Origin of the sequence: Pseudomonas sp. CCC4.1, from assembly GCF_035019225.1 — a bacterium.
In the GTDB taxonomy this organism is placed as follows: domain Bacteria; phylum Pseudomonadota; class Gammaproteobacteria; order Pseudomonadales; family Pseudomonadaceae; genus Aquipseudomonas; species Aquipseudomonas bubulae.
The window spans coordinates 1-53,815 of record NZ_JASJWL010000031.1; the positions used below are offsets into that span (position 1 = coordinate 1).

Genomic DNA, 53,815 nt, shown 5'->3' on the forward strand with positions numbered 1-53,815 from the left:
AGATGTGTATAAGAGACAGGCCTTGGGTGCAATAAAAAGCTCGGCCTGGGCGGGGGGTGGTGCCGTATTCGGTGCGGGCATGGCCGCGGCTTACTGTTGGGTACACGGTGACGGCGATGCGGATGGCGACGGTGTTCCGGACAGTCGCGACAAGTGCCCTGATACGCCCCAAGGCGTGAAAGTCGATGCTGCGGGCTGCCCGATTGTGGCCGTGGTGGTGGTTGAAGAAGTGGTGGTCGTCAAGCAAGAGGCTATTGTAGTACGTGATGTGAATTTCGAATTCAACTCTGCCCGGTTGACTGCGGCGGACAAGGAAAAGCTCAATATCATAGCCGCGCGCCTGAAAAAAGACGCCGCCAACGCCCAGTTGAAGGTCACAGGGTATACCGACAGTGTGGGCAATGAGGCCTACAACCTGAAACTGTCCAAGGCACGGGCGCAGTCGGTGGTTGAGTACTTGATCGACAGCGGTGTACCGCGCAGCCAGTTTGTTTCCGTGGAGGGAGCCGGTGAGTCGAACCCTGTGGCCAGCAATCAGACCCCTGAGGGCCGCGCCCAAAACAGACGTACCGAGATTCTGATCATTCGTTAACCCTTGGTATCGCCGCGGTTTTGCCCGGGCCAGTCGAAGTTGCGGCGAATCTTTTTATGACGGTCTATGGCGTCCTGCTTGTACAAGCCGTTAATGTGCGCCAAAGAACATGCTAAAGGCGGATGTATGAGGGTGCTTTGGGGGCTGGGTAAAGCATTGACACTGATAGTTTGGGCCTTGGTGCTGAGTAATCTGTACCAGCCCTTGGTCTACCCGTTCGATGTGCTGATCAACCTTGTTGGCAGCCTGTTGGTGCTGACCCATGGGCTTGAGGTGCTCTTGTTCAAAGGTCGCCTGCAAGGCCGCCGCCATCCCTGGCGTGATCGCCTGTTGATTCTTGTGTTTGGAATTTTTCACGCACATACCCTTCCTGCCTCCTGCGAACGAGATTCCAGCCATGCGTAAGTTATGTTTGTTGGCTGCCTTGTGCAGCCCTTTTGCTCAGGCCGAGGTCGTCTCGGTCGAGGCCAACTCGATGATGCGCCTGCCCGCTAACGTCAGTGTATTGCGCCTGGAAAAGCTCGATGTTGCTGACTACGGGACGTTATTGATTCCAGCGGGGATCACCCAGGTCGATATCGACCAACTGCAGCTGGGTCGTGAAGCACGCATCACTATCGTTCCTGCCGAGCACGGCATCGCGCTGCGGGTGGCGCGTGCCGAACTGGGCGAGGGCAGCCAGATCAATGCCCGTGGCGCCACCGGTACCTTTGAAAAGCCTGCGCGGCCAGCCCGGGACCTGAGCCTGCGAATTGAGTCATTGCAAGCGCCGCAACTGTCCATTGATGCCCGTGGCGGTACGGGAGCGCCGGGTTTTGCCGGGCTTGATGGCGGTAATGGCGAAGAGCCAGGCTGTACTTGGGGCGCGGCGGGCTCCGGAGCCAATGGTGACAATGGAGGTGACGGGCAACCGGGTGCGGCCGGCGGGCAGGTGCGGGTTGAGCTGCCGCGTGACTACCCGGCCGAACAGGTCCGTGTGCGGGTTGACGGCGGTACGGGCGGCAAGCCCGGCGAGGCCGGACGGGCTGGCGCAGGCGGCAAAGCCAAGGGCTGTGTGGTGTATCGCACCGATGGCGGCAAGTCCGGCAAGCCGGGCCTGGCCGGGCAGCCGGGGGAAGCGGGTACGGCAGGTGCTGTGACTATCCAGCGGTTGTAACCTGTGCACGGCACGCAATATCCGCTGAGGCGCTAAGCGCAGATTGCGCAACACATTCACTCCAAACAGGCCGGCCGGTCGGCCGCCTCGGGGGCGCTGTGCTTTTGATCTGCCTGCCCTCCCGGGAGGGCGAGTGGAGGTTCTGTGGAGTGGGTCGGCCGGCATGGATGCCGGGAGAGCCGCGATGGGCCATGGATGGCCCGTGGCGGCGTGCCCACGGAACAGGACCGGAGCGAGTGAACCTGAGCGCAGCGAAGGCCGTACGATGGGGCGCAAGCGCTTTGGTTACTTTGCCGCTTTTGCAAAGTGACTCGCTGTAAGAGCGAAACCAATATTTCAGTTAGACGCAAATGCCGGATATGTAACCGGTGGATCAGTTGATTTGCGGCACAGCTACGTATAAATAAACGACGTGCCTGTCGCCAATCAGGCGCGTGTTGCTTCAGTGCGTTACCAGCGTGTCCAGCAACTTGTCGACAAAACCCTTGGCCAGCTTTGCAGCGATGGGCCGAGACTATTCCCCGATTTTAAGCGGCGCAAGCGAACGGGATTTTCTAGGAAGTTTCACGGAAACGAAAGCGAAACGTCGTACGAAACGCCTGATATTAAAGGCCAAATGCCTTGCTGTCGTCGTCGCAAACACTGCAAACACGAACCCTCTGATACCCCGTAATTAAATGGTTTTACGACTGCTGCGCAGCCGGACGCCGCCTCGTTCCTTCGGCAGCTACACCCATCCGGCTTTTAAAAAGTCGGCCGAGCCGCCGCAATTGCCACCAACACCAGCCCCACAATCAGATTGCACCCCACCAGCCGGCGAATTTTCCCCATTACCGCTGCCCCGTCAGCCCAAGCCTGGGCTTCGACGGCCTTGCGCAACTCAGGCAACTGCAGCGATTGAATGCGGATAAACAACGCCACCATCACGATGTACAAGCCCATCATGATCTGCACATAGCGCGGCGCCGTTTCAAAACCGTTGAAGCGCATTTGCAGAAGACCTACACCGCTTATCGGCAAAATCACCACTGCGATCCACACCCATACAAAAAAACGTTGGAACACTTCTACCCACAGCTTTAACCGTACCGGGCCTTCAAGGGCCGTGACAGCCGCCGGGCGCAGGATCATCCAGGCGAAAAACATGCCGCCCACCCAGATCAGGGCGGCCAGTACATGCAGGCTGTAGGCGAGGGCAAAGGCGGTCATTGGGGTACTCCGTTCGGCGCGGGATGAATTAGCGGGGTATGATAGCGGTCATTCGAACCACTGAAAATTTATCCAGCGTTTCTTGCGCCCGAAGAACCATGATTAGTACCGAACTCAAAACTCAGATCCAGGGCGCTTACTCGCGTTTTCTCGAATCCAAGAGCCTCAAGCCGCGTTACGGTCAGCGTCTGATGATCGCTGAAGTGGCCAAGGTGCTGGGCGATATCGACACCGACGAAGAAAACCACCGCAGTGGCGACCCGGCTGTGGTCGCCGTAGAAGCGGGCACCGGTACCGGCAAAACCGTGGCTTACTGCCTGGCTGCCATTCCTGTGGCCAAGGCCGCGGGCAAGCGCCTGGTGGTTGCCACGGCAACGGTCGCCCTGCAGGAGCAGATCGTCTACAAGGACCTCCCGGACCTGATGCGCAACAGCGGGCTGAACTTCAGCTTTGCCCTGGCCAAGGGCCGTGGCCGCTATATGTGCCTGTCCAAGCTCGACATGCTGCTGCAAGAGGGCCACGCGCAAACCGCGACGGCGCAGCTGTTCGAGGAAGAAGGCTTCAAGATCGAAGTCGATGAGGCCAGCCAGAAGCTGTTCACCAGCATGATCGAAAAGCTGGCCGGCAATAAGTGGGACGGCGACCGCGACAGCTGGCCCCAGGCCCTTGAAGACCAGGACTGGGCGCGCCTGACCACCGATCACAGCCAGTGCACCAACCGTCATTGCCCCAACTTCGGCCAGTGCGCTTTCTACAAGGCCCGGGAAGGCATGAGCAAGGTGGACGTGATCGTCACCAACCACGACATGGTGCTCGCCGACCTCGCGTTGGGCGGGGGCGCGGTATTGCCTGACCCCCGTGACACGGTCTATGTGTTTGACGAAGGCCATCACCTGCCGGACAAGGCCATTGGCCATTTTGCCCACTACACCCGTTTGCGCTCCACCGCCGACTGGCTGGAGCAAACCGCCAAAAACCTTACCAAACTGTTGGCCCAACACCCGTTGCCCGGCGACCTGGGGCGTTTGCTGGAGCAAGTGCCGGAGCTGGCCAAAGAAATCAAGGCCCAGCAACAGTTCATGTTCACTGCCTGCGAGCAGATCGCCGACTTTAAAGTCGGCGAAGAGCCCGAGGGTCGCGAGCGTCCGCGCCATCGCTTTATTGGCGGCCTGATTCCCGATCACATGCGTGAAATGGGCATCGAGTTGAAAAAAGGATTCTCGCGTCTGACCGACTTGTTCACCCGCCTGACCGAGATTCTCAAGGACGGCATGGATGGCGAGGTCAATATCGGCATCACCAGCAACCAGGCCGAGGAATGGTACCCGCTGTTTGGCAGCCTGCTGTCCCGGGCTCAGGGTAACTGGGAGCTATGGACCGCGTTCACCGTCGAGGACCCTGAAGACAACCCGCCCATGGCGCGCTGGCTGACCCTGGCTGAAAGCGGTTCGCTGTTTGATATCGAGGTCAACGCCAGCCCCATCCTGGCCGCCGAGATGCTGCGTCGCAACCTGTGGAACGTGGCCTATGGGGTACTCGTGACCTCCGCCACCCTGACAGCACTGGGCACCTTCGACCGTTTCCGCATGCGTGCCGGCCTGCCCAAAACAGCCGTGACAGCGGTGGTGCCCAGCCCTTTCCATCATGCTGATGCCGGTGTGTTGCGAGTGCCTGACCTCAAGGCCGACCCCCGTGACGCTACGGCTCATACGGCGGCGATCATTCGTGACTTGCCCGCGCTGGTCGAAGGCTCGCGGGGCACGCTGGTGCTGTTTTCGTCGCGCAAGCAGATGCAGGACGTATTCGACGGCCTGGAGCGCGACTGGCGCAAGCAAGTGTTTATTCAGGGTAACCTGTCCAAACAGGAAACCCTCAACAAGCACAAGGCGCGGGTCGATGGCGGGGACTCCAGTGTGTTGTTTGGCCTGGCCAGTTTTGCCGAAGGCGTGGATTTGCCTGGTGCCTACTGCGAGCACGTGGTGATCGCCAAAATACCGTTTTCGGTACCCGATGATCCGGTCGAAGCGGCCCTGGCCGAGTGGATCGAGGCCCGGGGTGGCAACCCCTTCATGGAGATATCCGTGCCTGATGCCTCGCTCAAGCTGGTTCAGGCTTGCGGGCGTTTGCTGCGTACCGAACAGGATCGCGGCACCATCACCTTGCTGGACCGGCGCCTGGTCACCCAGCGCTATGGCAAGGCGATTCTGAATGCACTGCCGCCGTTCAGGCGCGAAATTTCTTAAGCGCGGGTCGGCGTTATCGTCGACTTTGCTGTCTATGCTTTGACTTTCACCACCTCACAGGCCGTTTTTCGGCCGTTTGGGAGAACCAGATCCATATGATTCGCCGTTCGCTGTCTGCTGTTTTTGCGTTGCTGGTCACGACTCCGCTGTTGGCGGCGCCTGCTGGCCAACAAACCCTGTTCAATTTCGTTCGCCCTGCCGATGTGGTGCAAGTGGCGACTACGGATGCGATCTTGCCGCAATACAATGCGGAGCAAACAGCCGAAGGCGAAGTGCTGCGCCGCGTCACCTTCAACCCGGCCGTCGCGCCCAGCCTGCGTTTGACTCCGCAAACCGGGGTATGGGACTGGTCGCAGTCGGGGATGATGACCCTGCGCATCCAGAACGCCATGAACTGGGCACTTACGCTGGACGTGACCGTGCAAAGCAGCAACGGCAAAACCCTGACCAGCCGTGTCGACCTGCCTGCCGGCCCGGCGCAAACCCTGTTGTTGCCGCTAAAAGCCAATTCTCCACACAGCCAGGGCATGCGCGCCGGCCCACCGATGCCGATGACGCTGGATGGCCAGCGCATTCTGCTGGCCAGTAGCCAGGGTGAAATCGATCTGAGCCAGGTGGTGTCGGTAAGTCTGTCGATTGCGCAACCGAACGTCGCGCAGAGCATTCTGCTGGAGCGCTTCGGCGTGCAGGACGGCACAGGCGTAATCAAGGCCGTGTACGGCGCGATCGTCGACGGCTACGGCCAGTCGACCCGCGCCAAATGGCCGGAGCGTGTTGCCAATGACGAACAGCTCAAGGCCGCCGCCGCAAAAGAACAGCAGCAACTCAAAGGCTGGCTGGCCGGGCGTGCCGATCAGGACAAGTACGGCGGCTGGCTGAAGGGCGCGGGGTTTGAGGCGACCGGGTTTTTCCGCACAGAAAAGCGCAATGGCCGCTGGAACCTGATCACCCCTGAAGGTCACCCGTTTTACTCGCTGGGCCTAAATGCCGTAACGGCCAACGACAGCCAGACCTATGTTGCCGGCCGTGAGTGGATGTTTACCGATTTGCCCCATGATGGCACTCCTCTGGCCAGTTTTTACGGCAAGGCGAACAACAACAGCGGCAACGCCTCGACCCAGGGCAGGGGCTTTGACGCCGGGCGCTGGTACAACTTTTATGCCGCCAACCTGCAGCGTATCTACGGTGAACCTTGCGTAACGGCTAAAACTGAACCGGATAGCGCACCGGTGAGCCCTTGTGCACCTCCAGCCTTCGATGCCAAGCGTTGGCAGGCCCGCACCCTGGATCGCCTGCAAGCCTGGGGCTTCAACACCATCGGCAACTGGAGCGACCCCGAACTGGGCCTCAACGATCGCGTGCCCTACACCCTGCCGCTGTCGGTTGTGGGGGACTACACCAGCATCAGTACCGGCACCGACTGGTGGGGCGGCATGCCCGACCCTTTTGACCCGCGCTTTGCCATGGCCACCGAGCGCGCCGTGGCCATTGCCGCTCGCGATCATCGCGATGATCCCTGGTTGATCGGTTACTTTGCCGACAACGAACTGGCCTGGGCTGGTCCGGGTAATGACCCGAAATCCCGTTATGCATTGGCCCTGGGCACTTTGCGCATGACCACGGATGTACCCGCCAAGCGGGCCTTCCTCAAGCAGCTGCGTGACAAATACCGCAACCAGCAGGGCCTTTCCAAGGCCTGGGGTATTGAAATTCCGGCCTGGGAGCTGATGGAGGACCCGGGTTTTGAAGGGCCTTTGCCCAACACCGAGCACCCGCAAATCGAGGCGGATTATCAGTATTTCCAGAAAGTCTTTGCTGACACCTACTTCAAGACCATTTCCGACTCGCTCAAATGGCATGCTCCAAACCACTTGCTGCTCGGCGGACGGTTTGCCGTCAGTACGCCAGAGGCCGTGGCGTCCTGTGCCAAATACTGCGATGTACTGAGCTTCAACTTCTACACCCTGCAACCGCAAGACGGCTATGACTTCGGCAAACTGCGCGAACTGGACAAGCCGGTAATGATCACCGAGTTCAACTTCGGCTCCCGTGACCGTGGCCCGTTCTGGGGCGGCGTCACTGAAGTGGCCAACGAAGAAGCCCGTGGCCCGGCTTACAGCAAGTTCCTCAAACAGGCGGTGGCAGAACCGTCGATTGTTGGCGTGCACTGGTTCCAGTACCTGGACCAGCCGGTCACAGGCCGGTTGCTCGACGGCGAAAACGGCCACTTTGGCATGATCGGTATCACCGATTTGCCGTTTACCGGTTTTGTCGACAGCGTGCGCAAGGCCAACCTGCAGGCCCTTGGCCAGTTGGGCCAGGAGGCCGCCAAGGCCCAGGCCGAAGCCGAAAAAGCCGTCAAGGCGCCTGTGCATGCAACCGATGATGGCAGCGGCGGACGCTCTGGCGCGGGGCATGCAGGTGGGCACTCGGGCAAGGGGCACTGATTTTTCCTGCCCGATGGGCGGCGATGTATTTCGTCGCCCAGTAGGGGTTTCTTTCTTTTCAATTCCCACTTTAAAACTAAGGTCTTGCATTCCAACTGAATGGAGACTTCGAAATGGAAGCGAAAGGGAAGTGTGCAAGTGGGTTCGAAGCCGTTCAGGAAGCCTTTGAGGCGATCTTCGATGATCCTCAGGAGCGAGGAGCCGGTGTTTGTGTGCAGGTGGGCGGCGAAACCGTTGTCGACTTATGGGCGGGTGTGGCGGATCTGGAGGGCGACCAGCCCTGGAACCACGACACATTGGTCAACACCTATTGTTGTATCAAACCCTTCACCGCCATCGCGGCACTGATGCTGGTGGAAGAGGGCAAGCTCGAGCTGGATCAGACGGTTGCCCACTATTGGCCGGAGTTTTCCCAGGGCGGCAAGGAGCGCATCACCTTGCGCCAGGTGTTGTGCCATACCTCAGGTATCCCGGCGCTGCGTTTGCCCAGCCGCACGCCCATTATGTACGACTGGGATGCAATGGCCGAAGTCGTCGCGGCAGAACCCTTGTGGTGGGAACCGGGAACCAGTGTCGGTTATGGCGCCACCACCTATGGCTGGATCCTTGGCGAGCTGGTTCGACGGGCCGATGGTCGCGACCCCTGTACCTTTATCCACGAGCGAATCTGCGAGCCCAACGACCTTGAAGTTCATATGGGCGTTGATGCCGAGCACTTTCACCGCATTGCCTTCTTCGAGCGCGCTGAAGGGCGAACGGGTGATAACTACGCCCAGGACTTGCGTGCCGTGATGGTCAGTGAGCCTGAGCATGTCGCGACCCTTGCATTTACCAATCCCGCCATGGGATCACGGCAAACGGCTGACCCGCGCTGGTGGGCCTATCGCCATCCCGGCGTAAATGCCCACGGTACCGCCCATGGCCTGGCCGGGTTTTACAGTGCGCTGCTGGGCGGGCGCCTGGTGGGGTCTGAGCTGCTCGCAGAGTTCACCCGCGAGCACAGTAACGATATGGACCGCACGCTGCTGCGGCCCATGCGTTATGGCCTGGGTTGCATGATGGAGCAGCCGGCGGACCCGGGAGCTTCCCATCGGATGGGGCCAAAGGCATTCGGGCATGTGGGGCTGGGCGGGCCAATCTCTTTTGCCGACCCTGAGCGGGAGGTGAGCTTCGGCTTTGTCACCACCACCATGGGCAGCCATGTGCTGATGGACCCGCGGGTGCAGAAGCTTGCGCCTTTGGTCTACGCCGCGCTGTAGACACACCCTAAGTAGCAGCTGCCGAAGGAACGAGGCTGCGTTCGGCGGCAAAGCCGTCGCGAAATCAGACCCTGCGGTATGTCAGTTATACCCGCAAGTCAGGTTTTACGACGGCTGCGCCGCCGGACGCAGCCTCGCTCCGCGAGTCAGCTGCTACGAGATTTTTGCCATGGGTGTTTTGCCTTTTTTCACAAAAAAAACACGCCCTTGCTAATACTTTGCCCGCCGACTCAACAGCGCACAAAAATTGTGTGCTCAGAGCGCTTTGCTCTGTTTCAAAATCTTACTGGTGCTGGAACAATGCACGCCTTGTAGAGCCATGCTTGATCCAGGAGGTCCGGGTGCAGATTCAGGGTTTTCACGACCTTAACTTCGAAGCAGTACGCGAGGCGTTTGCCGATCTTTTCAATGATCCGCAAGAGCGCGGCGCGGCGTTGTGCATCCAGATCGGTGGCGAAACCGTTCTCGACCTGTGGGCCGGTACCGCTGACAAGGACGGCGAGCAGCCGTGGCACACAGACACCATTGCCAATCTGTTTTCGTGCACTAAACCTTTTACCGCTGTCACGGCGTTGCAACTGGTCGAAGAGGGCAAGCTGGAGCTGGATGTGCCAGTGGCCCGCTATTGGCCCGAGTTCGCTGCTGCCGGCAAAGAGTCCATCACGTTGCGTCAGCTCCTGAGCCATCGCGCGGGTTTGCCGGCCTTGCGCGAATTGATGCCGGCCGAGGCGCTGTATGAATGGCAAACCATGGTCGATGCACTGGCCGCCGAAACCCCCTGGTGGACGCCGGGCGAAGGGCACGGCTATGCCGCGATCACCTATGGCTGGCTGGTGGGCGAGCTGATTCGCCGCGCCGATGGCCGCAGTGCGGGCCAGTCAATCATGGCGCGGACGGCCAGGCCGCTGGGGCTGGACTTCCATGTCGGGCTGGGTGACGAAGAGTTTTACCGGGTGGCTCATGTTGCCCGCAGCAAGGGCAATATGGGGGATGCGGCTGCGCAGCGCCTGTTGAAGGCCATGATGAATGAGCCTTCATCCATGAGTACGCGGGCATTCACCAATCCACCGTCTATTATGACAAGTACCAACAAACCCGAATGGCGCCGAATGGAGCAGCCAGCGGCCAATGGGCATGGTAATGCCCGTAGCCTGGCCGGTTTTTATAGCGGTTTGCTGGACGGCAGCCTGCTTGAAGCCGAAATGCTGGAGCAACTGACCCGCGAGCACAGCGTCGGCGAGGATAAAACCTTGCGCACGCAAACCCGATTTGGGCTGGGGTGCATGCTGGATCAGCCAACCGTGCCTAACGCGACGTTTGGCCTTGGGCCAAAAGCTTTCGGTCATCCCGGGGCTGGGGGATCGACCGGCTTTGCCGACCCGGATCGCGAGGTGGCCTTTGGATTTGTGACCAATACCCTAGGGCCCAATATATTGATGGATCCCAGGGCGCAAAAACTGGTTAGAGTATTGGCTGAGTGCCTGTAAGCAGGATTTGTAGGCCACAGGTCGGAACTCGGTAGCTTTTCTGTTTTCAATACGTTTTTTATAGTGGGCTTAGTGCCTCTTTAATTCTTAATTCATTGTGTGGATATTCAATGTCATCTAATAAGACCCTCGCTCTGGCTCTTTGCCTGGCTATTACCGGTTGCGCACAAACTCCACAGAATGACGCCGAAGGTGGCCACAAATGGTGGCAGTTGGGCTCGTCCGACCAGGCGTCGACTCCTGCGGATAAAACTGCAACTGTTGCGGCCAAGTCAGCAGACAGCAAAACAACGCCACCGGTAACCAAAACTGCCACCGCCCCAGCGGTCGCAGCCAAAGACAGCGGTTCCAGCTGGTGGCCTTTTGGCTCTGACTCGGCGAAAAAAGACACCCCGGTTGAAAAGGACAAAAAAGTAGCCGTCACCGCCGCGCCTGCCTCTGCAGCAGCCTCTTCGAAAAACTGGTGGTGGCCGTTTGATAGCGATGCCAAAGACGCCAAAACTTCGCCGGTTGGCGTGATCCCGATGCCGGATCCGAAAATTACCCAGGCCTGGCTGGACGAATATGAGCCTCGTCTGCGTACTGCAATCAAGGACACCAACCTGCAACTGGAGCGTCGCGAGAATCTGCTGATTATCGTGGCTTCAGCTGACAGTTCGTTCAAGGCCACCCGCCCGGACTTGCTGATGCCGTCCATGCTTGGCCCGTTTACCCGAGTGGCCAAAGTGGTCGAAGGCGACCCAAAAACCGCCGTGCTGGTGCTGGGGCATGCCGACTCTTCGGGTGCAATGGCGGCCAATACCCGTCTGAGCCTGGACCGTGCCAAATCGGTGGCAGCGATCTTCCGTATGAGCGGTTTACAAGGTAACCGCCTGACCTTGCGTGGCATGGGTTCGGTGATGCCTCGCGCAGCCAACGACAGCAACGAAGGACGCGCCCTGAACCGTCGGGTTGAAATCCTGATGACCCCGCAAGCCACCATGGTTGCCCTGGTCAGCAAATACAGCCAGCCAGCCCTCACCCCGGCCGAGCTGGTTGCGGTGCAGCCAGCTGTTGCTCCTTCTGTGGCCAAAAAGAATGCAGCACCGGCCAAGAAAGGCGTCGTAGCCAAAAAGGCTGCACCGGCCAAAAAAGCGGCCAAGCCAGCGCCAGCAAAAAAGCCGGTTGTCGCTAAAGCCAAAGCTGTTGCGGACAAGAAAGTTGCCGCCAACGATCAGGCCAAGAACTGACTGATTCAAGGAAGGATGGGGGCATGACTCAAGCACTGGCGGATATGCGACGAGACTACACCCGTGACGGGCTGGCCGAGGCTCAGGCCCCGGCCGAGCCTTTCGCGCTGTTTCATCAGTGGTTCGGCGATGCGGTGAAAACCGAGCAGCCACCGGTCGAGGCCAATGCCATGACCCTGGCCACAGTGGACGCCCGCGGGCGGCCGCATTGTCGGGTGTTGTTGCTCAAGGGGCTGGATGAACAGGGTTTTACCTTTTTCACCAACTACACCAGTGCCAAGGGCCAGCAGTTGGCCGAGCGCCCGTTCGCGGCCATGACCTTTTTCTGGCCAACCCTCGAGCGTCAGGTACGCATCGAGGGTCAGGTGGTCAAGGTCACTGCGCAAGAGTCCGATGCCTACTATCAGGTTCGCCCCCTGGGCAGCCGGATCGGGGCCTGGGCCTCGCCGCAAAGCCAGGTGATTGCTGATCGCGATGAACTGGTCGAGCTGCTTAAAGCCACCGAGGCGCGCTTCAGTGACAGCCAGCCCCATTGCCCCGAGCACTGGGGCGGTTATCGCTTGCTGCCCGAGCGCATCGAGTTCTGGCAGGGGCGCCCGAGTCGCCTGCACGATCGCCTCAACTATCGGCGTGAGGGGGCAGACTGGGTGCGTGAGCGCCTGGCACCCTGAAGGCACCCTCTACAGCAAGGCGCGCAATGCAAACCGGCTATTTCGCGCTACTCTTTGCGAAGTCTTGTGTGGGCAAACAGCGCTATTGTTACTGTACAGACGCTGAATAAAGCCCTTTTATCCGCCCTGTGCCGTGACAGGTTACCGGCTGCGGAGTTTAATGAATCCCTGTTATTTTGGAGTTGATCCCATGCGTAAGTCCGTTCTGTTGGTTGCAGCATTCTCTACCATGACTGTTTTGTTGGGCGGCTGCACATCGAGCTTGACCGGCGACACCTACTCGCGCGACGAAGCCCGACGTGTACAGACCGTTCGTATGGGCACCATCGTTGCCCTGCGTCCTGTGCAAATTGAAGGCACCAAGACCCCGATCGGCGCTGCGACTGGCGCTATCGTGGGTGGTGTAGGCGGCAGCGCCATCGGTGGCGGTCGTGGCAGCATCGTCACCGCAGTGATCGGCGCCGTGGCCGGTGGTTTGCTGGGCTCGGCAGCCGAGTCGGGCCTGACCAAGACCCAGGGTGTGGAAATCACCGTGCGTGAAGACGACGGCAGCACCCGTGCTTACGTTCAGCAGGTTGAGCCTAACCAGGTATTCCGTACCGGTGAGCGCGTGCGCATCATGACCGTTGACGGTACCAGCCGCGTTACCCAGTAAAACAGGCGACAGCGTAAAAACAAAACCCCGGCCAGTGCGAACTGGCCGGGGTTTTTTATGGCTGTAAAGCAGCTCAGGACGAGTGCTTGAATGCCTGCTCGGCCCCAGACAGCGTTATGGCGATATGGTCCAGCAAGCGTTCTGCCGTGTACTTGGGCATACAGCTGAAGGCCATCACCACCGCCAGCCCCAGTGTCAGGGCAGGTCGAGGGACGTGACTGACGTTGTACTGCCTGAGGCTGAACACAAATACGCAGGCGGCGACAGAGCCTATCAGCGCTCCGGCGATGGCTTCCGGCAAAGGGTGGATGGTGAGGGCGACGTAATTGATGGCGAACCACCAGGTCGCCAGCAACCCGACCCCGAGTGCAGGCCAGCGCAAGCGCTGATCAAGCTGTTGGCACAGCAGGTTGAGCAACACGGTGAAGACCAGGCAAGCATTCATTGCGTGGCCGCTGAATACGGCAATGCCCAGGTCATGCAGGCCAACGCCCCAGCCCTTGAACAGGATCTTGCTGACGCCCACCACCAGGTAGGCAGTTACCAGCACGCCCAACCACAGCAAAGCGATTTTTCTGGATGCGCCCAGCCATAACCAGGCAGCAATCACCAGCGCTGCCGGGAACATCACGGTGATGCCGGCGTATTGCACAATCTGCATTTTATCGACCACGTTTCTCTCTTTTGGTTGTTCACTCAGGCGGGCTGTGTCTCTGTGAGAGCCCGCCTCAGTGAGCAACATCAGGGTTACGCCACCGGCTGTTTACGGCTAAAGAACAGCGTAACACCATAGCCGATCAGTGCTGCGAGGATCGAGCCGGTAAGGATGCCCATACGGTCCATGCCTACATAATCGCTACCTGCAACGAACGCCAGCGAGCCCACAAACAGACTCATGGTGAAGCCGATGCCGCACAGGATGGCCACGCCAAACACCTGGCCCCAGTTGGCGCCTGCCGGCAGCGCGGCCATGCCGGTCTTGATGGCGATCCAGGTCAGGCCGAACACGCCAAGGGTTTTGCCGATCAGCAAGCCTGCGGCAATGCCCATAGGCACATGGCTGACAAAACTGTGCAGGCTGACACCCGCCAGTGATACACCCGCATTGGCGAAGGCAAACAACGGCAGAATCGCGTAAGCCACCCAGGGATGCAGGGCATGCTCGATGCTCATCAGCGGTGAAGTTTCTGAGTTCTTGGTGCGCAGCGGAATGCAGAACGCCAGCGTTACACCTGCCAATGTGGCATGCACACCGCTTTTGAGTACGCACACCCAGAGGATCAGGCCGACGATCATATAAGGTGCGACCTTGATCACTCCCATGCGGTTCATGGCAATCAGCGCGATCAGGCATGCCGCAGCCAGCAGCAGGGACACACCCGACAACTCGCTGGAGTAGAACACCGCAATCACGATGATTGCACCCAGGTCATCGATGATCGCCAGGGTCATCAGGAACAGCTTCAGCGACACCGGTACACGCTTGCCGAGCAGGGCCAGCACGCCGAGGGCGAAGGCGATGTCGGTGGCCATGGGGATGGCCCAGCCGCCGAGAGCGTCCGGGTAATCCTTGTTGATGAACCAGTAGATCAGCGCCGGTACCACCATGCCGCCGATTGCCGCCGCGCCGGGCAGCACCACCTGTGAGGGCTTGGACAGCTGGCCTTCGAGCAGTTCGCGTTTGACCTCAAGGCCGATCAGCAGAAAAAACAAGGCCATCAGGCCATCGTTGATCCACAGCAGCGACGGTTTGGCAATTTGCAGGGCGCCGATTTGCACCGCTACCGGCACGTCCAGGAAGGCCGTGTAGTAATGGGAAAGCGGTGAGTTATTGACGATCAGAGCCAGAGCGGCCGCGGCAATCAACAGCAGACCGCTGGCAGCTTCCAACTGAAAGAACCGAGTGAAAGTGCTACGCAGAGGCAAGGTCGCTCTCCATCAATTAGGTAATAAGGTGCGACACCCTAACCTGTGGGGTTAGTGGTTAAAACAAAAACTATATTCTTTTTTGTTATAAGCAATGGCGTGCTCACACACCGCTCAAGAGCCTAGCAGTTGTGTGTCAAATTGAGTCTGATTTGTGCCTGTGAAGGCTGTAGGAAATAGACCAGCTTTGCTGGTTTTTCAGCAAGGATCCCGCCTGAAGAAGGAGAAGGCGGTGGCTGTGTGGGAGCGGGCTTGCTCGCGATACAGGCGCTACGGTCTGCCTGGCAAACCGTGGTGAATGCATCGCGAGCAAGCCCGCTCCTACATGTCAGGGCTGCAGCCCCTACCGAGTCAAAACCTAGGCTTCGATACCCAGAATGTCGCGCGCTACAGCTTCGGCAATACGGATACCGTCGACACCTGCCGACAGAATCCCGCCAGCGTAGCCAGCGCCTTCGCCTGCCGGGAACAAGCCCTTGACGTTAAGGCTCTGCATCGACGCATCACGGGTCATGCGCAGCGGCGACGAGGTACGGGTTTCGATGCCGGTGAGAATGGCATCATGCATCGAGAAGCCCTTGATCTGCTTCTCGAACGCCGGCAGTGCTTCACGGATGGCTTCAATGGCGAAGTCCGGCAGGGCCAGGGCCAAGTCACCCAAAGACACACCCGGCTTATAGGATGGCTCGACGCTGCCCAGGGCCGTGGACGGTTTGCCCGCAATAAAGTCACCCACCAGTTGCGCCGGAGCTTCGTAGTTGCTGCCGCCCAGCACATAGGCGTGGGATTCGAGGCGTTCTTGCAGCTCGATGCCGGCCAGCGGACCACCCGGGTAGTCTTCAGGCGTAATGCCGACCACGATGCCCGAGTTGGCATTGCGTTCGTTACGCGAATACTGGCTCATGCCGTTGGTCACAACACGGCCCGGTTCGCTGGTTGCCGCAACCACGGTGCCACCTGGGCACATGCAGAAGCTGTACACCGAGCGACCGTTTTTGGCGTGGTGCACCAGTTTGTAATCGGCAGCGCCCAGCTTCGGGTGGCCGGCATACTTGCCCAGGCGCGCACTGTCGATCAGCGACTGCGGGTGCTCGATACGGAAACCTACCGAGAACGGCTTGGCTTCCATATACACGCCACGATCGTGGAGCATGCGGAAGGTGTCCCGGGCGCTATGGCCCAGCGCCATGATCACGTGGCGAGCATTCAGTTGCTCGCCATCTGCCAGGATCACACCGGTCAGTTGACCGTTGTCGATCAGCACATCAGTCACGCGTTGTTGAAAACGCACTTCGCCGCCCAGCGCGATGATCTGCTGGCGCATATTTTCGACCACACCGGTCAGGCGGAACGTACCGATATGCGGCTTGCTGACATAGAGGATCTCGTCCGGCGCGCCGGCCTTGACGAACTCGTGCAGCACCTTGCGGCCGTGGTGTTTCGGGTCCTTGATCTGGCTATAGAGCTTGCCGTCCGAGAACGTACCGGCACCGCCTTCGCCAAACTGCACATTGGACTCGGGGTTGAGTACGTTTTTACGCCACAGGCCCCAGGTGTCCTTGGTGCGCTGGCGCACTTCGGTACCACGTTCAAGAATGATCGGCTTGAAACCCATTTGTGCCAGCAGCAGCCCGGCGAAAATACCGCAGGGGCCGAAGCCGACCACAATCGGACGCTCGGTCAAGTCCTGGGGTGCCTGGCCGACGACCTTGTAACTGACGTCCGGCGCTGGATTGACGTTACGATCGTCGGCGAACTTGAGCAGCAGCGGCGCTTCATCGCGCACACTCACATCGATGGTGTAGATGAAGCACAGTTCGGACGATTTTTTACGCGCATCGTAGCTGCGCTTGAACAAGGTGAAATCGACCAGGTCATCACTTTCGATGCCCAGGCGCTGCAGGATGGCAGGGCGCAGGTCTTCTTCGGGATGGTCGATCGGCAGCTTGAGTTCGGTGATTCGTAACATTGACAGTGTCCAGTATCGGGGGCCAGGTAAACCCTGGCAGAACCGCTAATTGTAAGCTGCTTCGGGGCAATATGCGGCAACAGTTATCGGTTAGTCGTTACGGGCGCCACCAAAATAGCCGCAGCCGCGCTGGACTTGACCGTTGATCCGTAGCTCGGCGCTCAGATGTTGCACGCTGCCATTGGCACTGTCGGTGCAGCGTTGTGGGGCCACCCACAGCTCGATGCGCTGATTGTTGGCCTCGGTGGACAGGGAGAAGCGGCCATCGCCGACCTGTTCTTCAACGTAGGGCAGCGCCAGGTCGGGCTGGCCTTCGCGCTTGAGCACCATGCCCTTGCCCCCGGCTTGCACTTCCCAGGCCGGGCCATTGCCGTTGGCGTGCACGGTCACCTGCTTGAAGTTGGGATCCTGGCAGGCGCTGTTGCTGCGCTCCAGGCGGTAGAGTTGCTGCAGCTCGACTTCACCGTCTGTACCGGCTGTTGTGCTGGCGCTAAAACGGCCGCGGATATCGGCGAACAACTTGCCCGGTTTATTGGGCATGTAGGTCGCGTCCTGCACCAGCGTGGTGTCGGCGCTGTCACGAACTACATAGCGCTGTTGGCCGACGCAGGGTTGAAACACCAATTGACCATTGGCCGATACCAGCTCGCCCTGCAGGCGGGTTTGACCTGCGGTGGTGTCGGCAGGTGTGCTGCTGAACATCTGGCAACCGGCAAACACGGGCAGCAAGGCGAACAAAGCTAAGGAACGGGCAAAACGCATCATGGGCACTCCTGAAGGGTGTCGCCACGTTACTCAGCCTAGCGATGCATCACAAGTGATTCAACCTACGGTGAATGTCTGCCCGGTTTGCAAGCCTTCCACGCTTTTGGCGTAAGCCAGGGCCACATCGGCGCCCGATACAGGCTTGAAGCCGCGAAAGTACGGGGCGTATTTGTCCATCGCTTCTTCCAGGACCGTAGGGCTCACCGAGTTGACCCGCAGGCCCCGTGGCAACTCAATGGCGGCTGCTTTTACAAAACCGTCAAGTGCCGCGTTGACCAGCGCCGCCGAACTGCCGGTACGGATCGGCTCGCGGTTGATAACGCCGCTGGTAAAGGTGAACGAGGCCCCATCGTTGGCAAACTCGCGGCCAATCAGCAGCAGATTGACCTGGCCCATCAACTTGTCCTGCAAACCGAGGGCGAAGTCGCTTTCGCTCATGTCAGCCAGTGCGGCGAACGTGACGTTACCGGCGGCACAGATCAGCGCATCGAAGCGCCCGGTTTGCGCGAAGAGTTGGCGGATTGATTCACTGTCGCTGATATCGACCTGATAATCCCCGCTTTTTCGACCAATTTCTACGATCTCATGGCGCGGTGACAACTCGCGGCGAATGGCTGAACCGATGGTGCCGTGAGCGCCGATCAAGAGGATTTTCATGTTGTGTGCCTTTGTGGATGACGTGAGTGCTCAGTCTAGTGGTGCTTTTTAAATGGGATAAGCGCACTAATAGGCAACCTTTGGTTTTCATATGGAAACAATCCATGAGTGAAATGGATGATCTGGCTGCGTTCGCGGTCTTGATCGACGCTGGCAGTTTTACCTTGGCCGCCCAGCAACTGGGCTGCAGCAAGGGGCAGCTGTCCAAGCGTATCAGCCAGCTTGAGGCGCAGTTTTCGGTGGTGTTGCTGCATCGCACCACCCGGCGCTTGAGCCTTACGGCGGCTGGCGCGGCGCTACTGCCACAAGCCCAGGCGCTGGTGGTGCAAGTGGAGCGGGCACGTCAGGCACTTGCCCGGCTAAAGGATGATGTTGCAGGCCCGGTACGCATGACCGTGCCCGTATCCTTGGGCGAGACCTTCTTTGATTCGCTGTTGCTGGAGTTTTCCCGCGAATACCCGCAGGTGCAGATCGAGCTGGAGCTCAACAACAGCTATCGCGATATGGTGCGGGAAGGGTTTGATCTGGCGATACGCTCGCAGGTTGCCAGCCATGAACGGCTGGTGGCCAAGCAGGTGCTTAACTGGCACGAGATCACCTGCGCCAGCCCTGCCTATCTTGAGCAATACGGCGAGCCGGTTACGCCGCAAGAACTGGTCGAGCACCGCTGTCTGCTTAACAGCCACTACAGCGGTCGCGAGGAGTGGCACTACCACCGCCAGCATGAACTGCAACGAGTGCGGGTCTCGGGGTCGTTTGCCAGCAATCACTACAGTCTGCTGAAAAAAGCGGCCGTGATCGGTGCCGGCATCGCCCGCTTGCCCTCGTACATGCTTGGCTGCGAGTTGGCTGATGGGCGCCTGCGCGGCTTGTTGCGTGACTATCAAACGCGCAGCAACCCCATGTATCTGGTTCACCCTTATCAAGGCGGTTTGCCCAGGCGTACTCAGGTATTGGCGGATTTCCTGGTGGGCTGGTTCCAGAGTAATGGTGAGGCCATTGACCTGCTTTAACGAAAACGCTGTGCAATCAGATGATCAATCGACAGCGCACCCGGGCCCTTGGCCATCAAGTACAACAAGACCGCGATCCAGGTGCCGTGAGTCGGGTAGGCATCAGGGTATACGAACAGCTGGATGGTCATGCTCATGGCCAGCAGTGCCAGCGCCGAGAACCGGGTGGCCAAGCCCAGCAGGATCAGCACCGGGAAAACATGCTCGCTGAAGGCGGCAGCGTGAGCAGCCACCTCGGGGGAGAGTAGCGGGACTTTGTATTCCGTACTGAACAAGTACAGCGCAGAGTCAGACAGATGCGGCATACCGAGTTGAAAGGTGCCTTCAACCAGATCGATTGCCAAACCTTCAACCTTGGTCTGGCCTGATTTCCAGAACACCGCAACAATGGAAAAGCGTGCGACAAAGGCGATCAGTGTGTCGGGTATGCAGTGCAACAGCCCGATTGCGCCTCCGATCCAGCGCTGTAGCAGGCCGGGGCTTATTGTTTGAGTATTCATGGCGAGGCCTCGAGGGCGGGTTGTAAGCCGGTGATGGTGTTATTGCTAATCAACAGTGCCAGGGCCTGGCCCAGGTTAAAGTCTGGGTCGGCTTCCAGGGCATGGGCCGCGGCCAACCCCAGGGCATTCCCCGCTTTGAGCAAGTGCACAAATACTGCGCACCCTGAGCTGACCGTGAATACCTCCACGCGCAATTCATTGCGTATTACCAGGACGCTTTGTGGTTGGCGCGTGTCCAGTCCCTGTATCTGTCCCTGGCGTTGGTGCGCCGCCCACAAGGACGCGATGGCGTAGGGTGAATGCAGCGATGCGACACCGGGGTGCAGTTGCAGGTGTAAATGGGGCAGCCCCTCGGGGCTGTTGAGCGCCTGAGCCAGCAGCCCGGGGTTTACGGCGCACACGTCTGCGGCGTGAAAGGCCTGCACACACAAACGCTCAAGGCGAGCCACGTCCGCCAGGTAGGGCACGCTTCTGGCGGGTGCAAAGGCATTGATAAAACCGGCGAACTGGCTGCCATAGGCGCTCATGACCGGGCTGTCGGGTGGGTGTTTTTGAATAAATATCTGCGCCATGGCCTGAAAAAAGGCCTCGCCCACCAATTGCGCAACAACGGGATAGCTGGTGGCCAGCGCGTTGATCAGTCCGCTTTGCACATTGTTGCGATATACCGCGAAACGGCGGTCAATGTCGCCGTTGTAGCAGGCAATGCCTGTGGGGGCGGGCGTGTGTGGATTGAGCAATGCTGCACTGAATGTTTCTTGTAGTTTCATGGCTGCACCTGTGCGCTGAACAGGTAGCGGTCAGCCAAGCGGGCTTCCTGAAGCAGTTCGGTGAGAGGGGGCAGATGATTGTCGCGTTCGATCAGGGTGGCCATCGGGCCAATTCGGTCCAGTACTTGCTGGTACAGCGCCCATACCGCTTGATCGACAGGTGCGCCGTGGTTATCGATCAGCAAGCGTTGCCCCAGGCTGTCTGCTTCTTCAGCAAAACCCGCCAGATGAACCTCACCTACGGCCTGAAGGGGCAAGGCATCGAGATAGACAACAGGATCGCGGGCGTGGTTGATGCATGACACATACACATTGTTTACATCCAGCAAAAGGCCACAGCCGGTACGGCTTATGACTTCCTGAATAAAACCGGCTTCGTCGAATTGGGCCTCGTCGAACTCGATATAGGTAGCGGGGTTTTCCAGCAGTATTTGGCGCTTCAACACATCCTGTGCCTGGTCCATATGCGCGCATACCCGGTGCAGCGTGGCGGTGTCATAGCGCAAAGGCAGCAGATCATTGAGGAATAATGGCCCGTGGGAGGACCATGCCAGATGTTCGGAAAACATCTGCGGCTGGTAACGCTCGAGCAATAGGCTCAGGCGGCGCAAGTGTTCGGTATTGAGCGGGCTTTCGCCGCCAATCGACAGGCCAACGCCATGAATTGACAGCGGGTAATGTTCGCGGATCAAGCCCAGGTAATGGTGGAAAGGGCCGCCAGCTACCATGAAGTTCTCGGCATGCACTTCAAAGAACCCGATGTCTGGGCGGCTCGCAAGTACATCCACAAAGTGCTCGGCCTTGAGCCCCAGCCCCGCACGAGGCGGGAGCCGGGGCGCACGAGGCGCGATAAGCGAAGCAAGCGGGCTGTGCATTATCAACACTCGGCGGCGCGGATCAGGACTTGCCTTTGTAGGCAGCCAGTTGGCCAAAGCCGGTTGGTGAGGTGTTGCTGGCGGTTTTTTCGCAGGTCCCTTTTGGGACGAGTTTCCAGGCATTGGCCTGATGATCGGTTTTGGCGGAGCCAGCACAGGTAGTGCCAGCGCCGGCGGCGCAATCGTTATGCCCTTTCATGGCAACCCCGAAGCACTTCTCCATGTCGTCGGCAGCCTGAGCGGGCAGGGCGGCAATACTCAGAGCCGAACCCAGAGCAAGAGCCAGGGCTGCGGCAGACAAGGTGCGGGTGGTTTGGTTTTTCATGGTGACTCTCCAGAAATTCCGGTAGCGATTGCTGCCGGGTTACCCAACTAGAGAGGCAAGGGGGGGCGTTGTTACAACTGATCTGAATTATTTTTATGTTGCCGATCGCAGCCTTTGCTCCTCGTCAGCGGCTACAGGAAAAACGTAAACCTGTGGGAGCGAGCCTGCTCGCTCCCACAATAGGGCTAGATATACAACAGAGTTTCGACAGCTTATGCGTCGTTTAACAAGAAACGGCCCCGAAGGGCCGTTGTGTGTCGCAGGCAGGTTTAGCCGCCCAGGTAGGCGTCACGCACTTTCGGATCGTTGAGCAATTGCTCGCCAGTGCCTTGCATCACCACCCGGCCGTTTTCCAGCACATAGGCACGGTCAGCAATTTTCAGTGCCTGGTTGGCGTTCTGCTCCACCAGAAACACCGTTACACCCTCATTGCGCAGCTGTTCGATGATATCGAAAATCTGCTGAATGATGATCGGTGCCAACCCCAGTGATGGCTCATCAAGCAACAACAGCTTGGGTTTGCTCATCAACGCACGGCCAATGGCAAGCATTTGCTGTTCGCCACCGGACATGGTGCCACCGCGTTGGGTAAAGCGTTCCTTCAAGCGCGGGAACAGGTGCAGAACCTTGTCCATTTGCTCCTCGTATTCCCGTTTTTCGGTAAAGAACCCGCCCATGGCCAGGTTTTCTTCCACGGTCAAACGAGCAAATACCCGACGCCCTTCAGGTACAACGGCGATGCTTTTGCGCATGATCTGGGCCGAGCTCAACCCCACCAGTTCTTCACCCAGGTAGCGAATGCTGCCGCTATGAGCCTGAGGCGAGCCGCACAGGGTCATCATCAGGGTCGACTTGCCGGCACCGTTGGCGCCGATCAGGGTCACAATCTCACCCTGGCGCACCTCTACATTGACGCTGTGCAGGGCCTGGATCTTGCCGTAAAAGGTCGAAACGTTTTCGAATTGCAGCATTTTACGCTTCCCCCAAATAGGCTTTGATCACTTCAGGGTTGTCACGGATCTGTTCCGGCGTCCCGTCAGCCAAAGGCGTGCCCTGGTTGATCACCACGATATGGTCGGAAATGCTCATGACCAGTTTCATGTCGTGCTCGATCAACAGCACGGTGGCGTTGTGCTCATTGCGCAATACGCTGATCAGCGCCTTGAGGTCTTCGGTTTCCTTGGGGTTCAGGCCTGCAGCCGGTTCGTCGAGCATCAGGATGCGCGGGCGCGTCATCATGCAACGGGCGATTTCCAGGCGTCGCTGCTGCCCGTAGGCCAGGGTGCCCGCCGGGCGGTTGGCGAACTCGGTCAGGTTGACCTTGTCGAGCCAGTACGCGGCGTAGTCCATGGCATCACGTTCGCTTTTGCGAAATGACGGGGTCTTGAACAGGCCCGACAGGAAGTTGGTGTTGAGGTGGCGATGCTGGGCAATCAGCAGGTTCTCAACCGCGGTCATGTCCTTGAACAGGCGCACGTTCTGGAAAGTGCGGACCACGCCTTTGCGCGCAATTTCATGGCCCGGCAGGCCTTCGATCGACTCGCCATCGAGGACGATGCTGCCCGCAGATGGTTTGTAAAAACCGGTCAGGCAGTTGAATACGGTGGTCTTGCCGGCACCGTTAGGGCCGATCATCGACACCACCTGTTTTTCCTTGACGGTCAAGGCTACGCCGTTCACCGCCAACAGGCCGCCAAAGCGCATGCTCAGGCCGCTGACTTTCAGTAACTCGCGGCTCATTTTCGCAGCTCCAGGTGAGGACGTTGCATAGGCAGCAGACCTTGTGGACGCCAGATCATCATCAGCACCATCAGGGCTCCGAACAGCAACATGCGGTATTCGCTGAATTCACGCATCATTTCGGGCAGCAGGATCATGACCACGGCGGCCAGGATGACACCCAGTTGCGAGCCCATGCCGCCCAGTACCACGATGGCCAGGATGATCGCCGACTCAAGGAAGGTGAACGACTCAGGCGTTACCAGGCCCTGACGTGCGGCAAAGAAACTGCCAGCAAAACCCGCAAACGTAGCGCCCAGGGTGAAGGCCGACAGCTTGATCACGGTCGGATTCAGGCCCAGTGCACGGCAGGCGATTTCGTCTTCACGCAGTGCTTCCCAAGCGCGGCCGATCGGCATGCGCAGCAGGCGGTTAATGACGAACAACACCAGCAGTACCAGCACCAGCGCGATCAGGTAGAGGAAAATTACCTTGTTGATCGAGTTGTAGGCGATGCCGAAGTACTCGTGAAAGGTTTGCATGCCCTCGGCGGCGGTTCTGTCGAAGCTCAGGCCGAACAACGTTGGTTTCGGGATGTTGCTGATACCGTTTGGCCCGCCGGTGATGTCCGTCAGGTTACGCAGGAACAGGCGGATGATTTCACCGAAGCCCAGCGTCACGATGGCCAGATAGTCTCCGCGCAAGCGCAACACCGGGAAACCCAGCAGGAAGCCAAAGGTAGCCGCCATCAATCCGGCCAAAGGCAGGCAGATCCAGAAGCTCAGCCCGAAGTAATGCGCGAGCAGGGCATAGGTATAGGCGCCTACGGCATAAAAGCCGACATAACCGAGGTCAAGCAGGCCAGCCAGGCCTACCACGATGTTCAGGCCCAGGCCGAGCATCACATAGATCAGGATCAGTGTGGCGATATCCACTGCACCACGAGAACCGTAGAACGGCCAGATCAATGCCACAACGACCAGACCGAGAATGATCCAGCGTTGAGTGCTGGGCAGGGTCAGGAAGTTGGTGGCCTTGGTGGGCACTTTCGGCAGGCTGGGGGAGTTTCTCCAGGCTGTGGTCAGTTGCTGGTTGAACAACACGCGCACAAACATCAGCAAGGAGCAGATCGCGATCACGCTCAGGGTAAAGGTGCTGGTGTTGTGAACTTCGATGTTGATCCCGACGATAGTCAGTTTCAGGCCGAGTACCGGGTAGGCGACGGCCCAGACCAACAGGGCGCTGAAGAGCGCCGACTTAAGATTCCTAGTCATACTTTTTCAATCTCCGGACGCCCCAGAATGCCGGTCGGACGGAACAGCAGCACCAGTACCAGCAAGCCAAAAGCCACAACGTCTTTGTACTGGTCGCCGAAAATATCGGCACCGAAGGCTTCAGCCACACCCAGCACCAGGCCACCGAGCATCGCGCCAGGAATGCTGCCAATGCCACCCAGTACCGCTGCGGTAAAGGCTTTGAGACCTACCAGGAAACCCGCGTTGGGGTTGATCACGCCGTATTGCACGCTGATCAGCACCGCAGCAACAGCGGCCAGGGCAGCACCGATCACGAAGGTCAGCGCAATAACGTTGTTGGTGTTGATACCCAACAGGTTGGCCATCTTCATGTCTTCGGCGCAGGCGCGGCAGGCACGACCCATGCGGGAGCGTGAGATAAACAGGGTCAGGCCGAGCATGGCGAGGAAAGTGACAACGAAAACCACGATCTGCATGTAGGAGACGATAACTTCGCTGGCACCTCCAGGGCCAAAGGTGAAGCCGCCGGGGATCAGGTTGGGGATCGATTTGTCTTTGGAGTCTTGTGCCAGTAGCACGGTGTTTTGCAGGAAGATCGACATGCCGATGGCCGAAATCAGCGGGATCAGGCGGTTACTGCCACGCAATGGACGGTAGGCAACCCGTTCAATGCTGTAGCCGTAGGCGCTGGTGACCACGATGCTGGCGATAAACGCGGCAGTCAGCAGTAGCGGTACGCTGTCCAGACCCATCATGGTCAGGCCGGCGATGGCGATAAACGCAATATAGGAACCAATCATGTACACCTCGCCATGGGCGAAGTTGATCATTCCAATAATGCCGTAAACCATCGTATAGCCGATGGCGATCAGGGCATAGGTGCTGCCAACGTTGAGGCCGTTAACCAGCATTTGGAAGAAGTGATAGATGTCAGGCATTACAAAGCTCCTAAAAACCTGAGACGCATTTCACTGGTGGAGTCATTTTCCGGCCCGGGCCGTATGGGTTTTCACCCACTTGGAGCACAGGTCTTCTGCCAGCGAACCGCTGGTGACGGTTTTAAAGATTTTCAGGTGGGCAGGCTTTCGGATCACGAAAGCGCGGCCCCATTTCCATGAACCGCGGGCCTGTAAAACAAAACCCACCGCTTGAGCAGTGGGCTTGGTTTTCAGGTCAGGAACCGACCCTTACTGAGGGCTTACTTCAGTTTTTGGCTTGCCGAAGTGCCATTCGTAGACCACGAACTTGAAGTCTTCCACGTCACCCTTGGCGTCAAACTTCAGGTTACCGGTAGGCGTTTTGAACGTACCTTTGTGGATGGCTTCAGCGACTTTGGCCGGATCTTCGCTTTTCGCCTGCTCGATACCGCCGGCAATCACTTCAACTGCGGCGTAGGCCGGGAACACGAATGGACCGGTTGGGTCCTGCTTCTTGGCAGCGAAAGCATCAACCAGTGCCTTGTTTTCCGGATCGGCGTCGAACGCTTTTGGCAGGGTGACCAGCAGGCCTTCGGAAGCGCCCTGGGCGATTTGCGAGATGGACTCGTTGCCCACACCTTCAGGGCCCATGAACTTGGCGTTCAGGCCTTTTTCTTTGGCCTGGCGCAGGATCAGACCCAACTCAGGGTGGTAGCCGCCGTAGTAGACGAAGTCGACGTTGGCTTGCTTGAGCTTGGCGATGACCGAGGAATAGTCTTTTTCACCGGCGTTGACGCCTTCAAAGACAGCAACCTTGATGCCTTTGTCTTCGAGGGTCTTTTTAACGGCGCTGGCGATGCCTTCACCGTATTGTTGTTTGTCGTGCAATACCGCAACGACCTTGGGCTTGACGTGATCCGCGATGTAGTTACCGGCGGCAGGGCCCTGGGCGCTGTCCAGACCGATGGTGCGGAAGATCATCTTGTAGCCACGAGCGGTGATTTCCGGGCCGGTGGCGGCCGGGGTAATCATGATGATGCCTTCGTCTTCGTAAATGTCCGAAGCAGGCTGGGTGGAGCTGGAGCACAGGTGACCGACTACGTACTTGATACCGTCATTGACCACTTTGTTGGCAACGGCAACCGCTTGTTTCGGGTCGCAGGCGTCATCGTAGTCAACCGCTTCTAGTTTTTTGCCATCAACGCCGCCCTTGGCGTTGATTTGTTCGATGGCCATTTTTGCACCAGCAAACTGCATGTCGCCGTACTGAGTCAGAGGCCCGGTTTTAGGGCCGGCAATACCGATCTTGATGGTGTCTGCGGCAAATGAATGGCTGGCGAACCCGGCCAAAACCATAGCGGCAAACAGTTTAGTAATCTGCTTCGTAGCCATCTTTATTGGTGCTCCACTCTTCTGTTGTAATTTTTATAGTCCTGGAAGCCAAGGCAGCCGGACCGGGTCTTCTTGTAGCGAAATTCCCGGTCAATTCCCCTTGCAACTGTACCGGTACAGTGTAGAGCGCCGCTTCAGCGCTTGAATAGCGTGCTGGCGAGGGAAAAAACAGAGAATGTCGCTTAAACGTAAGAAAAAGACAAAATGGCGGCGGATTCATCGGTTGATAGTTATCTGAATGTTGCCATATCAACCGGTTTGACCTTGGCCCTCAGCTCTTGCCACGTTTTATTACCTGTAAAGCCGGGTTTTTCTACCGGGTATGCGGGGTTATCATGACGCCGATTTTTTTCCCCGGTGAAACCCATGAATCAAGAACCTAGCACCCTCTATGCCAAGCTGCTTGGCGAGACCTCAACAATTGAATGGAAAGCGTTGCAACCCTTCTTCGCCAAAGGGGATTTGCTGTGGGTCGAACCCGCTCTGGACTTGATCGAGGCGGCGCAGGCCGTGACTCAGGATGATGCAGAGAAAGTCGCGGCCTGGATGGCATCCGGGGTGCTTGGCAGGATGACTGAGGCGCAGGCGCTAGACGTTCTTGAGCGCGACCCTCAGCTATGGGCAGTGGTGGTTTCACCTTGGGTGATGGTCCAGGAAAGGGCGCAAAATTAAACCTGCGCACCAAGCCGGCGCATTTATTTGCACCGCTGTGAAGAGCTCGGAGTGTGTAGCTCAGTAACCCGTCTTCACGTAGTGGCAATATGCCGTAGAGAAACGCCACAGTCGCCACTGTGGCGTTTTTTTGTGCCTGGGATCTGGCTGTACCGCTATTGGTTGGTAAGTACGAAGGTGGCGTGATCGGGAGCGGGCACAGGGCGCTTGTCGAGTTGTTGAAGAATCTCTGGCAGCGCCTCAAAGGGCACAGGCCGGCTGAGCAGATAGCCCTGGATAAAGTCGCAGCCGAACTGGTTGAGAAATTCGAACTGTTGGATGGTTTCAACCCCCTCGGTGACTACTTGCAGGTGCAGGGTATGGGCCATGAGGATAATGGCCTGAACGATCTCCATGTCCTGGCTGGAGGCCGGGATGTCTTGAATAAAAGTGCGATCAATTTTCAGGGTGTTAAGCGGCAGACGCTTTAGGTAGGCCAGGGACGAATACCCGGTACCGAAATCGTCAATGGACAGGGATACACCCAGCGCACGGATCTGTCGTAACAGTTGCGAGGTGCTGCTCAGGTTGCACATCAGGGCGTTTTCTGTGACTTCCAGCTCCAGCCGGTGTGCAGCAACGCCTGATGTGCGCAGGGCGTTTTCGATTTCGTCGGCCAACTCAACCCGTACCAGATTCAGCGCCGAACAGTTAACGGCTATGCCCAGGTGCTGCCAGCCCAGGCGGGAGAGGGCGGCGAGGTCATGACAGGCTTTGCGCAACACCCAATGGTCGAGCCTGGCGATCAGCCCGTTGGCCTCGGCGATGCTGATAAAACGATCAGGGCCGAGCAGCCCGTGTTCGGGATGCTGCCAGCGTATCAGCGCCTCCAGTTTGGCGACCCGGCCACTCTTGAGGTCGAAGATGGGCTGGTAATGCAGGGACAGCCCCTTGTCCTCGTTAAGCGCGTTACGCAGTTCCTCTTCGATTTGCAGCTCCAGCGAGGCTCGGGTTTTCAGGCTCGGGCTGAAAAAATTGAGGTTGTTACGCCCGCTGCCCTTGGACTGGTAGAGCGCCAGGTCGGCATGCTTGAGCAGTTCGGCACTGGTGGTGCCATCATCCGGGTACACACTGATGCCAATGCTGGTGGTCATGACCATTTGGCGACCTGACAGCTCAATGGGCTCTTTGAGCTTGAGCATGATGCGCTGGGCCATGCCTTGGGCTTCATCGCGCTGGCTCAGGCTGAACAGGATGCAGAACTCGTCTCCGCCAAAGCGTGCAACAACGTCATCGTGGCTGCGGGTAGCGAGCTTGATGCGGGTGGCGATTGTCTTGAGCAATTCGTCCCCGGCATCGTGACCCAGGCTGTCGTTGATGCGTTTGAAGTGGTCAATGTCGAGAAACATTACCGCAAGCCTGGTGTTTCTGGTGGCGCAGTCGATGAGTTTTTCAGCAAACAGCTGATTGAAGCCGCGACGGTTGATCAGATTGGTCAGCGGGTCGTAGTGGGCCACTTGCTGCAAGGATGCGCGCGCCTGGTCGAGCTGGCTGAGCAGGGCATTGACGCGGCGCAGGTCGTGCTCCTTGAGTTGTAGTTTCTTGTCGACAATCGTGGCGCTGATGCAACTGCCAATCAGCAACAGGGTGATCACGGCCAGCACAAGGGCCGGCTGCCAGTTATTGCTGGCTGCATCCGAATTGCCAGCCAGTGTATTGCCAATGAGCAAGTGAGTGCTGAGCAGGCCGCCAGCAGCAAGCATGCACAGGGCATATTTGAATAACTGATGGAGCAGGCGGCTGTTTGGGCGCCAGGCTGTAGTGTTGTCGAGGGTTTGCACAATAATCAGGGCAATCAGCAATGAGCCAAGCGCGATAACAACGCCGTAGCGAGCTTCGAGCGGGGAGTCAAAGGCCAGGATGCAGATGCTGTGCATCGCCCAGATGCCGATGGTCAGGCAAGCGACAGCTATCCATCGCCAAATGGTTCTTGCCGCAGTTTTTTCGGCATTGGCTGCGCGGTCGAGCAGATTCAGCGTGGCCACGCAGGCAGTACAGGCAACGAGCCAAGCGAGAAACAGCAGATAGGGGTTATAGCCGCCGATCAACAGCAGTTGCCCGTTTTCTGCGGATTCGGCCAAAAGTTGCAACCCCGGACTTTCCATTGCACGCCTCGGCGATCCAGATGCGCTAGTCGTTGGGTGCTAGCTTGAGATCGAGTATAGAAGCTGGATTGGCTGTGACAGGGGTGATGGCAAAATGATGGTTATCATTTTGTTATTAGGGCGGGGGTTTATAGTTAGTTACGTTAGATCGGGACTGTCAGAAATGTGGGAGCGGGCTTGCTCGCGATAGGATTAACGCGGTGATTCAGTTTCACCTCATTGATCCTATCGCGAGCAAGCTCGCTCCCACAGCTCATGGGTTTTAACCCGCTACCAGAACCCGAATGGCTTCAAGGCGCAGGGCGGCTTTTTCAAGCATGGCCAGGCTTTGTTCGCGCTGCTTGCGCAGGGCAATCAGTTCGCTCTCGCGCACGCTCGGGTTGACAGCCTGCAGGGCAGTCAGGCGGGCCAGTTCTTCTTCCGTGTCGGCTGCCAGACGGCGCTGGGCTTCGGCCACGCGTTCCGCATGACGTGGCGCGATTTTGGCTTCGCCTGCGTTGATTTTAGGCGTCAGTTGGTCGCGCTGGGCCTGAACGAACTTGTTGGCGCTGGCGCGGGGAACGCTTTCCAGCTGTTCGTTCAAGGTGTCAAAGGCCACGCGGGACGACAGGTCGTTGCCATTGGCATCGAGCAGGCAGCGCAGGGCGGCCGGCGGCAGGTAGCGGCCCAGTTGAAGGGAGCGCGGAGCAACCACTTCACTGACGTAAATCAGCTCGAGCAGGACGGTACCGGGCTTGAGGGCCTTGTTCTTGATCAGGGCGACGGCGGTGTTGCCCATCGAACCCGACAGCACCAGGTCCATGCCGCCTTGCACCATCGGGTGCTCCCAGGTGATGAACTGCATGTCTTCGCGCGACAGGGCCTGCTCGCGATCGTAGGTGATGGTCACGCCTTCGTCGTCACCCAGGGGGAAGCTGGCGTCGAGCATTTTTTCGCTGGGCTTGAGGATCAGCGCGTTTTCCGAGTGGTCTTCGCTGTCGATGCCAAAGGCGTTGAACAGGGTTTCCATGTAGATCGGCAGGGTGAACTGATCGTCTTGCTCAAGGATCGCCTCAACCAGTGCTTCACCTTCACCCGAACCACCGGAGTTAAGCTCCAGCAAACGGTCGCGGCCGGTGTGCAGCTCTTGCTCCAGACGCTCACGTTCAACCCGGGCTTCGTCGATCAGTGCTTGCCACTCTTGGTCGTCCGCAGCTTCCAGCAATGGCAGCAAACGAGGACCGAACTGGTGTTGCAGGGCGTTACCGGTCGGGCAGGTGTTGAGGAACGCGTTCAGCGCTTCGTGGTACCACTGGAACAGGCGCTGTTGCGGGCTGGTCTCAAGGTACGGTACGTGCAGCTCGATCACGTGCTTCTGGCCGATCCGGTCCAGACGGCCAATCCGCTGCTCCAGCAAATCCGGGTGGGATGGCAGGTCGAACAGCACCAGGTGGTGGGCAAACTGGAAGTTACGGCCTTCACTGCCGATTTCGGAACAGATCAACACCTGAGCGCCGAACTCTTCGTCAGCGAAGTAGGCCGCAGCGCGGTCACGCTCAAGAATGTTCATACCTTCGTGGAAGACCGTTGCAGGAATACCGGAACGCACGCGCAGGGCGTCTTCCAGATCCATCGCGGTTTCGGCGTGGGCGCAGATCACCAGCACCTTGGTGCGCTTGAGCATTTTCAGGGTGTCGATCAGCCATTCGACCCGCGGGTCGAAGTTCCACCAACGCTCTTCATCGCTGGCGTCCGGCTGGGCCTGGAAGCTGACTTCAGGGTACAGCTCGGCGTGTTCGCCCAACGGCAGCTCAAGGTATTCGGCCGGGCACGGCAGCGGGTAGGCATGCAGTTTGCGCTCCGGGAAGCCCTGGATCGCGGCGCGGGTATTACGGAACAGCACGCGGCCGGTGCCGTGGCGGTCAAGCAGTTCGCGCACCAGGCGGGCGCTGGCCTCGGCATCGCCAGCATTGACGGCGGCCAGCAGGGTATCGCCTTCGGCGCCGAGGAAACCGTGGATGGTTTTATGGGCTTCAGGGGACAGGCTGCCTTTATCCAGCAGTTCCTGTACGGCCTGAGCCACCGGGCGGTAGTTTTCGCTTTCGGCGCGGAAGGCGGCCAGGTCGTGGAAGCGGTTCGGGTCCAGCAGGCGCAAGCGCGCAAAGTGGCTGTCCTGGCCCAGTTGTTCCGGGGTTGCAGTGAGCAGCAACACGCCCGGGATCACGCCGGCGAGTTGTTCAACCAGGCCGTACTCGGGGCTGACGTTGTCTTCGTGCCACACCAGGTGGTGAGCTTCGTCGACTACCAGCAGGTCCCAGTCGGCATCAAACAGCGCTGCCTGGGCCTTGGGATCGTCCACCAGCCATTCCAGGGCAACCAGGGCCAGCTGGCAGTCTTCGAACGGGTTGCTGGCGTCGCTTTCGATAAAGCGCTCTTCGTCGAACAACGCCACTTCAAGATTGAAGCGTCGACGCATCTCGACCAGCCATTGGTGCTGCAGGTTTTCCGGGACTACGATCAATACACGGTTGGCGCGGCCACTGAGCAGCTGGCGGTGGATCACCAGACCGGCTTCGATGGTTTTGCCCAGACCCACTTCGTCGGCCAGCAAAACCCGAGGGGCGATGCGGTCAGCGACTTCGCGGGCTATATGCAGTTGGTGCGCAATAGGTTGCGCACGTACGCCACCCAGGCCCCACAGCGGCGATTGCAGCTGGCGGCTGGTGTGTTCGAGGGTGTGGTAGCGCAGGGAGAACCAGGACAGCGGGTCGATTTGCCCGGCAAACAGACGGTCACTGGCCAGACGGAACTGGATAAAGTTCGACAGTTGGGTCTCTGGCAGGGTGACGGCTTCGTTTCGCTCGTTGAGGCCGTGGTAGACCATCAGGCCGTCAACGTCCTCAACTTCGCGCACGGTCATCTTCCAGCCTTCGAAGTGGATGATGGTGTCACCCGGCGAGAACCGTACGCGCGTGAGCGGTGCGTTGCGCAGCGAATATTGGCGGGTTTCGCCAGTGGCCGGATAGAGCACGGTCAGCAAGCGACCGTCCTGTGCCAGAACGGTGCCCAAACCTAGCTCTGCTTCGCTGTCACTAATCCAGCGTTGCCCCGGTTGATACTGCTGCGCCATGCTGCCTGACTCCCGCTTTGAAAAAGCCGAGTATATTAACGGATCAAGGGCCTCAGTCCAAAGGACTCTCAAAAAAAGCTGTCCGGTTTGCCAGGGTGTCAGCCCGGTTATCGACCAATGGTTCACGATTACCGGTTCGCGCAAATAGCCAGAAGACAGGAGAACAATCACCATGCTGCCGTCCATTTTGCCCCTTGGCGCAGTACCGGTTACCTCCGGACAGGATCCGGTTCGCCCGCGCCCGGACATTCCGCCTGTGGTGCCGGCCCAGGCCAGCTCCAGCGAAAGTGCCATTGACCTCAAGCACAGCGATGCCGACCAGGCCACTTTATTGTTGCGTGAGGAGCAACGGCGTCAGCAGGAACAGCGCCGCCGCGAATCCCGGGAGCAGGGGAGTACGCTCCCGCAGGTGGTTGACGAGGTGCCGGTTGAACCCTTGGCCGATGGCATGCAGCGCCAGGGTGTGTGGGTTGATATCAAGGTCTAGGTGGTTTTTTCTGGCCAGGGCCGAATGTGCATCGCATTATTGGCGTACTGAAACATACTGACAGTGGTCTGATTTGCTTATGAGCCAAGACACCAAGCTGGTTGACCTGGGCGCCGAGCGCGCCAAACGGGTACATGACCTCAATGAAAAGCGCCTGAACGAGGTGCGCAAGGCGTTCGAACAGGCAATGCCGTTGGCAAAAACGGCGAAAAAGCCGAAGAAAAAACCGAAAAAGCGCTGAACTGCCGCGTTTTCGATGATCTGCGTCAACTAACCCCCTCAACTGCCGGCTGGCCGTGGGTCACTATTGATCCCGGTCAAGTTGTGCGCCTGCGTGTCTGGTTAATCTAGCTTCAACAGACACACAAACAGAGCGCAGGAGGCCGTCATGTTTCTCGATAATGTGGTTATCGCCGGAGTACTTACTGTCGGCCTCATGGTTTTGTTTTTCGCCGGTCTGGGCATTTTTATCTGGAAAGACTCGCAGAAGCGCAAATAGCGCCGGGTCTTTCCATGGCATGAGCACGCAAGGCATTTTGGGCGACTTCGGTCGCCTATTTTTTTGCCTGTAATAAATGGGACTTGCCCGAATGCGGTGGGAGCGGGCTTGCTCGCGATGCAGGCAACGCGGTCTGTCAGGCAAACTGAGTCGATGCCATCGCGGGCAAGCCAGCTCCCACAGGGTCTGCATAATGACCGGGCATAAAAAAAGGTACGACCCGTGCGGGTCGTACCTTTTTTGTGCGGCGCGCTATCAGGCGAGGACTTTGGAAGCCAGCCAGAACAGCGTTGCAGACAGTGCAATGGTAGCCGGCAAGGTCAGCACCCAGGCCATCAGGATGGTTTTGATCGTACCGCCCTGCAGGCCGCTTTTGTTGGCGACCATGGTACCTGCCACGCCCGACGACAGAATGTGCGTCGTCGATACCGGGAGGGAGAAGATATTGGCCATGCCGATGGCGAAAGCCGTGGTGATTTGAGCGGCCATGCCCTGAGCATAGGTCATGCCCTGCTTGCCGATCTTCTCGCCGATGGTTTTAACCACACGCTTCCAGCCCACCATGGTGCCCAGACCCAGGGCCAGGGCTACAGCCAGGATCACCCAGAACGGTGCGTATTCGGTGGTGGCGGTCAGGTCTTTGCGCAGTTTCTCGAGGTCCGCTTTTTCGCGGGAATCAAGCACTGGCAATTTGCTGACTTTCTTCGCGGTGTCATCCAGGCAAAGCAGGTAGCGGCGGATCTCGATACGCTTTTCAGCCGGGATCGAGTGGTAGTCCGCTACACCTTTGAGCGAGCTCAACAGGGCTGCGATGGTCGGTTCGGTCTGCTGCGGATTGCAGCTGAACTGATCCGGCAGGTCGCCCTTGACGCTTTTGCCCAGGGCCAGGAATTCGGTCAGCGAAGCGTTGTTGCGCTCGTAGAACTGGCTCAGGTGCAAGGTGGCGTCGCGGGTGCGTTCGATCTGATAGGTGGTGCTGTTCAGATCCAGAACGAAAGCGCTTGGCACGATGCCGATCAATACCAGCATGATCAGGCCGATGCCTTTCTGGCCATCGTTGGAGCCGTGCACGAAACTGACTGCCATGGCCGAAATCACCAGCACCAGTCGGTTCCAGAACGGCGGGTGCTTCTTGTCATCCAGCTTGCGGCGCTGCTCAGGGGTCTTGTGCATCTTGGACCCCGGACGCCACCACTTCAGGCCGACCAGTACCAGGCCCGCTACCACGAAACCGGCGATTGGCGAGAACACCAGCGAGGCACCAATATCGATAGCCTTCTGCCAGTTAACCCCGTCACTCACCGGGATGCCGCTGATCAGGGCGTTGGCCAGGCCGACACCGAGGATCGAACCGATCAGGGTGTGTGAGCTTGAGGCAGGAATGCCGAAATACCAGGTGCCAAGGTTCCAGGTGATGGCCGCAGCGAGCAACGAGAACACCATGGCCAGGCCATGTCCGGTGTTTACGTTGACCAGCAGCTCAACCGGCAGCAGGTGGACGATGGCATAGGCCACGCCAACCCCGCCCAGCAACACGCCGAGGAAATTGAACACACCGGAAAAGAACACCGCCAGGTGAGGCGGCATGGCTTTGGTGTAGATGACAGTCGCTACCGCGTTTGCGGTGTCATGAAAGCCGTTGATGAACTCAAACGCGAGAACAAAGGCTAGGGCGAAGAAGAGGCTGATAAGAACCCAGGCGTCCAATCCGCTTAATAGATCGATCATGAAGGTTTTCTGACACGGTCATAAAGGGGGGCGGATTATGCCAGAAAACCCCGCTAATCAATGCACTAGCTGCCCGTTGGTAACATCTATAAATGAAAAAACCTGTAAGAATCCATCGCGAGCTGGCGTAGGCAATTCCCTTCAAGCCACTGATACCAAAGGCTATAGGGCTTTTCCAGGGGCATACGCACGCTGTGGCGCAGGTCTGATTTGGATAGATGAAATTTCTTAAATCAGAGGGGCCGACGCTGCTGGTTCAGGTTCTGATATAGCAAACAGCCATACCCGCTCATGCAAATGGCGAGCACGCAAGAGGCAGCAGGGGCTGTTCTGGTACGTTTTCAGGTGCGGGTCAGGGCTCTTCGGCCTTGAGCTCTTTTTCGATCTTCTGGATTTCTTGAGTGAACGCCTGGTCGAGCAGACTGGCCCGTTTGCGCCAGGGTTTGCGTCCGGGCTCGGGTTTGGCCGCGTAGGTGGTCACTTCACCACCGTAAAGATCCTTGAATCGTTGTTCCTGTCGCTCAAGTTCTGCGCGCAGTTCGTCTTTTGTCACTGTCTTACCTAATTGAGTTGAGTTTGAACCTGGTGAATCACCGTGCAGGGAGGTTGATTCATATGACGAATGACAGGCAATAAGACAAAGGCCTATAAATAACGTCATGCTTACATACACCACGCTATGCACTCGGCCACGTCATTTACAGAAACATGAGCGTCGCCGTCTCAAGTGTTCACCCCCGGGTGAAACTACACACGATGCAATTGCCGGCAAGCTGCGCGTAGCAATCGAACGCAACGCTCTGGTTGGATCCAATCGGCTGTACGGGCTTGACCTTGTACTCTCAATAACTTGCGCGTTCTCAATAGCTGAGAAGTGCCTCTACTATCGCTGAATAACTTCCTGCGCGTCAACTTCCTGTCGTGACATGTGTTATGAATATTTGTGAATTAGCCTGCGCTTTGCACGCGTGACTCTATTTGATTCGCTGCCGGGTAGTTGGCCATCAAGTTGTTTAAGGCCAGAGCTGAACTTGACCTGAATACATATTAATCAGACGTTTTCTATCATTGAGCGGACGCGCCTGATTGTAATAAAGCCCAGGTTAAAAAAATGTCATCCAACTAAAATGATTCAAGATCGTACAAAATCATGTGTACATTACCTCGCTGCAGCACTGATTGCGATTATCGACTAGCGGTTCGATAATCGCCCGGCATGCCATAACTATAAATAGCTGAAGCTGGGGGTTGGGAATGAATGATCGACTGCACAATGCCGTTGCCAGTATCGCGCCACCGATTGTGGCGTCGCCGGCCAAGCGTATTCAGGCGTTTACCGGTGATCCTGACTTCATGTCGTCGTTGGCCCGTGGCCTGGCGGTGGTGCAGGCGTTTCAGGAACGCAAGCGGCATCTGACCATCGCGCAGATCAGCCACCGCACGGAAATCCCCCGGGCGGCGGTGCGCCGTTGTTTGTACACCCTGATCAAGCTGGGCTATGCGACCACTGACGGGCGTACCTACTCCCTGTTGCCCAAAGTGTTGACGCTGGGCCATGCCTATCTGTCGTCCACGCCGCTGGCCGTGTCGGCTCAGCCTTATCTGGACCGCATGAGCGAGCAATTGCACGAGGCGTGCAACATGGCGACGCTCGAAGGCGATGACATCCTCTACATCGCCCGTTCGGCTACTACGCAGCGGCTGATTTCGGTTGATCTGTCGGTTGGCGGCCGCCTGCCCGCCTACTGCACTTCGATGGGGCGCATTCTGTTGGCGGCGCTGGACGACGTGACCCTGCACGAATACCTGGCCCACGGTGAGTTCCAGGCCAAGACCAGTCGTACCCTGCACACCCGCGAAGCACTGCTGGAGTGTTTGCAACTGGTGCGTGAGCAGGGCTGGTGTGTGGTCGACCAGGAACTGGAACAAGGCCTGCGTTCGATTGCCGTGCCGGTCTACGACGCTTCCGGGCAAGTGCTTGCCGCCCTGAATGTCAGCACCCACGCAGGAAGGGTCACACGCACGGAGCTGGAGCAGCGCTTTTTGCCGATCATGCTCAACGCCAGCCGCGAGCTGAGCACCCAGTTGTTTAGTTGATGGGTGAAAACTAAGCGTTCGATAAACGCACAGTTAAGCGTTTATCGAATTGCATGGCGGCAGTGGGCTGATTAATGTCGGCTCAGCGCTGCCTTGCCGGGCAGGCTAAATAATAATGAGAAGAGGCCAAACGCCATGACACTCCCCCTGACGCTGCCACTGCGCAGTCGCCCGCTGCCCTTCTGATCCCCCGATAACTATTAATGTGAGCCGCTGGCCCCTGGCCGGTTTTCGTTCGCCCTGGTTTTTGACCGGTATAAAAATAATGAATTCACCCCAGTCTTCTGTCGGCAACTGCCTCGATGTGCAGTCCTTTATCAACGCCCAACCCCTGTCGCGCTACCAGTGGCGCGTGGTGATCCTGTGTTTTCTGATTGTCTTCCTCGATGGCCTGGACACAGCGGCCATGGGCTTTATTGCGCCTGCCCTGTCCCAGGACTGGGGGATTGACCGCGCCAGCCTCGGTCCCGTGATGAGCGCCGCGCTGATCGGCATGGTGTTTGGTGCCCTGGGCTCTGGACCCTTGGCGGACCGTTTTGGCCGCAAGGTGGTGCTGGTGTCGGCGGTGCTGGTGTTTGGTGGCTTCAGTCTGGCCTCGGCCTACGCCAGCAACGTTGACCAACTGCTGGTACTGCGCTTTTTAACCGGGCTTGGCCTGGGGGCCGGCATGCCTAATGCCACTACCTTGCTTTCGGAATACACCCCCGAACGCCACAAGTCTTTGCTGGTAACCAGCATGTTTTGCGGCTTTAACCTCGGCATGGCGGGCGGCGGGTTTGTCTCTGCCAAGTTGATCCCGATGTATGGCTGGCACAGCCTGTTGTTGATTGGCGGCGTGCTGCCGCTGATTCTTGCCGTGGTATTGCTGTTCTGGTTACCGGAGTCGGCGCGCTACCTGGTGGTGCGCAACCGCAGTGTTGAGCGTATTCGCAAGACCCTTGCCCCGATCGACCCTGCCCAGGTGGCCCAGGCGTCAAGCTTCAGCGTGCCGGAGCAGAATACCGTCAAGGCGCGCAACGTCTTTGCAGTGATCTTTTCCGGCACTTACAGCACCGGCACCCTGTTGCTGTGGCTCACCTACTTTATGGGGCTGGTGATCGTTTATCTGTTGACCAGCTGGCTGCCGACGCTGATGCGTGACAGCGGCGCAAGCATGGAGCAGGCGGCATTTATTGGCGCTCTGTTCCAGTTCGGCGGGGTGTTGAGTGCAGTGGGGGTGGGTTGGGCGATGGACCGGTTCAACCCGCACAAAGTGATCGGCATTTTCTACCTGCTGGCCGGGGTGTTTGCCTACGCGGTTGGTCAGAGCCTGGGCAATATCACCGTGCTGGCAACTCTGGTGCTGGTGGCCGGTATGTGCGTCAACGGTGCGCAATCGGCGATGCCGTCGCTGGCCGCACGTTTTTATCCGACCCAGGGGCGGGCCACCGGTGTGTCATGGATGCTCGGCATCGGCCGCTTCGGCGCCATTCTGGGGGCGTGGATGGGCGCGACCCTGCTGGGTCTGGGCTGGAACTTCGAGCAGGTGCTGACCGCGCTGGTGATTCCGGCTGCCCTGGCAACCACGGCAGTGCTTGTCAAAGGCATGGTCAGCCACGCTGATGCAACCTGATAGGCAGCCTGCTAACTATGTGTTCGATTAGCGAACACATAGTCGATTATCGGATTGTTTGGGCCAAAGCCGCGGCTTAATCTGCTGAGCATCCGGTGTCGCCCTGGCGCACCTTCTTCAACCGCAGTGGCCTACAAAAAACGGGAGCTACCCCAGATGGCAGACATCATTTCGTTACACGACGCGGTGAAACAATTTGTGAGCGATGGTGACACCGTTGCCCTTGAAGGTTTCACCCACCTGATCCCGACTGCAGCGGGTCATGAAATCATCCGTCAGGGCAAGAAAGACCTGACTCTGGTGCGGATGACGCCTGATCTGGTGTACGACCAGTTGATCGGTGCCGGTTGTGCACGAAAGTTGATCTTTTCCTGGGGTGGCAACCCTGGCGTTGGTTCCCTGCACCGTTTGCGCGATGCCGTCGAGAAACAGTGGCCACAGCCGCTGGAAATCGAAGAGCACAGCCACGCCGACCTGGCCAATGCCTACGTTGCGGGTGCCTCGGGCCTGCCATTTGCGGTGCTGCGTGCATACGCAGGGTCTGATTTACCCAAGGTCAATCCGCTGATCAAGACCGTCACTTGCCCGTTTACTGGCGAAGTACTGGCCGCAGTACCGGCGGTGCGCCCGGATGTCACGGTGATTCACGCGCAAAAGGCCGACCGCAAGGGCAACGTGCTGCTGTGGGGCATCCTGGGGGTGCAGAAAGAAGCAGCGCTGGCGGCCAAGCGCTGCATCGTCACCGTTGAAGAAATCGTCGACGACCTGCAAGCGCCGATGAATGCCTGCGTCCTGCCAACCTGGGCCTTGAGCGCAGTGTGTCATGTGCCGGGTGGGGCGCACCCTTCCTACGCTCATGGTTATACCGAACGCGATAACCGTTTCTATCAAGCGTGGGACCCGATTGCCCGCGACCGTGAGATCTTTACTGCCTGGATCAATGAATACATCCACGGCACTGCGAATTTCAGTGAGTTCCAGGCCAAGCTGGCCCGCGCTTCGGAGGCTAAATAATGACCTACACCACCAATGAAATGATGACCGTTGCGGCGGCCCGCCGTTTGAAAAACGGTTCGGTGTGTTTTGTCGGCATTGGCTTGCCTTCCAAGGCGGCTAACCTGGCGCGTCTGACCTCGTCTCCGGATGTGGTGCTGATCTACGAGTCCGGCCCGATTGGTGCCAAGCCTGATGTGTTGCCGCTGTCGATAGGTGACGGTGAACTGGCCGAAACGGCTGACACAGTAGTCTCCACCAGTGAAATCTTCCGTTACTGGCTGCAGGGCGGTCGGGTCGATGTCGGCTTTTTGGGCGCAGCCCAGGTCGACCGTTTCGGCAATATCAACACCACAGTGGTCGGTGACTACCACCAGCCAAAAGTGCGCCTGCCAGGTGCCGGTGGCGCGCCGGAAATCGCCGGTTCGGCGAAAAGCGTGCTGATCATCCTCAAGCAGTCGGCCCGTTCATTTGTCGACAAGCTGGACTTCATTACCTCGGTGGGCCACGGTGAAGGCGGCGACTCGCGCAAGCGTCTGGGCCTTCCGGGTGCCGGGCCGGTGGGCATCATTACCGATCTGTGCACCATGGAACCTGAAGAACAGACCAACGAATTTGTAGTCACTGCCCTGCATCCGGGCGTGACCCGCGAGCAAGTCATTGCTGCCACCGGCTGGGCCATTCGCTTTGCCGATAATGTGGCGCAAACAGCGGCCCCGACCGACGTCGAACTCAGCGCCTTGCGTGACCTGGAAGCGCGCACCGCACTGGCCCACGGTCAGGCTCCGGGAGAAGCATGATGCGCGAAGTCTTTATCTGTGACGCGATTCGTACCCCTATCGGCCGTTTTGGCGGTGGCCTGGCAGGCATGCGCGCCGATGATCTGGCGGCAGCGCCGATCAAGGCGCTGATCGAACGCAACCCGAATGTGAACTGGAACGAAGTCGACGAAGTTTTTTTCGGCTGCGCCAACCAGGCCGGTGAAGACAACCGCAACGTGGCGCGCATGGCCGCGTTGCTGGCCGGGCTGTCGGACAGCATTCCAGGCGTGACCCTCAACCGCCTGTGTGCCTCGGGTATGGATGCCATCGGCACGGCGTTCCGCGCCATTGCCAGCGGCGAGATGGAACTGGCGATTGCCGGTGGCGTCGAGTCCATGTCGCGGGCGCCGTTTGTGATGGGCAAGGCCGATGCCGCGTTCTCGCGCAACATGAAACTGGAGGACACCACCATTGGCTGGCGCTTTATCAACCCGCTGATGAAAGCCCAATACGGTGTCGACCCGATGCCACAGACGGCGGACAACGTGGCCGACGAGTACAAGATTTCCCGCGCCGATCAGGACGCTTTCGCCCTGCGCAGCCAGCAACGGACTGCTGCTGCCCAGGCCGCAGGCTACTTTGCCGAAGAAATCGTGCCGGTGCGTATTGCCCATAAAAAAGGTGAGACGGTGGTTGAGCACGACGAGCATCCGCGTGCCGATACCAGCCTGGAAACCCTGGGCAAACTCAAGCCGGTCAACGGCCCGGACAAGACCGTCACTGCGGGCAATGCCTCGGGGGTCAACGATGGCGCCGCGGCGATGATCCTGGCATCGGCCGAGGCGGTCAAACGCCATGGCCTGACCGCTCGCGGTCGGGTTCTGGGCATGGCCAGCGCCGGTGTTGCGCCCCGTGTAATGGGCATTGGCCCGGTGCCGGCGGTGCGTAAGCTGGTGGAGCGCCTGGGGTTGGCGGTGAGTGATTTTGACGTGATCGAACTCAACGAAGCCTTCGCCAGCCAGGGCCTGGCCGTTTTACGCGAGCTGGGCCTGGCTGACGATGCGCCGCAGGTAAACCCCAATGGCGGGGCAATTGCCCTGGGTCACCCCCTGGGCATGAGCGGTGCTCGCATCGTCATGACCGCCTTGCATCAGCTGGAAAAAACCGGTGGCAAGAAAGGCCTGGCGACCATGTGCGTGGGCGTTGGGCAGGGTCTGGCATTGGCTATTGAACGGGTCTGATAGCGCTCAATACTGCCTCTGTGGGAGCGAGCCCGCTCGCTCCCACGGCCTCAGTCGTTCGGCTTATTGCGGTGATGGCGCGAGATGTTGCAATGTGTGTCTGATTGCAACTAAAACCTGATGAGTAAATAAAGATGACAACAGCAACTCACTACACAGGAGAGGAGCGCAAAAAAAGGATTTTTGCGATTGTCGGTGCATCCTCCGGCAACCTGGTCGAATGGTTCGACTTTTACGTTTACGCCTTCTGTGCGATCTACTTCGCTCCCGCTTTCTTCCCCTCCGATGACCCTACGGTGCAGTTGCTGAACACGGCCGGTGTGTTTGCGGCGGGTTTTTTGATGCGCCCCATAGGTGGCTGGCTGTTTGGCCGGGTGGCTGACAAGCACGGGCGAAAGAATTCCATGATGATCTCGGTGCTGATGATGTGCGCCGGCTCACTGGTTATTGCCTTCTTGCCGACCTATGCCTCGATCGGCGCCTGGGCCCCGGCCTTGTTGCTGATGGCACGGCTGTTCCAGGGCCTGTCGGTAGGGGGTGAATACGGCACCACTGCGACCTATATGAGTGAAGTGGCACTCAAGGGCCAGCGCGGCTTCTTTGCTTCCTTCCAGTATGTAACGCTGATCGGCGGGCAACTGCTGGCGGTGCTGGTGGTGGTGATTCTTCAGCAGTTTCTGTCAGAAGACGAACTGCGGGCCTGGGGCTGGCGCATCCCCTTTGTGATCGGTGCCATTGCGGCGCTGATTTCGTTGTTGCTGCGTCGCACCCTGAAAGAAACCACCAGCGCCGAAACCCGCCAGGACAAGGATGCAGGTAGCGTGAGAGCGTTGTTCCGCGACCACAAAGCGGCATTTATTACCGTGCTGGGCTACACCGCAGGCGGCTCGCTGATTTTCTACACCTTTACCACCTACATGCAGAAATACCTGGTCAACACCGCCGGTATGCACGCCAAGACCGCCAGTTACATCATGACCGGGGCGCTGTTCCTTTATATGTGCATGCAGCCGCTGTTCGGCATGCTGGCGGACAAGATCGGCCGGCGTAACAACATGCTCTGGTTTGGCGCGCTGGGTACGCTGTGTACGGTGCCGATCCTGTTGACCCTGAAAACCATCAGCAGTCCCTTCCTGGCCTTTGTCCTGATTACCCTGGCGCTGGCGATTGTCAGCTTCTACACCTCGATCAGCGGCCTGGTCAAAGCCGAGATGTTCCCGCCGCAGGTACGGGCGCTGGGTGTTGGCCTGGCCTATGCCGTGGCTAACGCCATCTTTGGTGGTTCTGCGGAATACGTGGCACTGGGCCTCAAGTCCATGGGCATGGAAAACAGCTTCTACTGGTATGTGACGGTGATGATGGCCATCGCGTTCCTGTTCAGCTTCCGTTTGCCCAAGCAGCCCAAGTACCTGCACCACGATTTGTGATGTGCCCGCGCGCCCGGCTGTGGCGCGCGCTTTCTAAGGAAGGTTTATGAGTGATCAGCTGTTCGATGCGTACTTTACCGCCGAGGCCATGAAGCAAGTGTTTTGCGATCATGGCCGGGTACAGGCCATGCTCGACGTCGAAGCGGCGCTGGCCCGGGCACAAGCCCGGGTCGGGGTGATTCCTCACTCTGCGCTTGCACCGATTACCGCGGCCTGTCGCGCACAATTCTACGATTTTGAAGCGCTGGGCCTGGCGATCGCCAGTGCCGGCAATTCGGCGATCCCGCTGGTCAAGGCCCTGGGCAAACAGATTGCCAGCAGCGCGCCCGAAGCGGAACGTTATGTGCATTTGGGTGCCACCAGCCAGGACGTGATGGACAGCGGTCTGGTCCTGCAATTGCGCGCCGCTCTGGATTTGATCGAGCGTGACATGACGCAGCTGGCGGATGTGCTCGCCGCGCAGGCTCAGCGCTATGCCACAACGCCTTTGGCCGGACGCACCTGGCTGCAGCAGGCTACTCCGGTGACCTTGGGCATGAAAATCGCCAGCTGGCTGGGGGCCGTGACCCGTAGCCGCCAGCGTCTGCACGAGCTCAAACCGCGTTTACTGTGCCTGCAGTTTGGCGGTGCTTCCGGCACCCTGGCCGCCCTTGGCGATCAGGCCATGCCGGTGGCACAGGCGTTGGCTGATGAACTGGGCCTGAGTCTGCCTGAGCAACCCTGGCATACCCAGCGTGATCGTCTGGTGGAATTTGCCGCAGTTCTGGGCCTGATCGCCGGTGGCCTGGGCAAAATCGGTCGGGATATCAGCCTGCTGATGCAGACCGAGGCGGCGGAAGTGTTCGAGCCGTCGGCACCGGGCAAGGGCGGCTCGTCGACCATGCCGCACAAGCGCAACCCGGTTGGGTCTGCGGTATTGATCGGTGCCGCAACGAGGGTGCCGGGCCTGCTGAGCATTTTGTTCAGCGCCATGCCTCAGGAGCACGAGCGCAGCCTGGGCTTATGGCATGCCGAATGGGAAACCCTCCCCGAGATTTGTTGCGTGGTGTCCGGCGCGCTGGTACAGGCGTTGAATATTGCCCGTGGGCTGGAAGTGGACAGTGAGCGCATGGCGCGCAACCTCGATCTGACCCACGGGCTGGTGCTGGCTGAAGCGGTAAGCATTGTGCTGGCGCAGCGGGTAGGGCGCGAAACCGCGCATCATCTGCTGGAGCAGTGTTGCAAGCGGGCGGTGGCCGAAAAGCGCCATTTACGTGGGGTGCTGGGCGAAGAGCCGCAAATCACCGCGCACCTCAGCGCGCAGGAACTGGATCGCCTGCTCGATCCGGCCCATTACCTTGGTCAGGCGACGACGTGGGTCGAACGTGCGCGGGCTGAACATTTTGCGTTGGTCCTCTAAAGGAGAAACTCGTGGGACGTGTACAACTCGCTGAAGGTGAACTCAACTACCGCCTGGACGGCCCGCAAGGTGCACCGGTGCTGGTGCTGTCCAATTCCCTGGGCACTGATCTGGGGATGTGGGACACGCAGATTGCGGCGTTCGCCGAGCACTTCCAGGTATTGCGCTACGACACCCGGGGTCATGGCCAGTCGTTGGTGACCGAAGGACCGTATAGCATTGAACAACTGGGCGGAGATGTTTTGGCGCTGCTGGATGCGCTGCATATCGAGCGCGCGCATTTTTGCGGGTTGTCGATGGGTGGACTGATTGGCCAGTGGCTGGGGATCCATGCCGGTTCGCGGCTGCACAAGCTGGTGGTGTGCAACACGGCTGCCAAAATTGGCGAGCCTGCGGTCTGGAATCCGCGCATCGAGATGGTTTTGCGTGAGGGTGCTGCGGCGATGGCGGGGTTGCGTGATGCCTCCATTGCCCGCTGGTTTACCGCGGACTTCGCCCAGGCCAATCCCGGGCAGGCCAAGCGCATCACCGATATGCTGGCGGCCACTTCGCCCCAGGGCTATGCCGCCAATTGTGCTGCTGTGCGTGATGCAGATTTTCGCGATCAGTTGGGCGCAATCGAAGTGCCCATGCTGGTGATCGCGGGCACTGAAGATGCCGTCACGCCGCCTGCGGGCAGCCACTTCATTCAGGAACATGTGCGTGGCGCGCAGTACGCCGAGTTTTACGCCGCGCACCTGTCCAACGTGCAGGCAGGCGATGCTTTCAGCCAGCGCGTGCTGCAATTTTTGCAGGCAAGCTAAGGAGTTTTTTGTGGACGAGAAACAACGTTACGACGAGGGCATGCAAGTACGCCGTGCGGTGCTGGGTGATGCCCATGTGGATCGCAGCCTCAATGCCCTGACCGAGTTCAACAGCGAGTTCCAGGAAATGATCACCCGCCACGCCTGGGGTGATATCTGGACTCGTCCGGGGTTGGCGCGCCATACCCGTAGCCTGATTACCATCGCGATGCTGATCGGCATGAACCGCAATGAAGAGCTGAAACTGCATCTGCGCGCTGCGGCCAACAATGGCGTGACCCGGGCCGAGATCAAGGAAGTGATCATGCAGAGTGCTATCTATTGCGGGATTCCGGCGGCCAATGCGACGTTTCATCTGGCTGAATCGGTGTGGGATGAATTGGGGGTTGAGTCGCGGGAGTAACAGCGGCTACAGATCAATCTGCATCCCTAGCCTGAAACAACAAACCCGCCATAAGGCGGGTTTGTTGTTTAACCGATACGCATCAAGCCTTGGGTGGCTGATCCGAAACAGGGCGGTTTTGCCCGGTCTGTTCGTACCAGCCGCCACCCAGCGCCTTGTACAGCGTGACTTCACTGGTCAGCTGCGAAAGACGGTCGGTGATCAACGATTGCTGCGCGCTGAACAACGAGCGCTGGGCATCGAGGAAGGTCAGGTTGCTGTCGATGCCAATCCGATAACGACGCTCGGCCAAACGGTAGTAATCCTGGTTGGCGTTGACGAAGTCGGTTTGCGCCTGCAACTGCTGGTTGTAGGTTTGACGCGCTGCCAGACCGTCAGAAACTTCCTGGAAGGCGGTCTGGATTGTTTTCTCGTACTGGGAAACGGTGATCTCTTTCTGGATTTTTGCGTAGTCCAGGCTGGCGCGCAAAGCCCCTGCGTTAAAGATCGGCAAGTTGATTTGCGGTGAGAACAACCAGGTGCCCGAGCCGCCCTTGAACAGCCCCGACAGGTCAGGGCTCAAGGTCCCGGCATTGGCCGTGAGGCTGATGCTCGGGAAAAACGCTGCCCGCGCCGCGCCGATGTTGGCGTTGGCGGCCAGCAACTTGTGCTCGGCTTCAAGGATGTCCGGACGACGTTGCAGCAAGTCCGATGGCAAGCCAGCCGGTACTTCGCTCAACAGGTCGGCTGCCAGCGGTTGGGCTGCCGGCAGGTTGTCCGGGATGGTGCTGCCCAGCAACAGCGCGAGGCTGTTCTGATCTTGCGCCACCTGACGGGTGTAGCGGGCCAGCTGCACCTTGGCGTTTTCCACCGAGGTGCGTGACTGGCTGACTTCAAGGGCCGAGGCCACACCGACTTCATTGCTGCGCAAAGTGAGCTTGTAGCTCTCATCGAACGCCTTGAGGGTGTCTTCGGTGAGCTTGAGCAGCTCTTTGTCAGCCTGCCAGGTCAGGTAGGCATTGGCGACGCTGGCCACCAGACTGATCTGGGTGCTGCGTCGGGCTTCTTCGGTTGCAAAGTAGTTCTGCAACGCCTGATCGCTCAGGCTGCGAACCCGGCCGAACAGGTCCAGCTCGTATGCACTGACCCCAAGGGTGGCCGAATAAGAGCTGGTGATGCTCGACTCGCCGGTTTGCGACATGTTGGCCGGAGTACGTTGACGGCTACCGCTGCCAGAGGCCGAAACCGCCGGGAACAGATCGGCGCGCTGGATGCGGTACTGCGCGGCATAGGCGTCGATGTTCAACGCCGCGACGCGCAGGTCGCGGTTGTTGACCAGAGCCGTCTGGATCAGCTGCTGCAGCGCCGGGTCATGGAAAAACTGACGCCAGCCCTGTTCCGCAGCGGCCTTGCTGGCCGCCTCGGTTGGCGAGTAGGCCGGGCCTTGCGGGTATTGCGCCGCTACCGGCGCTTCAGGGCGCTGGTAGTCGGGGATCAGCGAGCAGCCGCCGAGCGTAAACGCTGCAACAGCTACTGCGAGAAGCGACTTGCTCATTGGCCAGCCTCTTGGTTTGGAGTTTTAGTCAGATCCACTTTCTTTTCCGTGTCTTTATTCTTGCCGCCGCCAATGGACGATACGGCCACAAAGAACAGCGGTACCCAGAACACGGCCAGTACGGTGGCGGTGATCATGCCACCGATAACACCGGTACCAATAGCGTGCTGGCTGCCCGAGCCTGCGCCCGTGGAGATGGCCAGTGGAACCACACCCAGTACGAAGGCCAGGGAGGTCATGATGATCGGACGCAGACGCATGCGGCACGCCTCGATCGCGGCATCCACCAGGCTTCGTCCCTGCTCATGCAGTTCCTTGGCAAACTCGACGATCAGAATGGCGTTTTTCGAGGCCAGACCGATGGTCGTAAGCAAGCCCACCTGGAAGTACACGTCGTTGGACAACCCGCGCAGGCTGGTGGCCATAAGCGCACCAATGATCCCCAGGGGTACGACCAGCATCACCGCAATCGGGATCGACCAGCTTTCGTACAGTGCTGCAAGGCACAGGAATACCATCAGCAAGGAAATAGCGTACAGGGCAGGCGCTTGCGAACCTGACAGACGTTCCTCGTAAGACAGCCCCGTCCAGGAAATACCTACACCCGCTGGCAACTTCTTGGCCAGGGCTTCGACCTCAGCCATGGCTTGACCGCTGGTATAGCCCGGAGCCGGAGCGCCGAGAATTTCCATCGCTTCTACGCCGTTGTAACGCGACAGCTTGGGTGGGCCGTAGATCCACTCGCCCTTGGCGAAGGCCGAGAACGGCACCATGGTTCCCTGATCGTTACGCACGTACCATTTCTTCAGGTCTTCGGGGTTCATCCGCGAGTCAGCTTCGCCTTGCAGGAATACCTTTTTGACTCGACCGTGGTCGATGAAGTCGTTGACATAACTGGCACCCAGACCAATGGACAGGGTGTTGTTGATGTCCGAAATGCTCAGGCCCAGGGCGCGAGCGGCCTCATCGTCGATCAGCAGCTTGTATTGCGGTTCATCGTTCAGACCGTTCGGACGTACGCCCGCCAGGATCTTGCTTTGAGCCGCCATCCCCAGGAACTGATTGCGTGCAGCCATCAGTTTCTCGTGGCCAATGCCGGAGCGGTCTTGCAGGTACACGTCGAAACCGGTGGCGTTACCCAGTTCCATTACAGCAGGCGGGGCAAAAGCGAACACCATTGCATCGCGGTAGCTGGAGAACACTTTCTGCGCCCGTGCAGCCAGTGCAAATACACTGTTGTCGGAATCGCGCTCGCCCCACGGCTTGAGCATGATGAACGCCAGGCCGGAGCTCTGGCCACGGCCGGCGAAGTTGAAGCCGTTTACGGTAAACACCGAAGACACAGCGTCCGACTCATCGGCCAGCAGGTATTCGCGCATCCGGTCGATCACTTGCTGGGTGCGCTCTGCAGTGGTGCCTGCCGGTGTTTGAACCTGTGCAAACAGTACGCCCTGGTCTTCTTCCGGGAGGAAGGAGGTAGGGATACGGGTAAACAGGAACACCATGCCAACCACAATCAGCACATAAGCCAGCAGGTACGGAGCCTTGTGCCGCAGAATGCTGCCGACACCTTTTTCATAGCGTTTCACGCCATTGTCGAAGGTCCGGTTGAACCAGCCGAAGAAACCGCGCTTGTTCTCGCCGTGATCACCCTTCTGGATTGGCTTGAGCATGGTGGCGCACAGGGCCGGGGTGAAAATCAGGGCAACCAGTACCGACAGGCCCATCGCCGACACGATAGTGATCGAGAACTGGCGATAGATCACACCCGTGGAGCCGCTGAAGAAGGCCATCGGCAGCAATACCGCCGACAACACCAGCGCAATACCTACCAGGGCACCCTGGATCTGCTCCATGGATTTCTTGGTGGCTTCCTTGGGCGGCAGTCCTTCTTCGGACATGACCCGCTCAACGTTTTCAACCACCACGATCGCATCGTCCACCAGCAAGCCGATGGCCAGTACCATACCGAACATGGTCAGGGTGTTGATGCTGAAGCCTGCAGCGGCCAGGATCCCGAAGGTACCCAGCAATACAACCGGTACTGTCATCGTGGTGATGATGGTGGCCCGGAAGTTTTGCAGGAACAGGAACATCACCAGGAACACCAGTACAACCGCTTCGACCAGGGTGTGCACCACACCTTCGATCGATGCCGAAACCACAGGCGTGGTGTCGTACGGGTAAACGACTTTCATACCTTCCGGGAAGAAGGGTTCCAGGCCGTTGATGGTTTCACGCAATGCCTTTGCCGTGTCCAGAGCGTTGGAGCCCGGGGCCAGCTTGATCGCGATACCCGATGCCGGTTTGCCGTTGAATTGTGCGCTGACGCTGTAGTTCTCACCACCCAGGGCAACATCTGCGACATCGCTCAGGCGTACCTGGGAGCCGTCGGTGTTGACCTTGAGCAGGATCTTTTTGAACTCTTCAGCCGTTTGCAGACGGGTTTTGCCGATGATGGTCGCGTTCAGCTCTTGACCCTTGACGGCAGGCAGGCCGCCCAGTTGCCCGGAGGACACCTGAACGTTCTGTGCGCTGATGGCCGATTTAACGTCCACCGGAGTCAGGTTGTATTTGTTCAGCTTGACCGGGTCGAGCCAGATACGCATGGCGTACTGGGCGCCGAACACCTGGAAGTCGCCCACACCTTCGGTACGGGAGATCGGGTCCTGCATGTTGGAAACGATGTAGTTGGACAGGTCGTCCTTGTTCATGCTGCCGTTTTCAGACACCACACCAATAACCATCAGGAAGTTTTTCACTGCCTTGGTTACACGGATACCTTGCTGCTGTACCTCTTGCGGTAGCAGGGGGGTCGCCAGGTTGAGCTTGTTCTGTACCTGGACCTGTGCGGTGTCAGGGTCAGTGCCTTGCTCGAATGTGGCGGTGATGCTCATGCTGCCGTCGGAGTTACTTTCCGATGACACATAGCGCAGGTGGTCGATACCGTTGAGCTGTTGCTCGATCACCTGAACCACGGTGTCCTGCACGGTTTGCGCCGAAGCGCCCGGGTAGGTCACGGAGATCGAAATGGCCGGTGGTGCAATGCTCGGGTACTGGTTGATCGGCAACTTCAGGATCGATAGAGCCCCGACCAGCATGATCACCAGGGCTATAACCCAGGCGAAAATCGGACGGTCGATAAAAAATTTCGACATGGTTTATTCCCCTTTACTGCCTGCAGCTTTTTCTGTTGCCGGGGCAGATGCCGGGGTTTCGCCTTGTGGCTTGTCCATGATCTTGACTTCAATGCCAGGCTTGATGAATTGCAGGCCATCAGTAATCAGACGGTCGCCAGGGTTCAGGCCTTTCTCAACCAGCCAGTTGCTGCCAACGGTGCGCGAAGCTTGCAGTACACGCAGCTCAACCTTGTTGTCCGGTCCAACGATCATTGCAGTCGGTTGGCCCTTGAGGTTGTGGGTCACGCCGATCTGTGGAGCGAGGATGGCATTGCTGTCGATGCCTGCTTCCAGCTGCGCGTGTACAAACATGCCCGGCAACAGGGTTTCGTCAGGGTTAGGGAATACGGCGCGCAGGGTGACGGAACCGGTGGTTTCATCAACCGAGACTTCGGCGAACTCAAGGCGACCTTCCTGGCCGTACTCGCTGCCGTCAGGCAGGGTCAGCTTGACCTTGGCGGCGTTTTCACCGGCCTTCTTCAAACGGCCACTGGCCAGGTCACGGCGCAGTTCGAGCATTTCTACCGAGGACTGGGTCACGTCAACATAGATCGGGTCCAGTTGGGTGATCACGGCCAATGCATTGGCCTGGCCACTGGTGACCAGTGCACCTTCGGTGTACAGCGAGCGACCGATGCGGCCGGTCAGCGGCGCCAGCACCTTGGTGTAGCGCAGGTTAACCTGGGCGGTGTTCAGCGCGGCTTCTGCTTCCAGGCGGGCGGCTTCGGCGTTGTCGTATTCCTGACGGCTTACGGCTTGCTCGGCGACCAGTTGCTTGTAGCGCTGAGCCAGTGATTTTGCCGATTGCAGGGTGGCGCGGGCGCTGAGTACGGCGCTTTCATAGATCGCCGGATCGATTTGATAGAGCTGCTGGCCGATCTTGACGTCACTGCCTTCTTTAAAGAAGCGCTTGAGGATGATGCCGTTTACCTGCGGGCGTACTTCTGCCGAACGATATGACGCGGTGCGGCCAGGCAGATCGGTGGTCAAGGTAAATGGCTGGGTTTTCAGCGTGACAACGCCGACCTGAGGGATTTGCGGGGCAGGTGCTGCCTCTTCCTTTTTGCATCCGCTGAGCAGCGAAGCAAGGGCGATGGCAGCAACCAGAGCGGTAACAGCTGGCTTGAATTGCATGAAGATCCTCGGGTCAGGCACGCGAAAGCGCACAAGAATAGTGGAAGGGTAAAGAAAGCTGTTCCGGGTGGATAAATAGCTTGCTAAGTAATATACTTACATTCGTGTCTGTTTGTAAATAGTGGGACGCTGTCTCGCCAAGCCTTACAGCGCCATTTTTCATGCGTGTAGTAGACCGGGATAAGGCATAACAAGCGCCACCCGATGTTGGTCCGGGCAAGTGACCGTAGAGGCCCGGATCCTTCTGATTGAGGTTTTTATTGCCATGGTGCGTCGTACCAAAGAAGAAGCTCTTGAAACCCGGAGCAAAATCCTCGAAGCGGCCGAACAGGCCTTCTATGAGCGCGGGGTTGCCCGCACGACGCTGGCTGATATCGCCACACTGGCGGGTGTCACCCGTGGTGCCATTTACTGGCACTTCAGCAACAAGGCCGAGTTGGTTCAAGCCATGCTCGACAGCTTGAATGAGCCTCTGGATGAAATGGCCAGGGCAAGCGAAAGCGAGAACGAAGTCGACCCGCTTGGCTGCATGCGCCAATTGCTGATTCACTTGTTTCGCCAGGTTGCCATTGACCCAAAAACCCGGCGTATCAATGAAATTTTGTTCCATAAGTGCGAATTCACTGACGAAATGTGTGATTTACGGGCTCAACGCCAGATGGCGATGCTCGATTGCAACAGCAGGATCGAGCTGGCCCTGAGCAATGCCATTCATCGTCAACAGCTCCCTGAAAATCTGGATGTTCGCCGTGCTGCCATCTGCCTGCATGCCTATATCGACGGAATACTCGGACAATGGCTGCTGGTTCCCGACAGCTTTGACCTGTACACACACGCGCAATCCTGGGTCGATACGGGGCTGGACATGCTGCGCACAAGCCCAGCTTTAAGAAACTCCGGCAATATCCGAGAGGGAGTCTAGTAGGCTCAAGCAATAAGGCGAGTGAAGATTTTGCCCTTTGGGCCATTTGATGGCAGATGGCATTTATATACGTCTGGCCCGCGGGTTTAAAGTTAGCGAGCTAAGTATTTTGTAGCTAAATTGTTATCGTTTAGTTAAGCGTCCCACAGCCAGATGTAATTAATCCTAAGCGATTGCGGATTAAGGATTACTGAACGGCGGCATCTTTCTCGGTTATTTTTTCCAATCAACCCTTCCTGCCTTGGCTTCCCCTACACTTGAGCAACGCTTTGGCCTCAGGCCAGAGCTGCCAGCAACGGGGGAGCGGGCAACTGCCAGGCTGTTTTCCTCTCCCGACTGAAGCAAACAGACTGCGACGGTGTGGTGTGTCGTGGACAATTCGAGGAATAACAAGTGAACAAGATTTACTCGAGTGCTGAATCCGCTTTGCAAGGCCTGGTCGAAGACGGCATGACCCTGGCTGTAGGCGGTTTTGGCTTGTGCGGTATCCCCGAAGCGCTGATCGCGGCTTTGCGCGATACCGGCAAGCGCGAGCTGACGGTGATCAGCAATAACGCCGGGGTTGACGGATTTGGTCTGGGGCAACTGCTGGAAACGCGCCAGATTCGCAAAATGATTTCCTGTCTCTTATACACATCT

Annotated in this window: 48 protein-coding genes; 26 read left to right on the forward strand and 22 right to left on the reverse strand. The window is 58.6% G+C overall.

The window, feature by feature from the left end; translation table 11 throughout:
- Positions 1 to 4 precede the first annotated feature (4 nt).
- From QN377_RS13740 to QN377_RS13750, 3 genes are all read left to right on the forward strand, one after another.
- A complete protein-coding gene (locus QN377_RS13740) occupies positions 5 to 592 on the forward strand; it encodes an OmpA family protein (protein ID WP_323567636.1) in 588 nt (195 codons plus the stop codon).
- Between the two features lie 126 nt (positions 593 to 718).
- On the forward strand, positions 719 to 997 hold the full coding sequence (locus tag QN377_RS13745) for a DUF1145 domain-containing protein (protein WP_322214131.1): 279 nt from the start codon (positions 719 to 721) through the stop codon (positions 995 to 997).
- Positions 990 to 1,748, forward strand: coding sequence for a hypothetical protein (locus tag QN377_RS13750; protein ID WP_095019455.1), 759 nt, complete (start codon positions 990 to 992; stop codon positions 1,746 to 1,748). Before QN377_RS13745 ends, QN377_RS13750 begins: the two co-directional genes overlap by 8 nt.
- A gap of 744 nt (positions 1,749 to 2,492) precedes the next feature.
- Here the strand turns inward: QN377_RS13750 and QN377_RS13755 are convergent.
- On the reverse strand, positions 2,493 to 2,957 hold the full coding sequence (locus QN377_RS13755; RefSeq protein ID WP_095019454.1) for a CopD family protein: 465 nt from the start codon (positions 2,955 to 2,957) through the stop codon (positions 2,493 to 2,495).
- A gap of 98 nt (positions 2,958 to 3,055) precedes the next feature.
- Between QN377_RS13755 and dinG the strand changes: the two genes are divergently transcribed.
- The 7 genes from dinG (at position 3,056) to QN377_RS13790 (ending at position 12,948) form a co-directional block, all read left to right on the forward strand.
- Positions 3,056 to 5,200: an ATP-dependent DNA helicase DinG gene (gene dinG / locus QN377_RS13760; RefSeq protein WP_095002975.1), complete on the forward strand. Its 2,145-nt coding sequence runs from the start codon at positions 3,056 to 3,058 to the stop codon at positions 5,198 to 5,200.
- 95 nt (positions 5,201 to 5,295) lie between these two features.
- Positions 5,296 to 7,647, forward strand: coding sequence for a beta-galactosidase (locus tag QN377_RS13765; protein WP_095019453.1), 2,352 nt, complete (start codon positions 5,296 to 5,298; stop codon positions 7,645 to 7,647).
- A gap of 113 nt (positions 7,648 to 7,760) precedes the next feature.
- A complete protein-coding gene (locus tag QN377_RS13770; RefSeq protein WP_322213414.1) occupies positions 7,761 to 8,906 on the forward strand; it encodes a serine hydrolase domain-containing protein in 1,146 nt (381 codons plus the stop codon).
- Positions 8,907 to 9,247: 341 nt separating this feature from the next.
- On the forward strand, positions 9,248 to 10,393 hold the full coding sequence (locus QN377_RS13775; RefSeq protein WP_095002978.1) for a serine hydrolase domain-containing protein: 1,146 nt from the start codon (positions 9,248 to 9,250) through the stop codon (positions 10,391 to 10,393).
- 110 nt (positions 10,394 to 10,503) lie between these two features.
- Positions 10,504 to 11,622 (forward strand): OmpA family protein, encoded by a 1,119-nt coding sequence (locus QN377_RS13780; RefSeq protein WP_095019451.1) that lies wholly within the window; start codon positions 10,504 to 10,506, stop codon positions 11,620 to 11,622.
- Between the two features lie 23 nt (positions 11,623 to 11,645).
- A complete protein-coding gene (gene pdxH / locus QN377_RS13785) occupies positions 11,646 to 12,293 on the forward strand; it encodes a pyridoxamine 5'-phosphate oxidase (RefSeq protein WP_095002980.1) in 648 nt (215 codons plus the stop codon).
- Positions 12,294 to 12,483: 190 nt separating this feature from the next.
- Positions 12,484 to 12,948, forward strand: a complete 465-nt coding sequence (locus QN377_RS13790; protein ID WP_095002981.1) for a glycine zipper 2TM domain-containing protein — start codon at positions 12,484 to 12,486, stop codon at positions 12,946 to 12,948.
- Between the two features lie 73 nt (positions 12,949 to 13,021).
- Here QN377_RS13790 and QN377_RS13795 read toward each other — a convergent pair whose 3' ends face one another.
- The 5 genes from QN377_RS13795 to QN377_RS13815 all read right to left on the reverse strand — a co-directional run bounded on the left by QN377_RS13795 (position 13,022) and on the right by QN377_RS13815 (position 18,265).
- A complete protein-coding gene (locus QN377_RS13795) occupies positions 13,022 to 13,621 on the reverse strand; it encodes a hypothetical protein (RefSeq protein WP_095002982.1) in 600 nt (199 codons plus the stop codon).
- Positions 13,622 to 13,695: 74 nt separating this feature from the next.
- Positions 13,696 to 14,874 (reverse strand): Na+/H+ antiporter NhaA, encoded by a 1,179-nt coding sequence (gene nhaA, locus QN377_RS13800; RefSeq protein ID WP_095002983.1) that lies wholly within the window; start codon positions 14,872 to 14,874, stop codon positions 13,696 to 13,698.
- Positions 14,875 to 15,232: 358 nt separating this feature from the next.
- On the reverse strand, positions 15,233 to 16,843 hold the full coding sequence (locus tag QN377_RS13805) for an NAD(P)/FAD-dependent oxidoreductase (RefSeq protein ID WP_095020410.1): 1,611 nt from the start codon (positions 16,841 to 16,843) through the stop codon (positions 15,233 to 15,235).
- Between the two features lie 90 nt (positions 16,844 to 16,933).
- Positions 16,934 to 17,605: a COG3650 family protein gene (locus QN377_RS13810; RefSeq protein WP_169916891.1), complete on the reverse strand. Its 672-nt coding sequence runs from the start codon at positions 17,603 to 17,605 to the stop codon at positions 16,934 to 16,936.
- A 60-nt stretch (positions 17,606 to 17,665) separates the two neighbouring features.
- The gene (locus tag QN377_RS13815; protein WP_095002986.1) at positions 17,666 to 18,265 is read right to left on the reverse strand and encodes a short chain dehydrogenase; all 600 of its coding nucleotides are present in this window, start codon (positions 18,263 to 18,265) and stop codon (positions 17,666 to 17,668) included.
- A gap of 104 nt (positions 18,266 to 18,369) precedes the next feature.
- Between QN377_RS13815 and QN377_RS13820 the strand changes: the two genes are divergently transcribed.
- Positions 18,370 to 19,278: a LysR family transcriptional regulator gene (locus tag QN377_RS13820; protein WP_095002987.1), complete on the forward strand. Its 909-nt coding sequence runs from the start codon at positions 18,370 to 18,372 to the stop codon at positions 19,276 to 19,278.
- Here the strand turns inward: QN377_RS13820 and QN377_RS13825 are convergent.
- The 9 genes from QN377_RS13825 to QN377_RS13865 all read right to left on the reverse strand — a co-directional run bounded on the left by QN377_RS13825 (position 19,275) and on the right by QN377_RS13865 (position 27,038).
- Positions 19,275 to 19,778, reverse strand: a complete 504-nt coding sequence (locus QN377_RS13825; RefSeq protein WP_322213409.1) for a DoxX family protein — start codon at positions 19,776 to 19,778, stop codon at positions 19,275 to 19,277. The genes QN377_RS13820 and QN377_RS13825 overlap by 4 nt on opposite strands.
- Positions 19,775 to 20,548 carry a DNA-binding domain-containing protein gene (locus tag QN377_RS13830; RefSeq protein ID WP_095025905.1) on the reverse strand — a complete coding sequence of 258 codons (774 nt, stop codon included), beginning with the start codon at positions 20,546 to 20,548 and terminating at the stop codon, positions 19,775 to 19,777. Before QN377_RS13830 ends, QN377_RS13825 begins: the two co-directional genes overlap by 4 nt.
- Positions 20,545 to 21,423 carry a DUF692 domain-containing protein gene (locus QN377_RS13835; protein ID WP_095002990.1) on the reverse strand — a complete coding sequence of 293 codons (879 nt, stop codon included), beginning with the start codon at positions 21,421 to 21,423 and terminating at the stop codon, positions 20,545 to 20,547. Before QN377_RS13835 ends, QN377_RS13830 begins: the two co-directional genes overlap by 4 nt.
- A 22-nt stretch (positions 21,424 to 21,445) precedes the next feature.
- Positions 21,446 to 21,748 (reverse strand): DUF2282 domain-containing protein, encoded by a 303-nt coding sequence (locus QN377_RS13840; protein WP_095002991.1) that lies wholly within the window; start codon positions 21,746 to 21,748, stop codon positions 21,446 to 21,448.
- A gap of 269 nt (positions 21,749 to 22,017) precedes the next feature.
- Positions 22,018 to 22,719, reverse strand: a complete 702-nt coding sequence (locus tag QN377_RS13845) for an ABC transporter ATP-binding protein (RefSeq protein WP_095002992.1) — start codon at positions 22,717 to 22,719, stop codon at positions 22,018 to 22,020.
- 1 nt (position 22,720) lies between these two features.
- Positions 22,721 to 23,488 (reverse strand): high-affinity branched-chain amino acid ABC transporter ATP-binding protein LivG, encoded by a 768-nt coding sequence (livG, locus tag QN377_RS13850; protein WP_095002993.1) that lies wholly within the window; start codon positions 23,486 to 23,488, stop codon positions 22,721 to 22,723.
- The gene (locus QN377_RS13855; protein ID WP_095002994.1) at positions 23,485 to 24,741 is read right to left on the reverse strand and encodes a high-affinity branched-chain amino acid ABC transporter permease LivM; all 1,257 of its coding nucleotides are present in this window, start codon (positions 24,739 to 24,741) and stop codon (positions 23,485 to 23,487) included. Before QN377_RS13855 ends, livG begins: the two co-directional genes overlap by 4 nt.
- On the reverse strand, positions 24,738 to 25,661 hold the full coding sequence (gene livH, locus QN377_RS13860) for a high-affinity branched-chain amino acid ABC transporter permease LivH (RefSeq protein ID WP_016779736.1): 924 nt from the start codon (positions 25,659 to 25,661) through the stop codon (positions 24,738 to 24,740). Before livH ends, QN377_RS13855 begins: the two co-directional genes overlap by 4 nt.
- A 249-nt stretch (positions 25,662 to 25,910) precedes the next feature.
- The gene (locus QN377_RS13865) at positions 25,911 to 27,038 is read right to left on the reverse strand and encodes a branched-chain amino acid ABC transporter substrate-binding protein (protein ID WP_095002995.1); all 1,128 of its coding nucleotides are present in this window, start codon (positions 27,036 to 27,038) and stop codon (positions 25,911 to 25,913) included.
- A gap of 360 nt (positions 27,039 to 27,398) precedes the next feature.
- Here QN377_RS13865 and QN377_RS13870 point away from each other — a divergent pair, with 360 nt between their 5' ends.
- Entirely contained in the window at positions 27,399 to 27,704 is a 306-nt protein-coding gene (locus QN377_RS13870; protein WP_095020413.1) for a DUF2288 domain-containing protein, read from the forward strand.
- Between the two features lie 155 nt (positions 27,705 to 27,859).
- Here QN377_RS13870 and QN377_RS13875 read toward each other — a convergent pair whose 3' ends face one another.
- Positions 27,860 to 29,848: a putative bifunctional diguanylate cyclase/phosphodiesterase gene (locus QN377_RS13875; RefSeq protein ID WP_095019445.1), complete on the reverse strand. Its 1,989-nt coding sequence runs from the start codon at positions 29,846 to 29,848 to the stop codon at positions 27,860 to 27,862.
- A 262-nt stretch (positions 29,849 to 30,110) separates the two neighbouring features.
- A complete protein-coding gene (rapA, locus tag QN377_RS13880; RefSeq protein WP_095019444.1) occupies positions 30,111 to 32,957 on the reverse strand; it encodes an RNA polymerase-associated protein RapA in 2,847 nt (948 codons plus the stop codon).
- A 172-nt stretch (positions 32,958 to 33,129) separates the two neighbouring features.
- Here rapA and QN377_RS13885 point away from each other — a divergent pair, with 172 nt between their 5' ends.
- From QN377_RS13885 to ccoM, 3 genes are all read left to right on the forward strand, one after another.
- Positions 33,130 to 33,444 carry an aspartate-semialdehyde dehydrogenase gene (locus QN377_RS13885; protein ID WP_095002999.1) on the forward strand — a complete coding sequence of 105 codons (315 nt, stop codon included), beginning with the start codon at positions 33,130 to 33,132 and terminating at the stop codon, positions 33,442 to 33,444.
- Between the two features lie 79 nt (positions 33,445 to 33,523).
- The gene (locus tag QN377_RS13890; protein ID WP_095003000.1) at positions 33,524 to 33,685 is read left to right on the forward strand and encodes a hypothetical protein; all 162 of its coding nucleotides are present in this window, start codon (positions 33,524 to 33,526) and stop codon (positions 33,683 to 33,685) included.
- A gap of 147 nt (positions 33,686 to 33,832) precedes the next feature.
- Positions 33,833 to 33,943 (forward strand): cytochrome c oxidase subunit CcoM, encoded by a 111-nt coding sequence (gene ccoM, locus QN377_RS13895; RefSeq protein WP_016779744.1) that lies wholly within the window; start codon positions 33,833 to 33,835, stop codon positions 33,941 to 33,943.
- Positions 33,944 to 34,198: 255 nt separating this feature from the next.
- Here ccoM and QN377_RS13900 read toward each other — a convergent pair whose 3' ends face one another.
- The gene (locus QN377_RS13900; protein ID WP_095003001.1) at positions 34,199 to 35,671 is read right to left on the reverse strand and encodes an inorganic phosphate transporter; all 1,473 of its coding nucleotides are present in this window, start codon (positions 35,669 to 35,671) and stop codon (positions 34,199 to 34,201) included.
- A gap of 352 nt (positions 35,672 to 36,023) precedes the next feature.
- The gene (locus tag QN377_RS13905) at positions 36,024 to 36,224 is read right to left on the reverse strand and encodes a hypothetical protein (RefSeq protein ID WP_095003002.1); all 201 of its coding nucleotides are present in this window, start codon (positions 36,222 to 36,224) and stop codon (positions 36,024 to 36,026) included.
- Positions 36,225 to 36,925: 701 nt separating this feature from the next.
- On the opposite strand from QN377_RS13905, the gene pcaR reads away from it, so the two are divergent.
- The 9 genes from pcaR to pcaC all read left to right on the forward strand — a co-directional run bounded on the left by pcaR (position 36,926) and on the right by pcaC (position 46,407).
- On the forward strand, positions 36,926 to 37,768 hold the full coding sequence (gene pcaR / locus QN377_RS13910) for a pca regulon transcriptional regulator PcaR (RefSeq protein ID WP_095003003.1): 843 nt from the start codon (positions 36,926 to 36,928) through the stop codon (positions 37,766 to 37,768).
- A 265-nt stretch (positions 37,769 to 38,033) separates the two neighbouring features.
- On the forward strand, positions 38,034 to 39,380 hold the full coding sequence (locus QN377_RS13915) for an MFS transporter (protein ID WP_095019443.1): 1,347 nt from the start codon (positions 38,034 to 38,036) through the stop codon (positions 39,378 to 39,380).
- 156 nt (positions 39,381 to 39,536) lie between these two features.
- Positions 39,537 to 40,394: a CoA transferase subunit A gene (locus QN377_RS13920; RefSeq protein WP_095019442.1), complete on the forward strand. Its 858-nt coding sequence runs from the start codon at positions 39,537 to 39,539 to the stop codon at positions 40,392 to 40,394.
- Entirely contained in the window at positions 40,391 to 41,173 is a 783-nt protein-coding gene (locus QN377_RS13925; RefSeq protein ID WP_169916892.1) for a CoA-transferase subunit beta, read from the forward strand. The genes QN377_RS13920 and QN377_RS13925 overlap by 4 nt, the downstream gene beginning before the upstream one ends.
- Positions 41,170 to 42,375 carry a 3-oxoadipyl-CoA thiolase gene (gene pcaF / locus QN377_RS13930; RefSeq protein WP_169916871.1) on the forward strand — a complete coding sequence of 402 codons (1,206 nt, stop codon included), beginning with the start codon at positions 41,170 to 41,172 and terminating at the stop codon, positions 42,373 to 42,375. Before QN377_RS13925 ends, pcaF begins: the two co-directional genes overlap by 4 nt.
- 134 nt (positions 42,376 to 42,509) lie before the next feature.
- Positions 42,510 to 43,802 carry an MFS family transporter gene (locus QN377_RS13935; protein ID WP_016779752.1) on the forward strand — a complete coding sequence of 431 codons (1,293 nt, stop codon included), beginning with the start codon at positions 42,510 to 42,512 and terminating at the stop codon, positions 43,800 to 43,802.
- 46 nt (positions 43,803 to 43,848) lie between these two features.
- Entirely contained in the window at positions 43,849 to 45,201 is a 1,353-nt protein-coding gene (locus QN377_RS13940; RefSeq protein WP_095019440.1) for a 3-carboxy-cis,cis-muconate cycloisomerase, read from the forward strand.
- A gap of 11 nt (positions 45,202 to 45,212) precedes the next feature.
- Positions 45,213 to 46,004, forward strand: a complete 792-nt coding sequence (gene pcaD / locus QN377_RS13945; protein WP_095003008.1) for a 3-oxoadipate enol-lactonase — start codon at positions 45,213 to 45,215, stop codon at positions 46,002 to 46,004.
- Positions 46,005 to 46,014: 10 nt separating this feature from the next.
- On the forward strand, positions 46,015 to 46,407 hold the full coding sequence (pcaC, locus tag QN377_RS13950) for a 4-carboxymuconolactone decarboxylase (protein WP_095003009.1): 393 nt from the start codon (positions 46,015 to 46,017) through the stop codon (positions 46,405 to 46,407).
- 82 nt (positions 46,408 to 46,489) lie between these two features.
- On the opposite strand, the gene QN377_RS13955 is transcribed toward pcaC, so the two are convergent.
- The 3 genes from QN377_RS13955 to QN377_RS13965 are packed head-to-tail and all read right to left on the reverse strand — an operon-like array spanning position 46,490 to position 52,254.
- Positions 46,490 to 47,941, reverse strand: coding sequence for an AdeC/AdeK/OprM family multidrug efflux complex outer membrane factor (locus QN377_RS13955; RefSeq protein ID WP_016779756.1), 1,452 nt, complete (start codon positions 47,939 to 47,941; stop codon positions 46,490 to 46,492).
- Positions 47,938 to 51,099: an efflux RND transporter permease subunit gene (locus tag QN377_RS13960; protein WP_095003010.1), complete on the reverse strand. Its 3,162-nt coding sequence runs from the start codon at positions 51,097 to 51,099 to the stop codon at positions 47,938 to 47,940. Before QN377_RS13960 ends, QN377_RS13955 begins: the two co-directional genes overlap by 4 nt.
- 3 nt (positions 51,100 to 51,102) lie before the next feature.
- The gene (locus tag QN377_RS13965) at positions 51,103 to 52,254 is read right to left on the reverse strand and encodes an efflux RND transporter periplasmic adaptor subunit (RefSeq protein WP_095003011.1); all 1,152 of its coding nucleotides are present in this window, start codon (positions 52,252 to 52,254) and stop codon (positions 51,103 to 51,105) included.
- Positions 52,255 to 52,519: 265 nt separating this feature from the next.
- On the opposite strand from QN377_RS13965, the gene QN377_RS13970 reads away from it, so the two are divergent.
- Both QN377_RS13970 and QN377_RS13975 read left to right on the forward strand, forming a co-directional pair.
- Positions 52,520 to 53,176, forward strand: a complete 657-nt coding sequence (locus tag QN377_RS13970) for a TetR family transcriptional regulator (protein WP_095003031.1) — start codon at positions 52,520 to 52,522, stop codon at positions 53,174 to 53,176.
- A gap of 393 nt (positions 53,177 to 53,569) precedes the next feature.
- A partial coding sequence (locus QN377_RS13975; protein ID WP_323567635.1) for a CoA-transferase occupies positions 53,570 to 53,815 on the forward strand: 246 nt, incomplete at its 3' end.

Bases quoted from the DNA above. Each gene is read 5' to 3' on its own strand.
- QN377_RS13870 (WP_095020413.1), top strand. From the start codon at position 27,399: ATGAATCAAGAACCTAGCACCCTCTATGCCAAGCTGCTTGGCGAGACC.
- dinG (WP_095002975.1), top strand. From the start codon at position 3,056: ATGATTAGTACCGAACTCAAAACTCAGATCCAGGGCGCTTACTCGCGT.
- QN377_RS13765 (WP_095019453.1), top strand. From the start codon at position 5,296: ATGATTCGCCGTTCGCTGTCTGCTGTTTTTGCGTTGCTGGTCACGACT.
- QN377_RS13900 (WP_095003001.1), bottom strand. From the start codon at position 35,671: ATGATCGATCTATTAAGCGGATTGGACGCCTGGGTTCTTATCAGCCTC.
- QN377_RS13805 (WP_095020410.1), bottom strand. From the start codon at position 16,843: ATGTTACGAATCACCGAACTCAAGCTGCCGATCGACCATCCCGAAGAA.
- QN377_RS13970 (WP_095003031.1), top strand. From the start codon at position 52,520: ATGGTGCGTCGTACCAAAGAAGAAGCTCTTGAAACCCGGAGCAAAATC.
- QN377_RS13965 (WP_095003011.1), bottom strand. From the start codon at position 52,254: ATGCAATTCAAGCCAGCTGTTACCGCTCTGGTTGCTGCCATCGCCCTT.
- QN377_RS13815 (WP_095002986.1), bottom strand. From the start codon at position 18,265: ATGAAAATCCTCTTGATCGGCGCTCACGGCACCATCGGTTCAGCCATT.
- QN377_RS13920 (WP_095019442.1), top strand. From the start codon at position 39,537: ATGGCAGACATCATTTCGTTACACGACGCGGTGAAACAATTTGTGAGC.
- pcaF (WP_169916871.1), top strand. From the start codon at position 41,170: ATGATGCGCGAAGTCTTTATCTGTGACGCGATTCGTACCCCTATCGGC.
- livG (WP_095002993.1), bottom strand. From the start codon at position 23,488: ATGAGCCGCGAGTTACTGAAAGTCAGCGGCCTGAGCATGCGCTTTGGC.
- QN377_RS13955 (WP_016779756.1), bottom strand. From the start codon at position 47,941: ATGAGCAAGTCGCTTCTCGCAGTAGCTGTTGCAGCGTTTACGCTCGGC.
- rapA (WP_095019444.1), bottom strand. From the start codon at position 32,957: ATGGCGCAGCAGTATCAACCGGGGCAACGCTGGATTAGTGACAGCGAA.
- pcaR (WP_095003003.1), top strand. From the start codon at position 36,926: ATGAATGATCGACTGCACAATGCCGTTGCCAGTATCGCGCCACCGATT.
- QN377_RS13830 (WP_095025905.1), bottom strand. From the start codon at position 20,548: ATGAAACTACAAGAAACATTCAGTGCAGCATTGCTCAATCCACACACG.
- QN377_RS13840 (WP_095002991.1), bottom strand. From the start codon at position 21,748: ATGAAAAACCAAACCACCCGCACCTTGTCTGCCGCAGCCCTGGCTCTT.
- ccoM (WP_016779744.1), top strand. From the start codon at position 33,833: ATGTTTCTCGATAATGTGGTTATCGCCGGAGTACTTACTGTCGGCCTC.
- QN377_RS13855 (WP_095002994.1), bottom strand. From the start codon at position 24,741: ATGACTAGGAATCTTAAGTCGGCGCTCTTCAGCGCCCTGTTGGTCTGG.
- QN377_RS13890 (WP_095003000.1), top strand. From the start codon at position 33,524: ATGAGCCAAGACACCAAGCTGGTTGACCTGGGCGCCGAGCGCGCCAAA.
- livH (WP_016779736.1), bottom strand. From the start codon at position 25,661: ATGCCTGACATCTATCACTTCTTCCAAATGCTGGTTAACGGCCTCAAC.
- QN377_RS13875 (WP_095019445.1), bottom strand. From the start codon at position 29,848: ATGGAAAGTCCGGGGTTGCAACTTTTGGCCGAATCCGCAGAAAACGGG.
- QN377_RS13745 (WP_322214131.1), top strand. From the start codon at position 719: ATGAGGGTGCTTTGGGGGCTGGGTAAAGCATTGACACTGATAGTTTGG.
- QN377_RS13790 (WP_095002981.1), top strand. From the start codon at position 12,484: ATGCGTAAGTCCGTTCTGTTGGTTGCAGCATTCTCTACCATGACTGTT.
- QN377_RS13770 (WP_322213414.1), top strand. From the start codon at position 7,761: ATGGAAGCGAAAGGGAAGTGTGCAAGTGGGTTCGAAGCCGTTCAGGAA.
- QN377_RS13885 (WP_095002999.1), top strand. From the start codon at position 33,130: ATGCTGCCGTCCATTTTGCCCCTTGGCGCAGTACCGGTTACCTCCGGA.
- QN377_RS13940 (WP_095019440.1), top strand. From the start codon at position 43,849: ATGAGTGATCAGCTGTTCGATGCGTACTTTACCGCCGAGGCCATGAAG.
- QN377_RS13780 (WP_095019451.1), top strand. From the start codon at position 10,504: ATGTCATCTAATAAGACCCTCGCTCTGGCTCTTTGCCTGGCTATTACC.
- QN377_RS13935 (WP_016779752.1), top strand. From the start codon at position 42,510: ATGACAACAGCAACTCACTACACAGGAGAGGAGCGCAAAAAAAGGATT.
- pdxH (WP_095002980.1), top strand. From the start codon at position 11,646: ATGACTCAAGCACTGGCGGATATGCGACGAGACTACACCCGTGACGGG.
- QN377_RS13960 (WP_095003010.1), bottom strand. From the start codon at position 51,099: ATGTCGAAATTTTTTATCGACCGTCCGATTTTCGCCTGGGTTATAGCC.
- QN377_RS13755 (WP_095019454.1), bottom strand. From the start codon at position 2,957: ATGACCGCCTTTGCCCTCGCCTACAGCCTGCATGTACTGGCCGCCCTG.
- QN377_RS13750 (WP_095019455.1), top strand. From the start codon at position 990: ATGCGTAAGTTATGTTTGTTGGCTGCCTTGTGCAGCCCTTTTGCTCAG.
- QN377_RS13845 (WP_095002992.1), bottom strand. From the start codon at position 22,719: ATGCTGCAATTCGAAAACGTTTCGACCTTTTACGGCAAGATCCAGGCC.
- QN377_RS13835 (WP_095002990.1), bottom strand. From the start codon at position 21,423: ATGCACAGCCCGCTTGCTTCGCTTATCGCGCCTCGTGCGCCCCGGCTC.
- QN377_RS13810 (WP_169916891.1), bottom strand. From the start codon at position 17,605: ATGCGTTTTGCCCGTTCCTTAGCTTTGTTCGCCTTGCTGCCCGTGTTT.
- QN377_RS13820 (WP_095002987.1), top strand. From the start codon at position 18,370: ATGAGTGAAATGGATGATCTGGCTGCGTTCGCGGTCTTGATCGACGCT.
- QN377_RS13915 (WP_095019443.1), top strand. From the start codon at position 38,034: ATGAATTCACCCCAGTCTTCTGTCGGCAACTGCCTCGATGTGCAGTCC.
- QN377_RS13825 (WP_322213409.1), bottom strand. From the start codon at position 19,778: ATGAATACTCAAACAATAAGCCCCGGCCTGCTACAGCGCTGGATCGGA.